Below are 51,920 nucleotides of genomic sequence, written 5' to 3'. Positions count from 1 at the left end.
CTGGCCTCCTTGCCCGCTACCTCCTCGGTTTGGATAGCGGCGAGCACCATTCGCAGGGTCGCCGTTCGGAGCTTTTCCTGCGCCTTCATCGCGTCGGTCAGGTCCGCCCGAAGCCGGGACTTCAATTCCGCCATCTCAGAGACGCTACGCGCGCGAGAGAGCGGTCACGGCCCTACGTTGAGAAATGCCGCGACCGCCGACAGGATGGACCCCATGACGCACGTCGACAGCCGCCGCCGCCGGTGAGCACGCTGCCGCCTGACCCTCCCAACGGTCCTCAGAGTATGGAGAGCGGATCCGCCGTGGCTGATGATGTGGCACCGATCGACGCCGCCTACGCTCCGCCGCCCGCTTATGGACCGCCGCCCGCATACGCCTCCCCGCCCCCGCCGCCGGGCTACGGGCCGCCTCCCGGCTACCCGCCCCCGGGCTACGGTCCGCCCCCGGGCTACGGGCCCCCGCCCCCGGGCTACGGGCCGCCCCCGGGCTACGGCCCCCCGCCTCAGGCCTACGGCACCCAGTTCGGCCCCGCACTCATGCCGGGTGCCGCGAAACCCGGCATCATCCCGCTGCGACCCCTGACCCTCAGCGATATGTTCAACGGCGCCGTCGGCTACATCCGCGCCAACCCCAAGCCGACCCTGGGGTTGACCGCCCTGGTCGTGGTCGTCATGCAGGTCATTTCGTTGCTCACCGTGATCGGCCCGTTGACCGCGCTCAACTCGTTGGACTCCGACCGATCCGCTGCACGGGCCGGGGCAGCGGGCGCCTACCTGGCTTCGGTAGGTGGCAGCGCCCTGGTCACCTGGTTGGGCGGCATGCTGCTGAGCGGAATGCTGACCGTGGTGGTCGGGCGCGCGGTATTCGGCTCGCCGATCACCATGGGCGAAGCCTGGGCCAAGGTGCGCGGCCGCATTCTCGCCCTGCTGGGACTGGCGGTGCTGGAAGGCGTCGGGACGGCGGTGATCATCGGCTTGGTCGTGGTGATCCTGGTCGGAGTCGGGTACGTGGTCAATTCCGGCGTAGCGGTGCTGCTCGGCTTTCCGCTGCTGTTCGTGGTCGTCCTGCTGTTGGCCTACGCCTACACCGTGCTGGTATTCGCCCCGGTGTTGATCGTGCTGGAAAGGCTGCCGGTATTCGACGCGATCGCCCGGTCGTTCGCATTGGTGCGCAACGGTTTTTGGCGGGTCCTGGGCATCCAGCTGCTGGCTGCCCTGGTCGTTGGAATCGTCGGCGGCGCAATCTCGATGCCGTTCACCATTGTCGCCGAGATCATGTTGATCGGCGCCTCGGGCACCACCGGCGTGCTGGTGGGGTCCACCTTGTCAGCTATCGGGGGCGCCATCAGCCAGATCGTGACCGCGCCCTTCACCGCCGGCGTGGTGGTGCTGCTGTACACCGACCGCCGCATGCGTGCCGAAGCGTTCGACCTGGTACTACAGTCTGGCGCCCTCAATGGTCCCGCCGCGGTGGAATCCACCGACAATCTGTGGCTGACGCGCCCCATCTGACGGAGAACAACTGGTGCCAGCCATTGACATCGACCGCGATGCCGCCCACGACGCAGCGCAGCGCGAACTCAACAAGCCGATCTATCCCAAACACTCACTGACCGACGACATCGCCGACAAGATCACCGCGTTCCTGCTCCGGTTGCTACAGAAGACCTCGTCACTGCCGGGCGGTTGGTTCACTGTCAGCGTGTTGCTCATCCTGGTGGCGATCGCCGTCGCGGTTGCCGTACACATCGCGCGACGCACCCTTCGCACCAACCGCGGCGGCGACTACGAGCTGTTCGACGCCGGTCAACTGACCGCGGCCCAGCATCGCGCTACCGCGGAAGGCTTTGCGGCAGAAGGTAACTGGGCCGCTGCGATCCGCCACAGGTTGCGCGCGGTAGCGCGTGAACTGGAGGAGACGGGCGTGCTCAGTCAGGTGCCCGGCCGGACCGCCAACGAACTGTCCACCGACGCCGGGGTGGTACTTCCGCATCTGGTGGGTGAACTGTCGCAGGCGGCAACGGCTTTCAACGATGTGACCTACGGTGAGCGACCGGGCACCCAGGCCACCTACCAGTTGATCGCCGACCTCGACGATCATATTCGTTCGCGCTCAATGACTTCGACGGTGCCGGCCCAGTTGCCGGCGCCGGATTGGGCTCAGATCCGGTGACCGCCACCCGCCCGCCGCCCGGTTCCGTCCGGCAACGACGTCCGTGGCGCGCGGTCCTGCTTGCGCTGGCCGCGGTGACGGTGGTGGCCTTCATCACCACATATCTGACGGCGTCGCGCCCCGGCGGGACGCTGGACCCGGAGGCCACCAGTCCGGCGGGTGCGCATGCACTGGTGACGTTGCTGCGGGACGGTGGCGTCGAGGTCGTCGTGGCCGATACGGTCGCCGAAGTCGAGCGCGCGGCCCGACCCGACACGCTGCTGGTGGTCGCACGGACGCAGTACCTGAGCGACAACTCGCTGCTGGAGCGGGTGGGCAGGGTTCCCGGCGACCTGTTGTTGGTGGCCCCCACCTCCCGGGCACGCACCGCGCTGACGCCCCGGTTGCGAGTGGGTGCTGCCAGCAAGCTTGCTATTGAGCCCAATTGTCCGCTGCCACAGGCGAACCGGGCCGGGTCGGTGAATCTGGGGCCGAGTGATTCCTACCGGGCCAGGGGTGACCTGGATTTGGTCAGTTGTTACGGCGGCGCATTGGTCAGCTACCACGACGACGGCCGAACCATCACCGTGGTCGGCAGCAGCCGTTTCATGACGAACGACGGGTTACTCGAGGCGGGCAACGCCGCGCTGGCGATGAACCTCGCCGGCATGCGCCCCCGGGTCGTCTGGTTCGCGCCCCGACGAGCCGAGGGACACAATTCGGCACCGGAGTCGATCACGGACCTGTTCCCGGACAACGTGACATGGATCGTCTGGCACCTATGCCTGGTCGTCGCGCTGCTGGCGTTGTGGCGTGGCCGTCGGGTCGGTCCGTTGGTGGCCGAGGAACTCCCGGTCGTCGTGCGCGCCTCGGAGACGGTCGAGGGTCGGGGCCGGTTGTACCGATCCCGTCGCGCCCGTGACCGCGCTGCTGAGGCGTTGCGCACCGCGACGCTGCAGCGGCTGGTGCCGCGACTGGGCCTGGGTCCCAACGCCGTACCGCCTGCCGTGGTGACAACCGTCAGCCAGCGCAGCGGGGCCGACCCGGACTTTGTGCAGTACCACTTGTATGGTCCCGCCCCGAACAACGACACCGACCTACGAAACCTCGCCCTTGCGCTCGACGACATCGAAAGGCAGGTCACCCACTCGTGACACAGTCCCCGCCCGCGCAGTCCTCTGTCGCAGATCCGGCTCGAGACGCACTACTGGGGTTGCGCAACGAGATCGCCAAAGCCGTTGTCGGACAAGAGGGGGTGATCAGCGGTCTGGTGATCGCGCTGTTGTGTCAGGGTCACGTGTTGCTGGAAGGCGTTCCGGGAGTGGCGAAGACGTTGATGGTGCGCGCCCTGGCCGCCGCACTGCAGCTGGATTTCAAGCGGGTGCAGTTCACCCCGGACCTGATGCCGGGTGATATCACCGGCTCGCTCATCTACGACACCCACACCGCGGAATTCGCGTTTCGGGCCGGCCCGGTGTTCACCAACCTGCTACTCGCCGACGAAATCAACCGCACTCCGCCGAAGACCCAGGCTGCCCTGCTCGAGGCGATGGAGGAGCGCCAGGTCAGCATCGACGGTGAAGCCAAGCCGTTGCCGGATCCGTTCATCGTCGCCGCTACGCAGAACCCGATCGAATACGAAGGCACCTACCAGTTGCCCGAAGCTCAGCTAGACCGATTCCTGTTGAAATTGAACGTGACCCTGCCGCCGCGCGACGCCGAGATCGCGATCCTCGGCCGGCACGCGCATGGTTTCGACCCGCGTGATCTGTCCGCCGTCAAACCCGTCGCCGGTCCCGCCGAGCTGGCGGCCGGTCGGGAGGCGGTACGTCAGGTGTTGATCGCCGATGAGGTGCTGGGTTACATCGTCGACATCGTCGGGGCCACCCGGTCTTCCCCCGCCCTGCAACTCGGGGTGTCCCCGCGCGGGGCGACCGCACTGCTGGGCACCGCGCGGTCGTGGGCGTGGTTGTCCGGTCGCAACTACGTCACTCCCGACGACGTGAAGGCGATGGCCCGGCCGACGCTGCGGCACCGGGTCATGCTGCGCCCGGAGGCGGAGTTGGAAGGCGCCACGCCTGACGGTGTGCTGGACGGCATCCTGGCCTCGGTACCGGTGCCACGCTAGTGATCCTGACCGGACGCACCGGGCTGCTGGCGCTGATCTGCGTCTTTCCGATCGCGGTAGCTCCTTGGCCGGCAGGGGCTTTCGTGATCCTGTTGCTGGTGCTGGTCAGCTTGGTGACGATCGACGTGCTGTTGGCGGCGAGTCCGCGGCGACTGCGTTACAGCCGTTCGCCGGACTCGTCGGTGCGATTGGGGCAACCGGTGGACGCGGGTCTGTTGATTCACAACGACAGTCGCCGACGATTTCGCGGCCAGGTGCGCGATGCATGGCCGCCCAGTGCACGCGGCGAGCCGCGTGCCCATCGACTGGTGATCGCCGGCGGGCAACGTCAGCAGGTGGCCACCCACCTGCGCCCGGTTCGCCGTGGCGATCAGCGTGCGGCGGTGGTCACCGCCCGTTCGATTGGTCCACTGGGGTTCGCGGGCCGACAGGGTTCACAGACGGTGCCCGGTCACGTGCGGGTGCTGCCGCCGTTCCTGTCCCGCAAGCATTTACCGTCGCGGCTGGCCAAACTGCGGGAGATCGACGGGCTGCTGCCTACCCTGATCCGCGGGCAGGGCACCGAATTCGACTCGCTGCGTGAGTATGTCGTAGGTGACGACGTCCGCTCGATCGACTGGCGGGCCAGCGCGCGGCGCACCGACGTGATGGTCCGTACCTGGCGGCCCGAGCGGGACCGGCGGGTGGTGATCGTGCTCGACACCGGACGCATGGCCGCCGGGCGGGTGGGTGTCGATCCGACGGCCGGCGACCCGGCGGGCTGGCCCCGGCTGGACTGGGCGATGGATGCTGCTCTGCTGCTGGCGGCGTTGGCATCTCGCGCTGGTGATCATGTCGACTTCCTGGCCCATGACCGGGTGAGCCGGGCCGCGGTGTTCGGCGCCTCGCGCACCGAGTTGCTGGCTCAATTGGTCGACGCGATGGCGCCGCTGCAACCCGCGCTCATCGAATCCGATTGGCGGACAATGGTTGCCACTATCTTGAGGCGTACGCGCCGACGGTCGCTGGTGGTGCTGCTGACCGATCTGAATGCCACCGCTCTGGATGAGGGCCTGCTGCCGGTGCTTCCTCAGCTGTCCGCCAAGCACCACGTGTTGGTGGCCGCGGTCGCCGACCCGCGCGTCGACCAGCTGGCCGCCGGACGTTCCGACGCGGCCGCCGTCTACGACGCCGCGGCAGCCGAACGCTCCCGCAACGAGCGGCGGGCGATCGCGTCGCGACTACGCCGCAACGGGGTCGAGGTCGTCGACGCGCCGCCGAGCGAGATCGCGCCCGGGCTCGCCGACCGTTACCTGGCCATGAAAGCCACCGGCCAGCTGTAGGACGTGCCGACGCTACCCGGTCGGCACGAAGTCGGGCGCGTCCTCGATGTCGCCGGTTTCGCCGGCGGCCACCCCGCGCCGGCCGAAGTAGACGATGTAGGACAGGAACGCCACCTCGGCCAGCACGCCGATACCGATGCGGGCGAACGTCGGCAGCGGCGACGGCGTCACCATTGCTTCGATCAACCCCGAGACCAGCAAGACCGCCACCAGCCCTACCGCCACCGACACCACGCCACGGCCCTCTTCGGCCAGCACCTGCCCGCGCGGCCGATCGCCCGGCGAAATCACCGACCAGCCCAACCGCATCCCGACCGCGGCGGCCAGGAAAACCGCGGTCAACTCCAGCAACCCGTGGGGCAGCAACAGTCCGAGCAGCAAACCCCCCTTGCCGGCCGGGAACATCAGACCCGCGATCACCGCCACGTTGGCGGCGTTGTCGAAGAGCACAAACGGTATCGGCAGTCCCAGCACGACCGACATCGCGATGCATTTGGCCGCCACCCAGGAGTTGTTCAGCCACACCTGCAGGGCGAACGCCGCAGCCGGGTGCTCGCTGTAATAGGACTCGACGTCGTGATTGATCAGTTCGTCGATCTCGGCCGGCGTCCCCAGCATGGACTGCACCTCGGGGTTCCCGGCGACCCACAACGCCATGACGACAACGACGGCGAAGAAGGCCACCGCCGTCGCCAACCACCAGCGCCACGCGCGATAGGCGACGACGGGGAACGACACCGTCCAGAAACGCACAACGGTGCTGCTCATCGGGGCGTAGGCACCGGTGACCGCGGACCGGGCGCGGGCGACGAGACTCGAGAGCCGGCCCGTCACCAGCGAGTCCGACGACACCGACCGCAGGATCGACAGGTGGGTGGACACCCGCTGGTACAGCTCCACGAGTTCGTCGACCTCGGCGCCGGTCAGCGAACGACGCTTCTTGATCAGCTGTTCCAGCCGGTCCCAGGTGCCCCGGTGGGTGAGCAAGAACGCGTCGACGTCCACGCTGCGCAGCCTACCGGCGGGCCACCGCCCCTGTAGCGTTCCCAGGTATGTCGGAGGTGGTGACCGGGGACGCCGTGGTGCTCGACGTCCAGATCGCGCAGCTACCGGTGCGCGCGCTCAGCGCGATCATCGACATCACCGTGATCGCCTTCGCCTACTTCGTGGGTCTGGTGTTGTGGGCGGCCACCCTGTCGCAGTTCGACCAGGCGTTGACGATCGCGTTCCTGATCATCTTCACGGTGTTGGCCATGGTCGGCTATCCGGTGGGCATCGAGGTCGCGACGCGCGGACGTTCACTGGGCAAGATGGCGTTGGGTCTGCGCGTAGTCTCCGACGACGGCGGTCCGGAACGCTTCCGGCAGGCGCTGTTTCGCGCATTGGCGGCGGTGATCGAGATCTGGATGCTATTCGGCAGCCCCGCAGTGATCTGTAGCTTGTTCTCGCCGAAAGGCAAGCGGGTCGGTGACTTATTCGCGGGCACCGTCGTGGTGAGCGAACGGGGTCCGCGGCTGGCGCCTCCGCCCATGATGCCGCCCCAGCTGGCGGGGTGGGCCGCGTCCCTGCAACTGTCCGGGTTGACCGCTGGCCAGGCCGAGGTTGCCCGCCAATTCCTTTCCCGGGCAATGCAACTCGATCCCCCGCTGCGTGAGCAGATGGCTTACCGGATAGCCGGCGATGTGGTAGCACACATAGCGCCGCCGCCACCGCCGGGGGTTCCGCCCCAACTGCTGCTGGCCGCGGTATTGGCCGAACGGCACCGGCGGGAACTCGCGCGATTGCGGCCGAGCGTCGGACCGCCGATGCCACCGCCGAATTGGTCACCCCCACAACCGGCGGCCTGGCAACCGCCGCCACCGGTGGCCTGGCAACCGCCGCCCACGACGACACCGTCGACGAGTGCCGATCCCGGCGGATTCTCGCCGCCGAGCTGATACCGCACGCCACCCCGGCCCACCGGTCCCACCGGCAGGGCGTTGCACTACGCTCTTTTCCGATATATCGTGATATTAATCAACACATCGAAATATTCGAAGGACATACCATGAACACCCCATTCACACCCCCTACCGGCCCATTCGGCCCCGGTCCGTTGGGCGCCCGCCCCGGATTCGGCTTCGGTCCGGGCCCCGCCCAGCGACGGGCGTTCCACGGCACCAAGCGACACGCCCGACGCGAATTCATCGAGAACCTGCGTGAAAACGCCGGTGACCAGGACGGACCGTTCGGTTTCGGCCCCGGCTTCGGACCCGGCTCCGGCTTCGGACCTGGTTTCGGTTTCGGCCGACCGGGATTCGGCGGACCCCGCGGCGGCGGACGGCGAGGCGGCCGCGGTCGTCGCGGCGACGTGCGCGCCGCGATCCTGGTGCTGCTCGGCGAGCGGCCCATGCACGGCTACGAGATGATCCAGCAGATCGCCGAACGCAGCAACGGTTTCTGGAAGCCGAGCCCCGGTTCGGTCTACCCGACCTTGCAACTCCTGGATGACGAAGGCCTGATCACCGCCAACGAAACCGATGGCAGCAAAAAGCTTTTCGAGCTGACCGACGAGGGTCGCGCTGCCGCACAACAGGTTGCCACCCCGCCTTGGGAGGAGATCGCCGACGGCGTGGACCCCGCCCATCTGAAGTTGCGGACCGCAGCGCGCCAGCTGTTCGGCGCGGTGGGCCAGTCGGCCCAGGCGGCCAACTCCGAGCAGCAGCAACGCATTGTCGACGTGCTCAACAACGCGCGTCGGGAGATCTACGGCATTCTCGGCGAGGACTGAAGCTGCCGTCGTGGCAGTGGACCCTGGACCTCAGGACACATCAACCCAGTCCAGGGTCCGCTGCACCGCCTTTCGCCAACCCTCGTACCCGGCGGCACGCTGGTCGTCGTCCCAATTCGGCGTCCAGCGCCGGTCTTCCTGCCAGTTGGCGCGCAGATCAGACGCGTCGTTCCAGACTCCGACCGCCAGACCCGCCGCGTAGGCCGCACCCAGTGCAGTGGTCTCGGCGACCACCGGTCGTACCACGTCCACACCCAACACGTCGGCCTGGATCTGCATACACAGATCGTTGGCGGTGATACCACCGTCGACCTTCAATATCTCAAGTCGCACACCGGAATCGGCAGCCATCGCATCCACCACGTCGCGGCTTTGATAACAGATCGCCTCCAGCGTCGCACGGGCCACGTGCGCGTTGGTGTTGTACCGCGACAGACCGACGATTGCGCCGCGGGCGTCGGATCGCCAATAGGGGGCGAACAATCCGGAGAATGCGGGCACGAAGTAGACCCCGCCGTTGTCGTCGACCTGACGGGCCAGTGACTCGCTTTGTGCGGCGCCGCTGATGATGCCGAGCTGATCCCGCAGCCACTGCACCGCCGATCCGGTTACTGCGATCGAACCCTCAAGTGCATAAACAGGTTTGGCGTCCCCGAATTGGTAGCAGACGGTGGTCAGCAGACCGTTCTCGGACCGCACAATCGTCTCACCAGTGTTCAGCAACAGGAAATTGCCGGTGCCGTAGGTGTTCTTCGCCTCGCCGGAGTTCAGGCAGACCTGGCCGACCATCGCGGCGTGCTGGTCGCCGAGCACGCCGGTGATCGGAACCTCACCGCCAACCGGCCCGTCTTCGGTCGTGACGCCGTAGGGTTGCAGCGCCGACGACGGCTCGATTTTGGGCAGCATCTCCCGCGGGATGTCGAAAAACGACAGCAGCTCGTCGTCCCAGTCCAGTGTCTCCAAGTTCATCAGCATGGTCCGGCTGGCGTTGGTGACGTCGGTGACGTGCACCCCGCCGCGCGGACCGCCGGTCAGGTTCCACAGCACCCAACTGTCGGCGGTGCCGAACAGCGCGTCGCCGCGACGGCCCGCGTCGCGCACCTCGTCGACATTCTCCAAGATCCACTGCAACTTCCCGCCGGAGAAATATGTCGCCGGCGGCAGTCCGGCTTTACGGCGGATCACGTCGCCGCGACCGTCGCGGTCCAACGCGGTGGCAATGCGGTCGGTGCGGGTGTCTTGCCAGACAATCGCGTTGTAATACGGCCGCCCGGTCTTGCGATCCCACACCAGAGTCGTCTCGCGCTGGTTGGTGATGCCCAGTGCCGCAATGTCTTTCGAGGTGAACTTGGACGAGTTCAACACAGTCCGCAGCACCGAGACGGTGCGCTCCCAGATCTCCACCGGGTTGTGTTCGACCCAACCGGCCTTGGGCAGGATCTGGTCGTGCTCGAGTTGGTGGCGGCCCACTTCGGTGCCGTCCTGATCGAAGATCATGCAGCGGGTGCTGGTGGTGCCCTGATCGATGGCAGCTATCAAGTCAGGAGATTCGGCCAAGATGCACTCCTAAAGTGGCGGGATTGCTTCATCGTTCATGATTGCTTATGTGGCTGTTGACATCGAGGGGATGCCACGCGGCGGTCCCGACGCGTCGTGGCTCGACCGGCGGCTGGAAACCCAACGGCTGGAGTACATCGACCGCGACGACGCAGGGAGGAAGAAGCGGGCGGCGATCCGTTCCCTGGATCGCATGGGACGGCTGTTCGGGCTGCACAAGACCATCGCCGGCATCGTGCTCGAGGAAGTCCGCGACGTGGCCGAACCCAGGATCCTCGAACTCGGGTCCGGCCACGGCGGGCTCTCCCGCACCCTGCTAAGCATGCACCCCGGCGTGCGGCTCACCGTCACCGACGTGGATCCGGCACTGGTGGCCGTCGTTTCACCATCTGCCGCCGCTGCCGGCGGCCCGGGTGTTCGCCGAAGGCACGCGCGTCGCGGCGACTTGGTGATCATCGATCTGCCCCGGCCGCGGCCGGCGCTGCACATCCTGCGACTGGCGCACATGCTGCCGCTGGCGATGTTCGCGATGCCGCATGACGGCGTGATCAGCTCGCTGCGAGCGTACAGCCGCTCCGCGCTCCTCGCGCTGGCCCGGCACGCCGACCCTGCGATCGAAGTCACGTTGCGGGGCGGCACCGTGTTCAACAGGTCCTTACGGCCCCTGCCGCTGGTCGCGGTGGCAAGCCGGTTGCGCAGCGCCCGCTGAACCTGTTGCATCGTTGTTGTGGGCGAAGAAGTCAAGCGCACCACGTATGACCGTGCACATCGGCGGGAATACCGGCGCAAGGTGCAGCTGTGTCTCGATGTCCTCGAGACGATGCTCACCCGCAGCAGCTTCGACGTCGAGCAGCCGCTGACCGGCATGGAGATCGAATGCAATCTTGTCGATGCCGACTATCAACCAGCCATGTCCAACCGATTCGTGCTAGAGGCGATCGCCGACCCGGCCTACCAAACCGAATTGGGGGCCTACAACATCGAATTCAACGTGCCACCCCGTCCGCTGCGCGGTCGCACCGGTCTGGACCTCGAACAAGAGGTCCGCACCAGCCTCAATGACGCGGAGCTGAAAGCGAATTCAAGCGGATCGCACATCGTCATGATCGGCATCCTGCCCACCCTGATGCCCCAACATCTCTCGGACAGCGGATGGATGAGCGAATCGCTGCGTTACACCGCTCTCAACGAGTCCATCTTCCGCGCCCGCGGTGAGGACATCCCCATCAACATTGCCGGTCCGGAGCCGCTGCACTGGCAGGCCGGCTCGATAGCACCCGAATCCGCCTGCACCAGCATGCAATTGCACCTGCAGGTGGCACCGGAGGATTTCGCCCCCAACTGGAATGCGGCGCAGGTCCTGGCGGGACCGCAATTGGCATTGGCCGCGAATTCGCCGTTCTTCTTCGGCCACCGACTCTGGTCGGAAACCCGTATCGAACTGTTCGCACAGTCCACCGACACCCGATCGGAGGAATTGAAAGTTCAGGGCGTACGGCCCCGGGTGTGGTTCGGTGAGCGCTGGATCGGCTCTGTTGCCGACCTGTTCAAGGAGAACGTCCGCTATTTTCCGTCTCTCCTGCCCGAGGTGTCCGACGAAGACCCCGTCGCCGAACTGACCGCGGGACGCGCCCCGGCGCTGTCGGAACTTCGTCTGCACAACGGCACGGTCTACCGGTGGAATCGCCCGGTGTACGACGTGGTGGACGGCCGCCCGCATCTACGGCTGGAGAACCGCGTATTACCGGCCGGACCCAGTGTTGTTGACATGCTTGCAAATTCGGCTTTCTATTACGGCATGCTGCGCAGCTTGTCGGAGGCCGAGCGGCCGGTGTGGACGGAGATGGGTTTTCCGGTGGCACAACGTAATTTCTTGCAGGCGGCGCAGCAGGGTATCGAGGCACAGTTGTACTGGCCCGGCGTCGGGGTGATCGGTACTCAACGATTGGTGTTGGACACGTTGCTTCCGATGGCGGATGACGGCCTGCAGCGCTGGGGTGTCGAGGTGGCAGTGCGGGACCGGTTTCTCGGCGTGATCGAGGCCCGCGCGAAGGCCCGGCGTAACGGTGCGAGTTGGCAGGTGACCACCGTCGCAGCATTGGAGGAAGCGGGAATGACCCGGCCACAGGCCCTGGCCGAGATGTTGCGCCGATACTGTGCGCACATGCACGCCAACGAACCGGTGCACACCTGGGATATCTAGCGGCGCGTACGTTGGGGTCATGACGACACCGGAGCCGATGGACTGGGACGCGGCGTACAAAGAGGAAGTCTTCCAGGCGCCGCCACCGTGGAATATCGGCGAACCGCAACCAGAGCTTGCCGCATTGATCTCTGCGGGAAAGGTGCACGGCGTGGTCCTGGACGCCGGATGCGGGGTCGCCGAATTGTCGTTGGCACTGGCAGCTGCTGGATACACCGTTGTCGGCGTCGATAATTCGCCGACCGCCATTGCCGCGGCCATCAAGGCGGCGGAAGAGCGCGGACTGGGTAATGTCACGTTCGCCGTCGACGACATCACCAAGTTCTCCGGATACGACGAACGGTTCGGCACGGTGATCGACAGCACGCTGTTTCATTCGTTGCCGGTCGAGGATCGCGACGCGTATCTGCAAGCGGTACATCGCGCGGCGGCTCCCGGTGCGAACTATTACGTGCTGGTGTTCGCCAAAGGCGCGTTCCCCGAGGATCTTCCGGTCAAGCCGAACGAAGTGGACGAGGACGAGTTGCGCGCCGCCGTCGGCAAGTACTTCGAAATCGACGAGGTGCGCCCGGCCGCTGTGCACGCCCGGATGCCCGACCTCCCGGACGCGCCACCGTGGCCGCATCCGCGCGACGATAAGGGCCGCGTGATGATGCCGGCGTTCTTACTGTCCGCGCGTAAGGCTTAGGTGGTGCCTTGCAGGAAGATACCGGCCAGGTGATGCCCGATGTTCTCGATGCCGGAAAGCACGTTGTTGGCGGCCACCCCAAGCGTGCCGATATTGCCGAATCCGGAGATCGCGCTGCCCCAGTTCGAAATCCCTGACGACCCTTCGCCGAAGACATTCCAGCCCGAGGTCGACAGAATTCCCAGCGGGTTCTGGTTGACGAAGCCCGACAACCCGGTTCCCCGGTTGTAGAAGCCCGAACTGCCACCGACGCCGCTGTTGAAGAATCCCGACGACGGGTAGTCGACGGCGTTGAAGAAGCCGGGGGCCGGCGGGATCTGGATTTCCGCGATGGTGGTCGCATCCAGGGTGATGCTGGGGATGTCGATGGCCGGCAGGCTGAAGTCGCCCAGCCCAATCGGTGGGATGACCAATTCCGGGGTGCTGAACGGTGGAATGGTGATCTGCGGAAGGTTGAATGCGTCGAGTTCGATCGGCGGAATGTTGATCGTGGGCAAGCTGAAATCTGGCCAGCTGATTGCCGGTAACTCGAACGGCTCGAGGTGAATCGGGGGAATAGTGATGGGATCGATCGTGAATCCGTTCAGGGTGATCGGCGGGATGCTGTACGGGTTGCCGCCAGGTCCGCTGATGGTGAGGGTGGGCAGCGTCATATCGCCGATCCCCACACTGGGGAAGAAGAACGCTCCGATAGATCCGCCGGCGATATTCGTGATCGTGATCGGAATATTAAACGATTCCAGATTGACACCGAGCGCCGGCAAAATGATGCCGGTATCGATAAGCCGGATCACCGTTTGCCCACCACCACTGATAGCGATATTGAATAGCGGAATGTTCAGCGTGGGGATGGCGATGGAAGGCACGGTCACCGTCGGCAAATTCCATTCGTTTACCGTAACCAGCGGTGTCTCGAAGTTCGGGATAACGATCTCGGGCAGCGTTACCTTAGGTACCGATATAGCTGGTGTGGTGATCTCCGGCAGATCGAACCCGCCGATACTGAACTGGGGCAGCGATCCCGCTTGTATTGCGATCGGCGGCACCGCAATCGCCGGCAGATCGAACGCACCAAGGCCGATCGGCGGCAGCACTAATCCTGGGAAGTCGATCGGACGAATAGTGATCTCTGGCAGCGAGAACGCCCCCACCGGGATCGGGGGGACGTGGATGGGCGGCAGCGTGATGTCAGGGGTGCCGATTCTGACGTAGGCCCCGCCCTGGTGGTCACCGGTGAAGAAGAAGCCGTTGTTCTGGTTACCGAAGTTGAAGGCACCGGTGTTGAGGTTGCCCGAATTGAAGAATCCGGTGTTGGTGTTGCCGATGTTGAAGCTTCCGGTGTTCGTCGAGCCCGGGTTGACGTCACCGGTGTTGAAGCTACCGACGTTGTAGCTCCCGGAGTTGGTTGAACCCGCGTTGAAGTTACCGGTATTGAAGGAGCCGGGGTTGAAGAATCCGGTGTTGGCAATACCCGAGTTGCCAAAGCCCGTGTTGTAGCTACCGGAGTTGAAAAGCCCGAAGTTGCCGGTTCCCGAGTTGAAGAAACCGATGTTCCCGCTGCCGGAGTTGAACAGACCGATGTTGTTGGTACCAGAATTCAGCTGGATGCCGACTTGGTTGTCCCCGGTGAGCCCGATGCCGAAGTTGTTGTTACCAGTGTTTCCGAACCCGACGTTGAAGTTACCGGAATTAGCGAAACCCTGATTGCCGCCACCGAAATTACCGAATCCGAGGTTCGAGATACCCAGGTTGCCCCAGCCGATGTTGGAATTACCCAAGTTGGCTGAGCCGATGTTGCCGTTGCCGGAGTTGCCATTGCCGAAGTTGCCGATACCAACGTTGCCCAGACCGATATTCGAGGCACCGACGTTGGCCAGGCCGATGGTGATGTCGATCGTCCGAGTGGCCGCTGCGGCCAACGGCGTGCTCCCGGCCATACCGGCCAGCGCTTGCAGTGGCTGCGCGAACGGTACGAGCGCGGAGACCGCGGCCGACGCGCCGCTGTAATAGCCAACCATCGCGGCGACATCGGCGGCCCACATCTCCTCGTAGACCGCTTCGGCGGCCGCGATCGCCGGCGCGTTGAACCCGAAGATGTTCGACACCACCAGGCGCACGAAGTCGGTTCGATTGGCGGCCACGGCAAGGGGATGCACGGCAGCCGCCACCGCCGATTCGAAAGCACTCACCGCCGCTTGGGCCTGCGCCGCGGCGACGGAAGCATGCGTGGCCGCCGAACTCAGCCACCCCGCGTACGGCAGTGCCGCTGACGCCATCGCTGCCGCCGCCGGCCCCTGCCACGCCTGGCCGGCCAGACCCGAGGTCACTGACGCGAAAGTCTCAGCGGCTGAACTCAATTCCGCGGACAGACCGTCCCAGGCCGCAGCGGCCTCCAGCAGCGGGCCTGGTCCGGCGCCGGTGAAGAGCCGCAACGAGTTGAGTTCGGGTGGCAGCACAAAGAAACTCATCAGGGGACCTTTCACCGGAGTCGTCAGCGACCTGCAGCGAAAGGGCATAGGTGCCCACCCTGCACCCAAACGCGTACCGAGCGTCAAGTTACTCCACACGCGTGCAACGTGACTAGTACCTCGACGGCATTTCCCGGGACCTTTTGGATGGATCAAATGCTCCGGCCAAACTTCGCGGTATGTCTAGTCGGCGGTGGTCGCCGCAGTCGCTTCGATCAGCGATTCGGCGAACATCTCCAGATCTTCGGCCGTGGTGTCCAGGTGCGGCGAAATGCGCAGTACGGGCGCGGTCAACTCCAATGGGGCACGCGGCAGCCCAGCATAGGTGGTCAGGATGCCTCGCTCGGCCAGCAACCAGGCCCGCACCGCTTCGACGTCAGCGCCGTCGACCGGCAGCAGCGTGGTGATCGCGCTGGCTTCGTTCACCTCCTCGATCACCAGCCAACCGTCGACATCGGCCAACAGCGACCGCGCCGCCGCGCCGAGGTCCGCCAACCCGGCACGCACCGACTCCGGCCCACAGGCCAGGTACTCCCCTACCGCCACCGAGAAACCCACGCGCGCCGCGACATTCGCCTCACCAAAGCCGAGCTCCGCGCCCGGCACCCGCGGCGTCAACCGCTGCATCAGATCGGGTCGCACCGCAAGCACGCCAACGCCCCGCGGCCCGGCGAGCCATTTGCGCGACGACGCATAGGTGACGTCGGCACCCACCGCGCAGTCGATCTGACCCAGTGCCTGAGCGGCATCCACCACCAGCGGCAAACTCAGCTCCCGGCACAACTCGGCCACCATCGCCAGCGGTTGCACCGTGCCGCGGTGGCTGGCCACCGGGGTGAGATGCACCAGGTCCGGGGGGTTCTCCTCCAGGTCGAAAGCCGCGTCGTCGATCGCCAGCCGGCCGTCGTCCAGCGTCGGCAGCTGACGCACCTCGAACCCGTGCGCGGCCATCACGGTCAGGTTCGGCCCGTACTCACCGGGCAGGCAGGCCAGCACCCTGCGGTCGGCCGGCCAACTGCTCAGCAGCAGATCCAGCGCGTGCAACGACCCGGTGGTGAACACCACCTCCGCATCGAGCGCCCCGCACAGGGTTGCGACGCCGACACGCCCGGCGTCCAGGACCGACGTCGCGGCCTCAGCAGCGACGTATCCGCCGACCTCCGCCTCGTGCACGGCGTGCCGCGCCGCAGCGTCCAGCGCGGCGAAACTCTGCCGCGAACAGGCAGCGCTGTCCAGGTGCAACCCGGCCGCCGGCGGCCGGGAATCTCGCCAAAGCTGCTGCAGCGACGTCATTTAACGGCCAGCGACAAACCGAAGTCACCCGCGTCGTCGGTCCACCACCGCAGCCGGCGCAGGCCGGCGGCGGCCAATTCGGCTTCGACCGCATCCGGGCGGAACTTGCACGACACCTCCGTCAGCATCTCTTCGCCCGCGTCGAAGTCGACGGTCAGGTCGAGCGCACCAACGCGGACCCGCTGGGGTCGGGTCGAGCGCAGCCACATCTCGATGCGTTCCTCCTCGGCGTTCCACCGCGCGACGTGCTCAAAGGCGTCGACGTCGAAATCCCCGGCGAGCTGGCGGTTGATCACCGCCAGCACGTTGCGGTTGAACTGAGCGGTGACACCCGCGGCGTCGTCGTAGGCTCTGATCAACCGGGCGGTGTCCTTCACCAGATCGGTACCCAACAGCAGGCTGTCACCGGGACGCATCACCCCGGAAAGCGCCGTCAGGAAGTCCGAGCGCGGGCCCGGCGTCAAATTGCCGATTGTGGAGCCCAAGAACACGAACAACCGCCGGCCACCGGAGGGGATCTCGGTCAGGTGCTCTTCGAAATCCCCGCACACGGCGTTGATCTCGATGCCCGCGTATTCACGCTGAATGGCGGCGGCAGCCCCGGACAGCACGCTGGCATCGACGTCGAACGGTACGAAGCTGCGCAGCGCCCCACCTGCGCGCAACGCGTCGAGCAGGAGCCGGGTCTTCTCCGAGGTTCCGCTGCCCAGTTCGACCAATGTGTCGGCCTGGCTGGCCGCGGCGATTTCGGCAGCGCGGGCGCGCAGGATCGCGGCCTCGGCCCGGGTCGGGTAGTACTCCGGCAACCGGGTGATCTGGTCGAACAACTCGCTGCCGACCGCATCGTAGAACCACTTGGGCGGCAACGATTTCGGTGTCTGCTGCAGACCGGCGAACACGTCACGGCGCAACGCGCGCAGGGCCGCGTCGGCTGCGAGATGGTTCGATAGCGTGAGCGTCATCAGATTCCTTTCGGGCGGTTGAGCGCTACGACGGTCACACCGCCGTGGTCGACCTCCACCAGATGGCGGTCGGGCACGTCTTCCCAATCCGGGTCGTCATCGTAGGGTTCGCTGGCCAGCACGACGCCGTCGCCGCGACGCAGGATGGACAGCGTGTCACCCCACGCAGTGGCGATGAGACGCGAACCGTTGGCGGCCAGGATGTTCAGTCTGGCCAGCGGATCGGCGGTACCGATCTCGACGATGGTCTGAGCCAGAGTGTCTACCCCCTGGGCGAACACATATGCGGCGAGAACCGCACTGTCGCACACGGATTCGGCCGCACCAGTCGCAGGCAGCACCGTCCGGTCGACCACGCCGTTATGCGAGAGCAACCACTGGCCGTCGGTGAACGGCGCTGTCGCACTCGGCTCGATGGGCATACCGATGGTCGCCGAACGCACCGCCGCCACCACGCAATGGCTGTGCAACGCCGGCGCCACCGACGCGAACGACGGGTCTGCCCACAACGGGGCCGCGCTGCGCCAGCGTCGCGGCGTGTCACCGTCGAAAAAGCCCACGCCCCAGCCGTCCGCGTTCATCAACCCGTGCTGCTGGCGGCGCGGCGCATAGGACTGCACCCGCAGAGCCTGCGGCGGATCGAGCACCAGCGAAGCGACGCTGACGGACGTTCCGAACCACCCCAGATGACGGCACATCAGACCGACCACGCAAGGCGCACACCGGAGAAGATCTGCCGACGGTAGGGGTGATCCCAGTTGCGAAAGCTCGGCCGCAGGATGGACGGCGCCACCGCCCAGGACCCGCCGCGCAGCACCCGGTAGTCCCCGTCGAAGAACGGTTGGGAGTAACGCTCATAAATCATCGGCACGAAACCGGGCCACGGGCGCAGCGGCGAACTAGTCCACTCCCAGACATCCCCGAGCATCTGCTCGACGCCGTATGCCGACGCGCCGGACGGGTAGGCGCCGACGGGTGCCGGACGCAGGGACTCCCCGCCGAGGTTGGCGCGTCGGGCGCAGGGCTCGTCATCTCCCCAGGGGTAGCGGCGGCGCGAGCCGGTCGCGGGATCCCAGGCGCAGGCCTTCTCCCATTCGATTTCGGTGGGCAGCCGGGCACCGGCCCACGCCGCGTAGGCCTGGGCCTCGAAGTAGCTGACGTGCTGAACTGGTTCGTCCGCGGGAATGTGCTCGACATAGCCGAACCGGGTTCGCGTCCGGCCGTCCGGACTCCAGAACTGCGGCGCCTGCAGACCCGCCTGCTGCCGGTGTTGCCAACCGCGGCGCGACCACCAGCGCGGATCCGCGTAGCCGCCGTCGTCGACGAAGTGCCGCCATTCGCCGTTGGTGACCGGCACCCGGCCGATCCGGAAGCCCGGCACCTCCACGACGTGCGCGGGACGTTCGTTGTCCAGCGAGTGCGGCTCCGTCGCGGCGTCCACACCCAGCACGAACGGCCCGGCAGGCACCAGCACCGACGTTCCCGGCAAGCCGGCCCGGCCCGTCGGCAGCACGGTGGCGTTCGCCAGCAGCGGCGCACCGGTGCGCAGGTTGAGGGCCTGCAGCATGGTTTCGCCGTGCTGGTTCTCATGGCTGATGACCAGGCCGAACTGAAAGTCGCCGGCGTCCTCGGGGAGCGCATCCAGCGCGTCCAACGCGGCCGCCCGCACGGTGCGGCAGTAGGACCGGGCCTCGGCCGGGGACAGCAACGGCAAATCGACCCGGCTGGCGCGGGAGTGCACGAAAGCGTCGTACAGCCCCTCGATCTCCGGGGGCAGGGTGCCTGGACACCGCACGTCGCCGCCGCGCAAGAGCCACAGTTCTTCCTGCTGGCCGATGTGGGCCAGGTCCCACACCAGCGGACTCATCAGCGGGTCGTACTGGCGCAGCAGTTCGTCGTCATCGAAGTCCACCAGCCGCAGGGTGCGTGTCCGTGCCCGCTCCAGATCCTCGGCGAGCCGGTCGCGTGCGATCACGAGTCACCCTGCGCCAACCGGGTGACCGTGGCGGCGATGCCGTGTTCGATCACCCGGTCGGCGAAGTCGTCGGCGGGACATCGCCCGAGTTCAACGTCGAGTAGCAGCCGCTGCACCGCCGGAGCGAGCGCGGCTGGCGCGCGCTCGGCGGCGATCGCGACACAGCGGTTGGCCGCGGTGTACAGGCGCCGGTCAAGCAGCCCGACCCGGGCCGCGGTGTCCCACGCGGTGGCCACCGGCTCGACAGCCTCAGCTGCGAGCTGTGCCGCCACAGGATCATCGAGGAGAGTGACCAGGGTGAACACCAGCGCCGGCCAGATGTTCGCGGGGAGGCTGTCGAGGTAACGGATCTCCAGCCATCGCCGCGGCCGCACCGGCGGAAACAGCGTGGTCAGGTGATACTGCAGGTCGGCGAGGTTGGGGCGGCGCGCGTCAAGCAGAACCCGCCCGTCCACCCAGTCGGTGAACGGCACATAGTGCGTAACCGGGGATGCCTGCTGGGATCCCGGACTTCGGACCAGCATCACCGGCGCCTTCAGCGCGTACCGTGCCCAGTCGGTGCCGGGATCGTCGCCGCTGACCCCGAGCACCGGCCCGCACCGCGCGGAGTCCATCTGGCCCCAGACCCGCTGCCGGGTGGACTGCCAGCCCGAGAACTCGCCATTGAGCATCGGGGAGTTGGCGGCGATCGCGATCATGGTCGGCCCCAGGGCATGGGCCAGCCGCACCCGACCCGCCCAGCCTGACTCCGGGCCGGCGTCCAGATTGACCTGGATCGACGCCGTCGAGGTCATCATGGCCGCGCCGGCCGCCCCACTGTCACTGGCTGCGAAAAACTGCTCCATGGCCCGGTACCGTGCGCCGGGATTGATCCTGGCCGGTGACCGCAACGGGTCGGTGCCCAGAAACACCAATCCCAGCCCCGCCTCGGCGACAGCTGCCCGCAATACCGCCTGATCGCGGCGCATCGCGTCGATCGCGTTCAGCACGCCGTCGGCCGGCGGACCGGAAAGTTCCACCGCACCACCGGGTTCCACGGTGACCGCACTGCCGCCCGGGAGCGGACCCAGCCAATCGAGCACGCCGGAGATCTCCCCCCAGCTCGGACGACGGGCCGGATCGGCGGGGTCGAAGCAGTGTGCCTCGACCTCCAGACCGACCCGCCCGAGCGGACCGTCCACCAGGCATTCATCGGCGATGAGCTGCGCAACCGCGGCCGAGCTGTCCAGCTCGGCATCGAGCGACAACGCGGCGGCGGTGCCGGCGGTCCGGGTCATAGCACCATCCCTCCGGAACCCAGCTGATTCGCAACGGTGATTACGACAACCACCATCACTTCATCTTCCAGACGGCGCCGACATATTCCCGCACGGTTGGAGTGCACGGGTTAAACATGTACCCAATTTCCGTCCGGCCGCTCGGCCTGGCGGCCCCTCGAGCTGGCCCCGGAATACCGGCGTCAACCCAGATTCGCCCGCACGCCCTCCTCCACCTTCTTGCCCAAGTCGGGGTCGACGTTTCGCCAGTACTCGAACACCCGCGACAGGACCGGCTCCTTCACACCATCAGAGACATGCCCGATGATGTTATGCGCCAACCGATCCCGCTGGGCGTCGTCGAGAACGTCGCGGACCAGGGTGCCGGCCTGGCCCCAGTCGTCGTCCTCCGGCCGCAGCGTGTACGCCGAGCGGACCATCTCGCCGTCGGCGAACCAGCGCACCTCGGCAGCGCGACGCGGATCTGCGTGCGGCCCACCGAACGAATTGGGCGCATACACCGGGTCGGACGCATTCTTGATCCGCATCGCCCCATCCTTGGAATAGCTGTTGACTTCAACGTGAGGCGAATTCACCGGAATCTGCTTGTAGTTGACGCCCAACCGGGCCCGGTGCGCGTCGGCGTAGGAGAAACCCCGGCCCAGCAACATCTTGTCCGGGCTCAACCCGGTGCCCGGCACGATGTTGTTGGGCTCGAACGCCGCCTGCTCCATTTCGGCGTGATAGTCGGTGACGTTGCGGTTCAGCGTCATCTTGCCGACGTCGATCAGCGGGTAGTCGCCGTGCGGCCACACCTTGGTGAGGTCGAAGGGATTGAACCGGTAGGTCTTGGCCTCCTCGAACGGCATGATCTGCATCTTGAGCGTCCAGCTGGGGAAGTTTCCGGCCTCGATGCTGTCGTACAGATCGCGCTGGTGATAGTCGCCGTCCTCACCGGCCAGCCGGTCGGCGTCCTCCTGCGTGAGGAAGTCGATGCCCTGGTCGGTGATGAAGTGATACTTCACCCAGAAGATCTCGTCGTTGGCGTTGATCCAGCTGTAGGTGTGGCTGCTGTATCCGTTCATGTGCCGCCAGTTCTTCGGGATACCGCGATCCCCCATCAACCACGTCACCTGATGCGCCGACTCCGGCGTGAGAGTCCAGAAGTCCCACTGCATGTTGTGGTCGCGCACATTGCTTGCCTGGAGCCGCTTCTGGGACCGGATGAAGTGCTGGAACTTCAACGGGTCGCGAATGAAGAAAACCGGGGTGTTGTTGCCGACCATGTCGAAGTTGCCTTCGCTGGTGTAGAACTTCAGCGCGAAGCCACGGGGGTCGCGCCAGGTGTCTGGGCTGCCGCGCTCGCCGGCCACCGTCGAGAACCTGGCCACCATCTCGGTCTTGGCACCCGGCTGGAATACCGCGGCCCGGGTGTACTGGCTCACGTCGTTGGTCACCTCGAACTGGCCGAACGCGCCGCCGCCTTTGGCGTGGGGCTGACGCTCCGGGATGCGCTCCCGGTTGAATTGCGCCATCTGCTCGATCAGGTAGTGGTCCTGCAGCAGCAGTGGGCCGTCCGGACCGATGGACAACGACTCCTTGTCGCTGGGTGCCGGGCTGCCACCGTCGGTGGTGGTGTAACGCTCCGTCATTACGTTATCTCCTGTAACTGGGCTGTTAACGGAAAACTCAAGGGCTGCAAAGTTATTCGAGAAAGACGGCTAGCGCCCGGGCGCACTGGTGGACGGCGCGCCGGGTCCGGAGGTATTCGGGGACTGACCCGGACCTGGCGGACCACTGGGACCCCCGGGCGGGAAGCCGGGCCCCATCCCAGGCGGCGGAGGTCCGGGTTGCCAACCCGGACCACCGGGCTGGAACATGCCGTGGTGATGGCGGTGATGGTGGTGGCACTTGCCGGCGCCGACCACCATCGCCCCGGCGAAGAACAGGGTCGAGGCGATGAACGTGATGCAGGCGACGATCACCACCCACGCGGCAACCCGGAAGAGGGGCGGCGGTTTTTCGTAGTGGCGCGCCGGCGGGGGTGGCGGGGCGGTGTCGGTCGAGGCGGTGGAAGTCGGCGGCAGGGCGGTATCACTCACATCTTCGAATATTGCCTAGGTCCGCGGCACCGTAAAGGGATGCGGCAACAAAGTTGCCGTGAATTGATGAAGCCCGGCGCTCTGACGAGCGCCGGGCGTCGATTATGCCGAGAGTCAGCGACCGGGAGTCGGGGCGACCGTGGTGGACGGCGAGACCGAGGGAGGTACCTGGCCGGGACCGCCGGGCCCGTTGCCGGGGGCAACTGACGGGGCCCCGCCCCCGGGGTAACCCGAGCGATGGAACATCGCCGGGTGGTGCTTGTGGTGGCGGTGATGGCCGCCGCCGTGCCCGGCGGCCAGGCCCAGCCGGAATCCGGTGAAGAAGATGACCGAGACGATGAACACGATGCCGGCGACGATGGCGACCCAAGCCGCGGCCTTGAAGACCTTCGGCGTGCGGTGTTCGACGCGTTCTGCAGGGGCGACCGCGGTGGTGGTCGTAGTGGGCGGGATGTCAGAAATTTGGCTCATGAAATGGATGATGCCGGGCCAACCAGTAGTGACCGCTATGGGCAAGCTATGTAGCAGCTATGACTGCGCAGCCAGCAGCTCCGCGATCTGAATGGTGTTCAGCGCGGCGCCCTTGCGCAGATTGTCCCCGGAGATGAACAGCGCCAGTCCGCGCCCGTCCGGGACGCCGGGGTCGTGGCGGATCCGGCCGACCAGGGACTCGTCGACACCGGCGGCGGCCAGCGGGGTGGGCACGTCGACCAGTTTGACCCCCGCCGCGCCGTCCAACAGTTCGCGCGCCCGCTCGGGGGAGAGTGGTCGGGCGAACTCGGCGTTGATGGACAGCGAGTGCCCGGTGAACACCGGGACCCGTACACAGGTGCCGCTGACCAGCAGGTCCGGAATGCCCAGGATCTTGCGGCTCTCCGAACGCAGCTTCTGGTCCTCGTCGGTCTCCCCGGAGCCGTCGTCGACCAGGGACCCCGCCAGCGGCACCACGTTGAACGCGATCGGGGCGACGTACTTGCTCGGCGGGGGAAAATCGACCGCACGTCCGTCGTGCACCAACTGCTCGGCGCCGTCGATCACCGCACGCGCCTGGGTGGCAAGTTCCTCGACCCCGGCCAGGCCACTGCCCGAAACCGCCTGGTAGGACGACGCGACGAAACGGGTCAGCTGCGCCTCGTCATGCAGCACTTTGAGGACCGGCATCGCGGCCATCGTGGTGCAGTTCGGGTTGGCGATGATGCCTTTCGGGCGATTACCGGCATCCCGTTCGAAATTCACTTCAGAAACCACCAGCGGCACATCGGGGTCCTTGCGCCAGGCCGAGGAGTTGTCGATCACCGTCACTCCGGCCGCGGCGAACCGCGGCGCCTGCACCTTCGACATGGCTCCCCCGGCGGAGAACAGCGCGATGTCCAGGCCGGTCGGGTCCGCGGTTTCGGCGTCCTCGACCTCGATCTCCTGGCCCCGGAACGGTAGCTTGCGGCCCTGGGAGCGGGCCGAGGCGAAGAACCGCACGGATTCGGCCGGGAAATCCCGCTCCTCGAGCAGGGTTCGCATCACCTGGCCTACCTGGCCGGTGGCGCCGACTACACCAATCGACAGGCCCATCTACCGGCCCGTCCCCGCGTACACCGTCGCCTCCTCCTCGCCGCCCAGGCCGAAGGCTTCGTGCAACGCCACGACGGCCTTGTCCAGTTCGGTGTCGCGGCACAGTACTGAGATCCTGATCTCAGAGGTGGAGATCAGCTCGATGTTGACGCCGACCGCGGCCAGCGCCTCACAGAACGTCGCGGTGACGCCGGGGTGGCTGCGCATACCGGCTCCGATCAGCGACACTTTGCCGATGTGGTCGTCGTAGAGCAGTTGCAGGAAGCCGATCTCGTCTTTGAGCGAGTCCAGCTTGGCCACCGCGGTCGGCCCGCTGTCGCGAGCGCAGGTGAAGGTGATGTCGGTCTTGCCGTCCTCCACCTTGGACACGTTCTGCAACACCATGTCGATGTTCACGTCGGCGTCGGCGACGGCTCGGAACACTTTGGCCGCATAGCCGGGGATGTCGGGGATCCCGACGATGGTTACCTTGGCCTCGCTGCGGTCGTGCGCGACTCCGGTCAGGATGGGGTCTTCCATGGCGATGTCCTTGATCGATCCGACGACGACGGTGCCTGGCCGGTCCGAGTAGGACGACCGAACATGCACTGGCAGGTTGTAACGGCGGGCATATTCGACGCACCGCAGCATCAGCACCTTGGCCCCGCAGGCCGCCATCTCGAGCATCTCCTCGAAGGTGACGGTGTCGAGCTTGCGGGCATTAGGGACGATCCGCGGGTCGGCGCTGAAAATGCCGTCTACATCGGTGTAGATCTCGCAGACGTCGGCGCCGAGCGCCGAAGCCAGCGCGACCGCCGTGGTGTCCGACCCGCCGCGACCCAGCGTGGTGACGTCGCGGGTGTCCTGGCTGACACCCTGGAAGCCGGCCACCAGGACGATCCGGCCCTCGTCCAGCGCGGCCTGCAACCGGCCGGGCGTGACGTTGATGATTTTGGCGTTGCCGTGCGTGCCGGTGGTGATGACACCGGCCTGCGAACCGGTGAACGAGCGGGCGTGGGCGCCCAACGACTCGATCGCCATGGCTACCAGCGCATTGGAGATGCGCTCACCCGCGGTCAGCAGCATGTCGAGTTCGCGCGGCGGGGGCACCGGGCAGACCTGTTGGGCCAGGTCGAGCAGGTCATCGGTGGTATCGCCCATCGCGGACACCACTACGACGACGTCATTGCCCTGCTTCTTGGTCTCCACGATCCGCTCGGCAACGCGACGAATCCGGTCGGCGTCAGCCACCGAGGATCCGCCGTACTTCTGCACGACGAGCGCCACTGAATTGTCCTGTCTGGGATTACTTAACCGGCTCTAAGTCCACAACAGGATACGCGGCGACGCATCTCGATTTACATCGACGCGTAGTCGATACGGTGCAGGGGTGAGCAAGGAGCACAAGCCGGTCAGGCGCCGATTGGGCCGGGCACGGGATCGGCTGCGGGAGTGGCCCACGGTGGATTTCGGCTACCGCATCCTGGTGGGCGTCGTAGGCGTGGCGCTACTGACAGTGGGGATCATCGCCATCCCCTATCCGGGACCGGGCTGGGCGATCGTGTTCCTGGGGCTGGCCGTGCTGGCCACCGAGTTCGACGTTTTCCGGCGGCTGCTGAAGTACGTCCGTGGTCGCTACGACGCTGTCATGCAGTGGCTTGGCCGGCAGCATCCGGCGGTACGGGCCGCCGCGACATTGCTCACCGCCGCCGTGACGGTTGCGACATTGTGGCTGCTGGGCAGTTTCGGCTGGGTGGCCGGACTGGTGGGGTTGGACTGGGATTGGCTGAAGAGCCCGCTACAAAGGTGAATCCATGCGGTTTTGGTGATCGGGCCGACCGCGGTAGAGTTCAGCACGTGCAGCGGGTGCTCCTTCTCGGACGCCGCGACGGGGTCTGATCCAGACCGGCTTCCCGTCGCGGGTGTTTCGCGATGCGCCGGTCTGAGGTTCCTCATTCACACCCCCTGGAGCACCCACCGTGACTAATCCCAATTCATCCGATGCCTACGTATCGGCCCGCACCGTCATCAAACCCGCCGGCCCGCCGCGGTCCGGTCAGCCCGCCTGGAACCCGCAACGCGGCACATCGATGCCGGTCAACCGCTACCGCCCGTTCGCCGACGAGGTCGAGCCGATCCGGCTGACCGACCGCACCTGGCCCGACCGCGTCATCGAGCACGCACCGCTGTGGTGTGCCGTCGACCTGCGCGACGGAAATCAGGCGTTGATCGACCCGATGAGTCCGGCCCGCAAACGGCGCATGTTCGATCTGCTGGTCCGGATGGGCTATAAGGAGATCGAGGTCGGTTTCCCCTCAGCCAGCCAGACCGACTTCGACTTCGTCCGCGAGATCATCAACGACGGCGCCATCCCGGACGACGTCACCATTCAGGTGCTGACCCAGTGTCGTCCCGAATTGATCGAACGCACCTTCCTCGCGTGCGACGGCGCGCCGCAGGCGATCGTGCACTTCTACAACTCGACGTCGATCCTGCAGCGCCGGGTGGTGTTCCGCGCCGACCGGGACGCGGTGCAGGCCATCGCGACCGACGGCGCGCGCAAGTGCGTCGAGGAAGCGGCCAAGTACCCGGGAACCCGGTGGCGCTTCGAATATTCGCCGGAGTCCTACACCGGAACCGAGCTGGAGTACGCCCGCGACGTGTGCGACGCCGTGGGTGCTGTCATCCAGCCGACGCCGGACAACCCGATCATCTTCAACCTGCCAGCCACCGTGGAGATGGCCACACCCAACGTCTACGCCGACTCGATCGAGTGGATGAGCCGGAACTTGGCGCGTCGCGACTCCGTCATCCTGAGCCTGCACCCGCACAATGACCGCGGAACCGCCGTCGCCGCAGCCGAACTCGGCTACCAGGCCGGTGCCGACCGGATCGAGGGATGCCTGTTCGGCAACGGCGAACGCACCGGGAACGTGTGCCTGGTCACGCTGGGCCTGAATCTGTTCTCCCGCGGCGTGGACCCCCAAATCGACTTCTCCAACATCGACGAGATCCGCCGCACGGTGGAGTACTGCAATCAGCTGCCGGTCCACGAACGCCATCCCTATGGTGGCGACCTGGTCTATACCGCGTTCTCGGGTAGCCATCAGGACGCCATCAACAAGGGGCTGGACCAGATGAAGGTCGATGCCGATGCCGCGAACTCGGACGTCGAGGACATGTTGTGGCAGGTGCCGTATCTGCCGATCGACCCCAAGGACGTGGGTCGCACCTACGAGGCGGTGATCCGGGTCAACTCGCAGTCCGGCAAGGGCGGCGTGGCCTACATCATGAAGGCCGACCACGGCCTGGCCCTGCCACGCCGGCTGCAGATCGAGTTTTCCCAGGTCATTCAGAAAATGGCGGACGGGGACGGCGGTGAAGTATCGCCCAAGGAAATGTGGGAAGCGTTCTCCGAGGAGTACCTCGCCCCGGTCCTGCCGCTGGAACGGGTCAAGCAGCGGGTGGACGCGTCCGAAGAAGACACCGGCACCACCACCATTGCGGCCACGGTCAAGATCGACGGGGTGGAGACCGAGATCAGCGGCGCCGGAAACGGCCCACTTGCCGCGTTCATCGACGCGCTGGGGACCGTCGGATTCGACGTGGCGGTGCTGGACTATTCCGAGCACGCGATGAGCGCCGGTGACGACGCGCAGGCCGCGGCGTATGTCGAGGCTTCGGTCGCCGGAAAGACGGTGTGGGGTGTCGGGATCGCCCCGTCGATCACCACGGCATCGCTACGGGCGGTGGTGTCAGCGGTGAACCGGGCCTCCCGCTGAGAATTGCGTTCCACAGGGCAAACCCGGCCCTGGGGGGTCGGGGGTCGGGCCGGGTTTGCGGTTTGTTAGCTGAAGAGTGAGTCCCCGGTCGAAATCGCTTACCGGATAAGCGTTTCGAGTCTCTCTCTTACATGTGTTGAATAGCCCGGAGGCTGCGGTACGAAACGTCGAACCGCGATTTGCCGCACATTCGGCACGACGTCAGAACAGAACGAACTGCTCGTCGTCCGCGGTGGCGTCGACGAAGTGCTCCATGCTCCGGCCACCGACGACGGACTCGACGCTGTCCATGAACAGCGCGTCGGGCACCACCGGGACCCCCAACTGCCTGGCGTGATAGCCCTTGCCGTGCTCCGGTGCGGCGTCGTTACATACCACCAGCGAAGTCTCGCGGTCGACGTCATCGCTGTAGGCCAACCCGGCGTGCAGGATCCGCTCGACCAGTTCCTCGTGGGTGCGGCCGACCTCGGCCGCCAGCGCCACCCGCATGCCCTGTACCAGTGGCCGGCCCGAGATGTAGCGACCCGGGTTCAGATAAGGACAGGGCATCCGGGCAGCCAGCGCTTTGAGCGGTCGCAGCTCGTCATGGGTGACCCGCCCGTTCGGCCAGCAGCGCCGGGTCACCGGGCGCACGGGCAGCCAGATGTCGCGGGCCCGCGCCCGCTGCAGGGCAGCGGCGAGCACTTCGGTCAACACCATCGCATCGTCGAACGCGTCATGCGGGCGTTCCTGAGTCACACCCCAGTGCGCGGCCAACGTCTGCAGCCGCAGATTCTGCACGCCGAGTTCCAGGCGTCGGGCCAACTCGACCGTGCACATGACTGAGTCGATCGGCAGTTCGGCCCCGGCCATCTCGGCCTCCGCCGCCAGGAACGAATAGTCGAATGCGACGTTGTGGGCCACCAGGGTGCGGCCGCGCAACACCTCGATCACGTCGTCGACGATGTCGGCGAATTGCGGCTGGTCCTCGAGCATCGTGGGGGTCAGTCCGTGCACATGCGTAGGACCCGGGTCCACGCCCGGGTTGAGCAGGCTGACCACTGACTGCTCGACCTGCCCGAACTGATCGAGACCCAGTGCGGCGATACTGATGACCCGGGCCTGACCTGGGCGAAAGCCCGAAGTCTCGACGTCGATGACGGCCCATCCCCCGTCCTGCTCTCGGGCGGGCCGGCCCCAGGACATCCGGTTCATGGGTCGAGGATGGCACGCCCGGCCGACATCGCCGACAAAGCAGCGCGCCGTGTCGGCGCTGAACATGATTGACGGCGACCCGCTTCGCCCGGAAAAGCGCCGCGCTTGCGATCGGCTCGGTTTCTGACGGCGACCCGCTTCGCCCGGAAAAGCGCCGCGCTTGCGATCGCCTTAAACTTCCCCGGGTGATCACCGCTCGCGCACGACTGGCCCTTGCCGCCGGAGCAAGTGCGCGGTGGGCGTCGCGCGTCACCGGTCGCGGGGCCGGCGCGATGATCGGTGGCCTGGTCGCGATGACGCTGGACCGCTCGGTGCTGCGGCAACTCGGAGTGGGTCGGCGCACCGTCATCGTGACCGGCACCAACGGCAAGTCCACGACCACCCGGATGACCGCTGCCGCGCTGAGCACGCTCGGGGCGGTGGCCACCAACGCCGAAGGCGCCAACATGGACGCCGGCCTGGTGGCGGCGCTGGCCGCCGACCGTCGGGCCGGGTTGGCCGCCCTGGAAGTCGACGAGATGCATGTGCCGCACGTGTCGGACGCGGTCGAACCGGCCGCCATCGTGCTGCTCAACCTGTCCCGCGACCAGCTGGACCGGGTCGGCGAGATCAACGTCATCGAACGCACCCTGCGCGCCGGGCTGGCCCGCCATCCCACGGCGGTCGTCGTGGCCAACTGCGACGACGTGCTGATGACGTCGGCCGCGTACGACAGCCCGGACGTGGTCTGGGTGGCTGCGGGCGGATCGTGGGCCAACGACTCGGTGAGTTGCCCGCGCAGCGGTGAGGTCATCGTCCGGGACCGGGGTCACTGGTATTCCACCGGTGCCGACTTCAAACGGCCCAGCCCGCAGTGGTGGTTCGACGAGGAGACGCTATACGGGCCCGACGGGCTGGCGTTGCCGATGCAGTTGGGCCTGCCCGGCGCGGTGAACAGGGGCAACGCGGCGCAGGCGGTGGCGGCCGCCGTCGCGCTGGGCGCCGACCCCGCCGACGCGGTCGCGGCGGTGGCCGGGGTCGACGAGGTCGCCGGGCGGTACCGGACGGTGCGGGTGGGCGCGCACGAGGCGCGGATCCTGCTGGCCAAGAACCCGGCCGGCTGGCAGGAAGCGTTGTCGATGGTCGACAAGCACGCCGACGGTGTGGTGATCGCGGTCAACGGACAGGTGCCGGACGGGGAGGATCTGTCCTGGCTGTGGGACGTCCGGTTCGAGCACTTCGAGAACACCGCCGTTGTCGCGGCAGGCGAGCGGGGCACCGACCTCGCGGTGCGGCTGGGGTACGCGGGCGTCAAGCACACCCTGGTGCACGACACGGTGGCAGCCATCGCGTCGTGTCCACCCGGCCGGGTGGAGGTAGTCGCCAACTACACCGCCTTCCTGCAGCTCAACCGGAGGTTGGCCCGCAATGGCTGAATCCCGCGTGCGGATCGGGCTGGTGTTGCCCGACGTGATGGGCACCTACGGCGACGGCGGCAACGCCGTGGTGTTGCGGCAACGGCTACTGCTGCGCGATATCCCGGCCGAGATTGTCGAGATCACCCTGGCCGACCCGGTCCCGGATTCATTGGACCTCTACACCCTCGGCGGCGCGGAAGACTATGCGCAACGCCTGGCCACCCGCCACCTGATCCGCCACCCCGGCCTGCAGCGGGCGGCCGACCGCGGCGCCCCTGTGCTGGCGATCTGCGCGGCCGTGCAGGTGCTGGGGCACTGGTATGAGACGTCGTCGGGCGAACGGGTCGACGGTGTCGGAATGCTGGATGCGACGACATCGCCGCAGCAGGTGCGGACCATCGGCGAACTGGTGGCCAAACCTCTGCTGCCCGGTCTGACCGAACGCCTCACCGGCTTTGAGAACCACCGGGGCGGAACAGATCTTGGTTCCCTGGCCAGGCCGTTGAGTGCGGTGGTCAAGGGTGCCGGCAACCGGGCGGGCGACGGATTCGACGGGGTGGTGCAGGGCAACGTCATCGCGACCTACATGCACGGCCCGTGCCTGGCCCGCAACCCCGAACTCGCCGATCTGCTGCTGAGCAAAGTAGTAGGCGAGCTGTCGCCGCTACAGCTTCCGGAGGTGGACCTGCTGCGTCGCGAGCGGCTGTCGGCGCGTTAGACCATCGCGCGGCGGCCGATGAGTGCGCGCCCCAAGGTCAGCTCGTCGGCGAATTCCAGATCGCCGCCCATCGGCAAGCCTGAGGCGATCCGCGTCACTGTGAGGCCGGGGATGTCGCGCAGCATCCGCACCAGGTAGGTGGCGGTGGCCTCGCCCTCGGTGTTGGGATCGGTGGCGATGATCACCTCGGCGATGTCGACGCCGTCCACTCGCTCGCCGATCCGGGTCAGCAACTCCCGGATCCGCAGCTGTTCAGGGCCGATGCCGGACAGCGGGTCCAGCGCCCCGCCCAGCACGTGGTAGCGGCCGCGGAACTCCCGGGTGCGCTCCACGGCCTGAATGTCCTTGGGCTCCTCCACGACGCACACCAGCGAACCGTCCCGGCGCGGATCGGCACAGATCCGGCACCGTTCGTCGTCGGACACGTTGCCGCATACCGCGCAGAACTGAACTCCGTCCCGAACCTTGCCCAGCACGGCGGTCAACCGATCGATCTCCGGTGGCTCGACCGACAGCAGGTGGAAAGCAATGCGTTGCGCGCTCTTGGGTCCGATGCCCGGCAGCTTGCCGAGTTCGTCGATCAGATCCTGGACGGGCCCTTCGAACATGCGGCCGGTCTACAGGCCCGGCACACCCGGCGCACCGGGCGGCGTACCCGGCGGCGCAGGAGGCGCGGACGGTGCGGACGGTGCGGGCGGACGCATCCCACCTGCCAGCGCACCGAGCCGCTCCTGAGCCATCCGAGTGACTTGCTTGGATGCGTCACCCATCGCCCCGACGATCAGGTCCTGCAGGGTCTCGATGTCGTTGGGGTCGACGACCTTCGGGTCGATCTTGACGCCGACGACCTCGCCGCTGCCTTTGACGACGACCTCGACCAGCCCGCCACCGGCTTGACCATGCACCTCGGAATTAGCCAGCTGTTGCTGAGCCTCGAGCAGTTTCTGCTGCATCTGCTGCGCCTGAGCCAGCAGCTGCGACATATCGCCTCCGGGTTGCATGACAGTCCCCTCGCATCTTGGTCTCGAGTTGGTTTCGCCTGCGGGTGTCGGGCGATTCGAAAACTTCAGCGTAGTCCGCACCGCGTTACCTTGGCGCAGTGGACGTACGGATGTGCCTTCGTGTCGGGGTGGCCCTGTTGTTGGGGATGCTGGTAGCCGCGGTGGCACCGTTCGCCGAGCCGTTGCTGCCCGCCGCCGGCGCAGCCCCGGGCAGCCTGGCCGGCATGGTCGTGTTCATTGATCCCGGCCACAATGGCGCCAATGACGCGTCGATCAGCCGTCAGGTACCCACCGGTCGCGGCGGCACGAAAGACTGCCAGGCCAGTGGCACGTCGAGCAACAGCGGATATGCCGAACACACCTTTACGTGGGACACCGCCCTGCGGTTGCGGGCCGCTTTGAACGCGCTGGGCGTGCGGACCGCCATGTCCCGCGGCAACGACAACGCGTTGGGTCCCTGCGTCGACGAACGCGCCAACATGGCTAACGCACTGCACCCCAACGCCGTCGTCAGCCTGCACGCGGACGGCGGACCGGCCTCCGGGCGCGGATTCCACGTCAACTATTCGTCGCCGCCGCTCAACGCGGCCCAATCCGGACCATCGGTGCAGTTCGCCCGGGTGATGCGGGACCAACTCCAAGCGTCGGGACTGACGCCCGCCACCTACATCGGCCAAAGTGGCCTGTACGGACGTTCGGACCTGACCGGATTGAACCTGGCGCAGTATCCGTCGATCCTGGTCGAACTGGGCAACATGAAGAACCCGGCGGATTCGGCGTTGATGGAGTCAGCGGAGGGGCGCCAGAAGTACGCCGACGCGCTGGTCCGCGGCGTCGCAGGGTTTCTGGCCACCCAGGGCCAGGCCCGCTAGCCACGCCCTTCTATGGCACCTTTCAGGTTCTGCAGCGTCTCAGCCTGAATCTTCTTCAGCCCCAGCGGCGCGAATGTCTTCTCGAAGAAACCCTTGATCCCGCCGGCGCCGGTCCAGGTGGTCGTGACGGTGACGCTGGCCCCGGGTCCGGCCGGTGCGACCGTCCAGTTGGTGACCATCGATGAGTTGGCGTCTTTCTCGATGACGGTGTGACCGGCGACGTCCACGTCGACCTGGACGTTGCGCACCCGCGACTCGGTTGCCTGCAGCCGCCACTTGGCGACGGTGCCGCGGCCCTGGCCGCCCTGCAGCACCTGGTACTCGCTGTATTGCGAGGGCAGGATCGTGGGGCGGACCTTCTCGTAATCGGCGACCGCACTGAGCACGGCGTCAGGCTCAGCGTTGATCAAGATCGTGCTGGCTGCCCTTACCTGTCCCATCGGGTGCAACTCCTTCGTGTCGATTGTGTAGGACCACGATATAGGTGGCGGTGATCGCTACCCGTCGATGCGGCGGGCACCCAGCTCGTTCTGCAACAGCTCCAGGGCAACCTCTTCGGGGTCGCGCCGTGGTTCTGCGGGGTCAGCGCGGCCGGCTTCGGCGAGCATGCTCTCCTCGTCGTCGCGCGCTGAGGTGTCGGGCGCCGGGTCCGGCTCGGCCACTGTCGGCGCAGCGACGCTGATATCGGCCCCGGCCGGTGGGCCGGCTTCGCAGCGCACCCGCCAGTTGACTCCGAGCGCGTCTTTGAGTGCCTCGACGATCACGTCGGCGTTGCGCTGTTCCGACAGCCGTCTGGCCAGCGGCGCCGCTTCGTGCGTCAGCACCAGCGTGTCGCCCTCCAAGGCAAGGACGGTGGCGCCCGCCAGCATCACCGCGGTGGTGCGACTGCGCTCACGGACTTTGTCGCGCACGGTGGGCCACATGCTGCGGACCGCGGTCGCGTTGAGTTCACCGGGCGCCGCGGCCGGCTCGGGTTTGCGCTCGGGCGCGGGTTTGCGCTCGGGCGCGGGTTCGGGTCGAGCCGCCGGCCGGGGGGCGGGTTCCGGCCGAACCGGGGGGTCAGGTGCTGCGGCCGGGCGCGCCACCTGCGGCGCAGCAGACCGGCGCACCGGCGTCACCGCGGGGCGGGCAACCGCAGGCGGGGTGGACGTCGCGGCCTCCGCTGCCGGTACCGAGATGGCCAGCCGGGTCTCGATGCGTTCGACCCGCTGCAGCAGCGCCGACTCGGCGTCCGAGGCCGACGGCAGCAGCAGCCGCGCGCACACCACCTCCAACAGCAACCGCGGCGCCGTCGCGCCGCGCATCTCCCCCAGCCCGGCCTGCACCACCTCGGCGTAGCGGGTGAGGGTCGCCGGCCCGATCCGTGCGGCCTGTTCGCGCATGCGTTCCAGCACGTCCTCGGGTGCGTCCACCACGCCGCGGGACACAGCGTCCGGCACCGCCTGCAGCAGGATGAGGTCGCGGAACCGCTCCAGCAGATCAGTGGCGAAGCGCCGGGGGTCGTGCCCGGCATCGATCACCGATTCGACCGCACCGAACAGTGCCGCGGCGTCGCCGGCGCCCAGCGCGTCGACGGCGTCATCGATCAGGGCGACGTCGGTGGCCCCCAGCAACCCCAGCGCCCGCTGGTAGGTCACCCGGCCCCCGTCGGAACCGGCTACCAGCTGATCCAGCACCGAAAGGGTGTCCCGTGGCGAACCGCCGCCGGCCCGGATGACCAGCGGATACACCGCGTCGTCGACGACGACACGCTCCTGTTCGCAGATCCGGGCGATCAGGCCGCGCATGGTGCGCGGCGGCAGCAACCGGAACGGATAGTGGTGGGTGCGCGACCGAATCGTCGGAAGCACCTTCTCCGGTTCGGTGGTGGCGAAGATGAAGATGAGGTGCTCGGGTGGTTCTTCGACGATTTTCAGCAGCGCGTTGAAGCCCGCGGTGGTCACCATGTGGGCTTCGTCGACGATGAACACCCGGTAGCGCGACTGAGCAGGCGCGTAGAAGGCGCGGTCGCGCAGCTCGCGGGTGTCGTCGACGCCGCCGTGGCTGGCCGCGTCCAGCTCGACCACGTCGATGCTGCCCGGGGCGTTGGGTGCCAGCGCCTGGCAGGAATCGCAGACACCGCAGGGAGTGGCGGTGGGACCCTGCGCACAGTTCAGCGAGCGGGCCAGGATCCGCGCCGACGACGTCTTCCCGCAACCGCGCGGCCCGGAAAACAGGTACGCGTGGTTGATCCGGCCCGCTTCCAGGGCCACCGACAGCGGTTCAGTGACGTGTTCCTGCCCCACCACTTCGGCGAAGGTTGCCGGTCGATACTTGCGGTAGAGGGCCACGGTGAGCAGGCTACTTTGGCCCGGTGACGATGCGCGCCGCGGAGTCGCGCGTGATCGCGCGGCGGAGTGGCGCGAGGAGGAGGCGGGCAATCAACCACGCCCGGTGACGATGCGCGCCGCGGAGTCGCGCGTGATCGCGCGGCGGAGTGGCGCGAGGAGGAGGCGGGCAATCAACCACGCCCGGTGACGATGCGCGCCGCGGAGTCGCGCGTGATCGCGCCGCGGAGTGGCGCGGACCACTCGTGGCCTGAGCGGGGTTGAAAATTGGTCGCCCCGTCAATCCCTGTAGTAATTGATTCGGGCAATCATGATTCGACGAAAGCCGGTGGCACTCACCAGTCACTGCTGCACCTCACAGGAGCGTTGCGCAGCGAGGAGTCTATTGATGACATGTGGGACGTGCACGTCACGCACACAACGGGGTTGATCGTGTGATCAACAACGATCTGGTGCCGGTCGGCACCCCCATCGACCTGGAGAACTGCGCCCGGGAGCCGATCCACATTCCCGGCAGCATCCAGCCGCGCGGGGTGCTGGCGGTGGTGCATGAACCCGACTTCGTGGTGCGCCAGGTCAGCGCCAACGTCGCGGATTTGCTCGGCCGCCCTACCGAGGCCGTGCTGGACCGGCCGCTGTCGAATCTGATCGGCACCGCCCAAGCCGCCCGGGTCGAGCAGACGGCGTCGACTTTCGGCGATCTCCGGCAACGCAACCCGCTCGAGTGCGATATCGATGTCGGCGGCGAAACGCGGGCGTTCGACGTCATCCTGCGCCGCGAGCCGGGCGGGATCCTGCTGGTTGAACTCGAGATCGCGTACGGCGAACGCCCGTTTTCGTTTCCGAACACGTACCAGGCGGTACGCAACTCCGTCGAGGAGCTGAACCGGGCCACCACGCTCACCGAACTGTATGACACCACCGCGGAATCGGTCCGCGCGCTCACTGGCTTCGACCGCGTGATGGTGTACCGGTACGACGAGGACTACAACGGCGAGGTGGTCGCCGAATCCAGGCGCGACGACCTCAACTCTTTTCTCGGCCTGCACTACCCCTCGACCGATATCCCGGCCCAGGCGCGGGCGTTGTATGAGAAGAACTGGATTCGGCTCATCTCCGACGTCAACTACACGCCGGCTCCCCTGGTCCCCGCGATCGACCCCGCCGGCGGCCAACCGTTGGACCTCACCTATGCCACGTTGCGCAGCGTCTCCCCTATCCACATCGAGTACCTCCAGAACATGGGTGTGCACGCGTCCATGTCGATCTCGTTGCTACGACACGGCCGGCTGTGGGGCCTGATCGCCTGCCACCACTACGCCGGGCCACACCTGCCGCCGTACGGCACCCGGGTGGCGGCGGAGTTCCTTGGTTCGACCCTGTCGCTGCGACTGGTCGACCGGTTCGAAGACGACCAGTTGCACCAGCGGTTAGCTGCTAATGCGGTGCTGACGAAATTGATTGCGGCCACGCTGGACGACAGCGAGTCCCTGGCGGCGGCGCTGCTCGGCGCGCCGAACCTGCTCGACCTGGTGCCAGCTGACGGAGTCGTCGTCAACATCCAGGGTGAATACCGGGTCATCGGGGCGGTGCCGCCGCCGGAGGTCGCATCCATGGTCGCGGCGTGGGCCCGCGGCGCGGGCGAGGAGGTCGCCAGTACCGAGTGCCTGACCCAGGAGTTGTCGGCGCTGGATCTCGACCCGAAGCTCGTCGCCGGGGCGCTCGCTCTCAACCTGCCCGACGGACAGTACGCGATCTGGTTTCGCCGCGAGGTCCAGCGGTCAGTCGACTGGGGCGGCGACCCGCACAACAAGGCCATCGCGATCCGCGAGGGCAGCGACGGCATCCGGCTCAGCCCGCGAAAGTCTTTCGAGCGGTGGCGCGAGATCGTGCGGGAACGCAGCGAGGCGTGGACGCCCAGCGAAGCGGATTCTGCCGAATCGCTGCGCCGCCACCTGGTCGAATCGCTGTACCGCCGCACGCGCGGCGCGTTGCGCATGGCCGAGACCCTGCAGCGCAGTCTGCTGCCGGAATCGATCCCGAAGCTGGACAGCTGGCAGCTGTCGGCGCACTACGAGCCGGCGGCGGGCGACAACGTCGGCGGCGACTGGTACGACGCGTTCGAGCTGCGCGACGGCCGGCTGATCCTGCTGCTCGGCGACGTCGCGGGTCACGGTGTCGCGGCGGCCGGCACCATGGCGCAACTGCGCAACGCGCTGCGCGCGCAGCTGTTCGGCGGCGCCACGCCGGCCGAAGCCCTGAACCAACTGAACGACTTCTCGGTGCACATGTTGCCCGGCGCGTTCGCGACCGTCATCGTGGCGCGGATTGACCTCGATTCGGGGCTCGTTGAGGCGGCGTGCGCCGGCCACCTGATGCCGTACCTGACGAATCCGCGGGTGCTGGCGGCCTCGGTCCAGCTTTCGCCGCCGATCGGCATCCGCGGGGTGACCTACGCCTCGAGCACGTTCACCATCGGGCCCGGCCAGGGGCTGGTGATGTACTCCGACGGCTTGGTGGAACGCCGGGGCGAACCGATCGATGCCGGTCTGGACCGCCTGGCCGAAACTCTCACCCGGGTCGGCAACGCCTCCGCGTCGCGGATCTGGTCGGCGATGGCATCAGTGATGGGTGCCACTGACGACGACGTCGCCGTCGTCAGCCTGCGGCGGCCCTGACCGCCAGCAGCGATTCGGTGGCGGCCAGCAGCGCGCAGGTAGCGAGCCCGTCTACCGCGTTGCGTAAATCTGTCAGTGACGGGAACGACGGCGCGATCCGGATGTTGGTGTCGTCGGGATCCTTGCGGTACGGGAAGGATGCGCCGGCCTCGGTCACGGCGATGCCGGCGTCCTTGGCCAGGGCGACGGTGCGGCGCGCGGTGCCGGGCAGGACGTCGAGGCTGATGAAGTAGCCGCCCTTGGGGTCGGTCCAGGAGGCGATCTTCGACCCGCCGAGCCGCTGCTCCAGGATCTCGGCCGCCAGCGCGAACTTCGGCGCCAGAATCTGCTGGTGGCGCAGCATGTGCAGGCGCACCCCGTCCGCATCCCCGAAGAAGCGCAGGTGCCGGAGCTGATTCACCTTGTCCGGGCCGATCGATTTCTTGGCGGCGTACTGCAGATACCACGCGATGTTGCCCAGCGACCCGCCGAAGAAGCTCACCCCGGCGCCGGCGAAGGTGATCTTGGACGTGGAGGCGAAGATGTAGGGCCGGTTGGGGTTGCCGGCCTTGGTGGCCAGGCCGAGGACATCGACCTGACGGGTGAAGTCGTGGGTCAGCGTGTGCACTGCGTAGGCGTTGTCCCAGAACAGGCGGAAGTCGGGGGCCGCGGTCTGCATCTGCACCAGCCGGCGCACGGTTTCCCACGAGTAGGTGATCCCGGTGGGGTTGCCGAACACCGGCACCGTCCACATGCCTTTGATGGCCGGGTCGACCGCCACCAGCTCCTCGATCAGGTCGACATCCGGACCGTCTTCGAGCATCGGAACCGGGATCATCTCGATGCCCAGGGTCTCGGTGATGGCGAAGTGACGGTCGTATCCGGGCACCGGACACAGGAATTTGACGCCGGCCGGCTCTTGTATCCAGGGCCGCGGCGAATCCACGCCACCGTGCAGCATGGAGTAGACGACGACATCGTGCATGAATTCCAGGCTGGCGTTGTTGCCGGCGATCAGGTTCTGCACCGGAAGGCCCAACAACTCGGCGAAGATTCCGCGCAGACCCGGCAGTCCGTGCAAACCGCCGTAGTTGCGGGTGTCGGTGCCCTCCGGGTCTTTGAATTCGTCTCCGGGCAGGTTCAGTAGCCGGTTGGACAGGTCGAGCTGCTCGGGTGACGGTTTCCCTCGGGTCAGGTCGAGCGACAGCTTCTTGGCCTGTAGCCCCGCGTACTCCTGCTGGTGGCGCGCGTGCACCGCCGACAGATCTTCAGGGCTGAGGGAATCGAGCGAAGCCATGCGGCCCTTTCACCGTCGTGACATGAAGGGGACCCCGCGCACCCGACAGAGCCCATTGACCCTTGCTGCCTTCCGGCCCTGGGGGAGTTCACAGGATAGACGCCGCGCGGGGTCCATCGGCGAGTGTAGTACCTGGCCGCCGACCTGTTCTTGGCGACTCGTCAGCGGCGGAGGCAGGTGCCGGAGGCACTCTGCGCGGTCCAACGGCTACCATGACCACGGAGGATTCGCCTAGTGGCCTATGGCGCTCGCCTGGAACGCGGGTTGGGTTAACAGCCCTCGCGGGTTCAAATCCCGCATCCTCCGCTGTATGGTCTGCCGGGTGACCAGGGCGGATGTCTATCCTGGTCGCCTGTCGGCAGCAGAGTGATCTGCCTGAGGAGGGGTATGGGGCGCAAAGTCGCCGTGCTTTGGCACGCGTCGTTTTCGATCGGCGCCGGCGTCCTCTTCTTCTATTTCGTATTGCCCCGGTGGCCCGAACTGGTGGGTGACACCTCGCACGGCCTGGGCAACGCCCTTCGCATCCTGACCGGCGTGCTGATCGGTCTGGCCGCGTTGCCGGTGGTGTTCGACCTGTCGCGGACCCGCAAGCCCGAACTCGGCGTGCCGCAGCTGGCGTTATCGATCCGGACGTGGGCAATCGTGGCCCACGTGCTGGCGGGGGTGCTGATCATCGGTACCGCGATCAGCGAGTACTGGCTCAGCCTGGACAAGGCCGGTCAGTGGTTGTTCGCGATCTACGGTGCCGCCGCCGCCATCGCGGTGCTCGGGATTTTCATGTTCTACCTGTCGTTCGCTGCCGAACTCCCGCCGCCGCCGCCGAAACCGATCAAGCCGAAGAAGGACAAGAAACGCCGCGTCCGGGGCAAGCAGCGGGGCAAGGTCGCCGCCGCCGACGTCGAAGACGCTGAGGAAGATGAGCTCGAAGACGAGGCTGACGGAACTGAGGACGCCGCCGAGGGCGCCGATTCCGACATCGCGGACGCAGAAGAGGTCGAAGCGGCAGAAGAGGTCGAGGCCGACACTGTCGTAGCGCCGAGCGCCGAGGCCGAACCTGTCGAAGCGGAGACCGTCGAGGCACCCGCGGGTGTCAGCCTGGACAAAGACTCCGACGATGAGCCGGCACCAGCGGCCAAGGCTGACGGGAAAGACGCACCGGCGGAAGAAACCGTCGAAGCCGCCGTGCAGCCGCGGTTGCGCAACCGCCGTCCGACTGGCAAGACCTCGCATCGTCGGCGACGCACCCGGGGTGGGGTCACGGTCGAGGAATAGGGCCTCAGCGGTTCTTCAACCGTTCGACGTAGGCGGCCACGCCCTGCTGAGTCTGGTCCGATGCCCACACCCGGCGAACCTCGCGGTCGATGTCGGTGCCGGCGTCGATGCGCGCCAGCGTGGGCGCCCGCAACTGTGCTTTGGTGTGGCTGTACGCCGCCGCCGGGATCTCACCCAGGTCGGACGCCTCGGCAACAGCCGCGTCGAGCAGATTGTCGGCGACGATGCGATGGGCCAGCCCGCGGGCCACGGCCTCGTCGCCGCGGTAACTCCGCCCACTCAGCAGGACCTCTTCGGCGCGGTCACCACACGCGTAGCGCATCACTTCGAGCGCGGCGACCGGGAACGGCACCCCCACCCGGACCTCGGCGGCGCCGATCTGGGCGCCCGGAGCAGCCAGCCGCCAATCACAGGCGCAGGCCAGCACGCATCCGCCGGCTATCGCGGCGCCGTTGATCGCGGCCACCGTCGGTCCCGGATACCGGAACACCGCGTCGAACGCACTCGACAACGCCGGAACCAATTGGTCGGTGTATGCGGCCCCGCCCGCCACGAGGCGGTTGAGGTCTACCCCGGCAGAAAACACCCGACCGGCGCCGGAGAGGACCAACGGTGGCCCGCCCGATCGTTCCTGTTCCCGCACAGCCTCCGTCAGCTCACCGAGGAACTCGACGTCGAGGGTGTTCACCCGTCCCGCCGACAACGTCAGTACCCGCACCCCACCCACAGCTTCGATTTCGATCACGCTCACTACTACACCAGAACTACTGCGACTGCGGTGATTCCCCAGGGCGGTAGCTGCGTTGCCGTCGGTCTCATTTGTTGGGATCGGTAGCGATCGCTGCGGGCTGTACTTCAGCAATGACGACGCCATCGGGGCGGCGCATGACGGAAGGAAGTCCGATGAAACGTGTTATCGCTGCTGCGATTGGCGCCCTTGGCTGCGCTTCGGTGTTGGTGGGCTGCTCCAGCGGCGGCCAGACGGCCACCCCGGCGCCGAACGCGCCGGCGAGTGTGTCCACCGGCGGCGGAAAGACCGAGGTCAAAGTGGCCGGCGCCGACCTTGCCGGCCTGGACCCCGCCTCGGTGACCTGTGTGAAGCAGGCCGGGAAGATCAACATCGGCAGTGGATCCACCGGTGGCCCCCAGCAGGCGCTGGCCGTGGTGATGACCGACGCGAACCCGCCGACCGTGGACTCGTTGGCGCTGGTGGTCGAAGGCAACGCACTGTCGGTGGCCGACAGCATGGGCTCCAAGGTCGGTTCGGCCAAGGTTTCGGTGGACGGCAAGACCTACACCATCACCGGACAGGCGCAGGGTGCCGACCTGAAGAACCCGATGGCCGGCATGATCACCAAGGACTTCAGCATCAAGGTGACCTGCGGCTGATGCGCCGCGGTTCGGCCCGGCGGGCGTGCGACGCACGTCCGCCGTTCCGGGTGGTCAGACGGACTTATGATGCAGCCGTGTCGATCGGTGACGACCTGCAGCGCGCTCGTCATCTGGGGTGCGCCGCCGAGGACGAGGCGGCCCGCGATCTGTTGCTGTCGCTGATGCCGCGGACCGAGCAGGAAGATCGAGACGACCTGCTACTGGAGGTGTTCGCTCAGCTCGGCGAGATCTACCTGGTCCGCGGCGCGAATGACGGAGTGCGGGAATGTATTCGACGGATTCTGGACCCGTTGGCAATCTACCGTGCAATCCTGGCCGGGACCATGCCGGAGGCCGCGGCGCAGGTGCACATCTCGCACACCGCGATCGCACACATGGTGTGCCGTTACACCCGGCGGGCCCAGTTCCTGCAGACGGGATTGGCTGCGGCACAAGGCGATCACGAGGGGGTCGAAGCAGCGCTGGCTGCCCTGACCGATTCCGACGACGCCTTTCCCGATCTCGTCGCCGAGCACCGGCAGTTACTCTGCTACGCCCAGCTGCTGTCCGCGACGGCTCTGTGCGACGACGATCTGCACGTCCGGTCGGTACCGCTATGGGAACGGGTGCTCACCTGGCTGGATGGTGCGACGGACGGCGGTGCATACGCCGATCACCTCTGGGTACTGGCAGCCATCGGGTACGGCAGGTTCTGCGTCGAGACCGGACGCCTTGTCGAGGCCGAGCCCTGGTTGCGCCGCGCAGACGCCCGGGCACGGGCACGCGGCTGGGAGCTCGACTGCGCCAGAGCACAATTGGAGCGGGCAGCGGCCAGCTGGTCGGTCGGTGACCATCACACGACCGAGCAATTGGTCTCGGCGGCCTATCCGGTGATCGCCCGCTACGCGCGGGCCCATGAGGTGTCGCGCTGCTGGCTGTACCTGGGCCTGACCCGGCTGTCCGGCGGTGCACTGGAGGCTGCCGACGAATGTTGGGAGCATGCCGAACGGCACTGGCGCGAATTGGGCAAGCCGCTGCATTTACACCGTATTCTGCTGCAGCGCAGCTGGATTGCGATATTCTGGGGACGGTTCGCCCAGGCAGTGGAGCTGATAGCCCAAGCCCGGGAGCTGCTCGACTCCTCGCCACGCAGCAGCTGGCTGCAGTACGCATTGCTCGACAATCAGTTGGGCACTGTGTGGCGTGCAGATGCGTTGGCGGATATGGGTTTTGATGCCTATGGAGATCCCGACGAGCCGTTGCGGCACGTCGAGTACCGCCACCTCACCTCACTCGGCGTCCTGCACGGCGAGGGCGGCACCCGGCAGCATCGACGAGCGATGACCAAGCTCGAACAGGCGGCCGACCTCAAAGTGCCCGCGGCACTGGCCGTCGACTCGGTGCGTTATTCGATCGTCGATGCCGATGCGAGATCCCGCTGGGCGAACCATGTCGCGGCACCCGTGCTGGCCGGTGCCATCGCGGTCGCCTGGGAGTCGGAGAACACCGCGTTGCTCAGCGAGCTCGTCGAATATCACAGTGCGCGTGGTACTTTCCACAGCGACCTGCCAACCCGGCAACCCGGCGAGTGGGAGTCGACGGCCGTGCCACCGGCGGTCACCGGGAGAGCGGACGAGATGGCGACGGCAGCCGCGGGGCCGGTCAGGTCGGGCGGCAGGTCCCTGATCCGGATCGGGCCGTTGCCTCCGTTGCAGATGCAGCCGGACTCGGCGCCGATCCTGGATCGGTATCGCGCGCTGGCGCTGCAGCGGTACGGCCGGCAGGTCACCGCCGCCGAGCCACCGTGGTCGACCTGGCATGACTGACTCGGTGACGCTCATCCTGCGCTACGCCGATCTGGGCGTCGCCACCTATGCGAGCCTGCGGGTGGTCGGCGATCCGTCCAGCACCGTCACCTGGGTGATCGAGGAGCCAATCCTGTTGGCCGCCTTACAGGAACTGGCCGACGCATTACCCGAACCGGTCGGTGCCGAGAACCGGCATGACGCGATCGAACGGGCCCTGACCCGAGGTCCGTTCGCGTCGCCTATGGCCGAACTGACCACCTCTTACATCCTCGGTGCGCTGTTGATCGGAACGGCCGGGTGGCAACTGCTGACGCAGTGCGTGGCCTCGCCGCGGCCCAGGTTGTTCGTCTCACCCAGCGCCCGGTTGGCGCGGGTGCCCTGGGGTCAGCTCGCGCTGCCCAAGTCGGGGCCCAGCACCGCAGAACTGGTTCAGGCCCGCCACGGCGCATTCACCGCCAGCGGTCCGACGGCCGCCCACATAGCTTGGCAGCTGGCCGATATCGAGCAGCACACCGATGGCTATCGGCTGATGGAGTTGGTCGACATCCTGTTGGCGGTGCCGCAGCACATTACGCACGCACCTCGCGTCCCCGCGCAATGGCGCGCCCGGCGCGTCGGGCCGGCGGTACTGATCCTGGATCCCCGGGTTCCGGGCCAGCGACCCGACTCGGCCCTCGGATCGGTGCTTGGCAGACCGTCCGAAAAGACTGCGCTGGCCAGGCATTTCGCTGCCCTCAAGCAACACCGCGCGGTGTTGCCCCGCGTCGACACGGCTGTCGAATTGTTCCGCCGTCCAGACGCCGACCGCGACTGGTTGGCGGGACTGCTTGCGCAACAACCAAGCCGGCTCCTCTACGTCGGTCACGCGAGCTCGGCCGACGGCGCAGCTGGGCACGCAGACCGAGCTTCGCTGCACCTGGCATGTACCGCCGCGATCCCCGGAGACGCCGCGGCGATCGGCGACCATCGGCCGTTGACCGCCTCGGATCTGATGGCCCTGCGATTGCCGGTACCACCGCGGGTGGCGCTGCTGGCCTGCGCATCCGGCGGTGACTATCAGTTCGACGAAGCGACCGGTCTGGTGGCGGCGATGATCCTGTGCGGGGCACAGTTGGTGACTGCCACGCTCTGGTCGCTGCCCACCACCGCGGCATACCGACAATTCGGCACGGTCGCCGCCGACCCGACCGATCAGTTCCCGGACCCGATGTCCGACCTGGTCGCTGCCGTCGACGACGCACACGAGGAGGACGCCGCGGGCTGCGCCGTGAACCGCTGGCAGCGCGCCCAGCTGCGGCGCTGGCGAGACGGTGATGTCACCGCCAGTCCGCTGTACTGGGGCGCGCTGGTCACTTTCGCCGTCGACCGGGCGCGGTGACCTTAGGTGGGGGCCAATTGCGCTGTCCGCCCTGCGGATACGACCAGCGCCGCGGACCCGACCGGCTACCGAACCCAACTTCGCAGATACCGATATCGTGCCCGGTGCCCCTATTCTGTCGTCATGAGCGCCGATCCGCAGGAGGTAGCGGCTGCCTTCTACAGCGGAAACGATCCCGGTTATCCCCGCCGTGCGGTCATCGATCGGGGCTGGCGCGCAATCGGTTCCGGTGTCGAGGTGCTCAGCAGCGATGATGGCGGGCCGTTGAGCAGGACCGTGAAACGCATCATCGATCCCCTAGTGCTTCGGCTGCGGTCCAATCCGCAGTATTCGGCGCCGGTGGTCACAGCCGGCACCGCGGCGGCCATGCATGACCTGATCGTCGGGAATTCCGTCCAGTTACGCTGCGCCGCAGCCTGGTTCGAGGTGCTCAAGATCGAGCGGCGTCGATTGCGGATCCGCAGCGGCAACGCCCAGGAGCTGTATTTCCCGGTGTGCTTCGAGCTCGCGGTGACCAGAGGCGCACCCGCGCCGCAAGACCGCGAGACCGCTGGTGCGGTGCTGCAGGAGATCCACCGCGGCCGGGACCGCACTGCGGTCGAGGTGCTCAACGATTACATGGCCGATCCGCAGGTCGTCGCTACCTTGGCAGCCCAGCTCCAACGGAGCTGGTGTGATGTGCGGGCGCAGGACGCGGTGCTCGAACCGTTTCTGGCCGAGTTGGCCACCGTGCTCGGGCCGGCCGACAGTCACAACGCGACCACTGCGCGCCAACGGGTGTGGTCGGCGGTAATAGCCGACACCACGCCATACAACCTGGGTGCCCTGGCCCGCGTCCACGAGGCCGAGCTGCCGTGGTCCATCGTCGAGCTGGGCTTGAGTTCTGTTGCGCCACAACGCCCGCCGGAAATTGCCGGTGGCGCCGACAGCGACCGCCCGCTGGATCGCACGGTGGTGGGTCGGGTGCGGTCGACACTGCGGCGCACCCTGGACCGGGACGCCTTGCCCGACATCCCGCTACTGTGCGCCGAGGAGGTGGACCGGGCGAGCGCGCCCTGGGGTCTGCTGGCTGAGGACAAGCAGGCCACCATGGTGGCCGGCATCGAGGTAGCGGTCGGACTGGCGCCACTGGACCGCACGGTCACCGCCCGCTACGCGCTGGCCGCGCAGATCCAGTCCCGGTTGCGCAAGGAGGCCTACGTCCTGCACGCCCGACGGTATGTGGCCGGGAACGGCCCGATCCACCCGCGCCAGCAACAGATCATCGACGATCTCGCCGCGTTCGCGCAGCCGTATCTGAGCCGTTTGTGGGCACGCCTGCATGGACGCGACGTGTGGCAGGAACCGTGTGCAGACGTCGAGGACGTCCGCGCGTTGCTGGACGGCGTCGCCAGGTCGGTGAGCCTGGATCACCGGCAGCGGATCAAGTCGATGCTGGAATTGCAGGTGGCGGGGTGAGGGTTGTCGACGATCCGCTCGGGCAGCCGGCTCCGCTGGTCGCGGTGCTGGAGGTCAGCGGTGCCGTGTTGTCCTGGCTGGTGGACGAGCCGGCCGCGGACTCGCCCACCGTGACCTTCACCGACGTGGCCCGCGCCGACTGGTTGTGGCGCGTCGTCGGGTCAGCTGGTCACCTCGCGCTGATCGCCGGCACCGGGCCGGTCGAACTCGACGTGGCAGCCGGTTCGATGGAACCACTGCGCCGGTTGGCGATCGGTCATTGGCTGCGGCGCTGGTGGCCGGCCAGTCGGCGTGACGGCATTCCCGGTCTTGATCAGCCCCTGCTCGACGCCGAGGTGGCGCTGCTGACGGTCGGCCTGCAGGACTTTTTCACCGACGACACCCTGGATTCGGACGTCGCCGCCTTGCTGAGTCCGCACGGCGCGGCGCTGACCGCCCACCTGGGCACCGGCGATCCGCGGGTTCGCGAGTTGGTGCGGGCGGGGTCCGAGCTTGCCGACGAGGTCGGCGTCGACGGTGACGGATGGCCGGAACTGGCTGTCGCACTGCAGGATTCGAAGATCACCGGGACTGTTCCGGCCGGACGACGCGACGACTACGCGCTGGCTGCCGGCGCTGACGCGGGTCCGCGGTCCGCCGCCGCGATCGGCCGCGGAGTCGCGTCGATCAACTGGGCCGCGGTGCCGCCGGGCGTGTTCGACGCGGCTGAGGACACCGTCGAGTGGAGTGTGCAGGCAGCGGGTCCGGCGGTTGTCGCCGTCGTCCGAACGGCCGTCCTGGGCCCCGGCCCGGCCACCGACATCGCCGTGCGGGTGAGGTCGGGGAAGGTCAGCGGCGCCGGCGCCCTGGATCCCGGTGGCCGGGCCACTGTTCCCCTGTTCGATGCGCAACAACAGGCGCTGACAGAGTCGGCCGCCTGGAACCAGGACTGGCCCGCGACGTCCGTGGTCGTCGGCGTGCCGGTCAGCGAACCCCGCGACGTACGCGACCGGATCCGCCGCTGGGTGCGGCTGCGACTGGACCAACCACCGCCGGACGCGTTCCTCGCCGAGATCCTGGCGGCTGAAGCCTCTTACTGAGCGCGTCTAACCTGCCTATGCTGAGCGAGTGCCCAACAAATATCGCGTCGTGCAGTGGACCACCGGAAACGTCGGTACCAGCTCGCTACAGTCGATCGCCACCAACCCCCAGTTCGAACTCGTCGGTTGCTATGCCTGGTCGGCGGAGAAGGTCGGCCGTGATGCCGGTGAGTTGGTCGGCATCGACCCGCTCGGCGTGCCGGCCACCAACGACGTCGACGAGCTGCTCGCCCTCAAACCGGACTGCGTGGTCTACAACCCGATGTGGATCGACGTCGACGAGTTGGTTCGCATCTTGTCGGCGGGGGTCAACGTGGTGACGACGGCGTCGTTCATCACCGGACACAACCTGGGCGCCGGGCGGGACCGGATCGTGGAGGCGTGCGAGAAAGGTGGCGCGACGATGTTCGGGTCCGGGGTGAGCCCCGGCTTCGCCGAGCTGTTGGCCATCGTGTCGGCGATGGTGTGCAATCGCGTCGACAAGGTCACCGTCAACGAGGCGGCGGACACCACGTTCTACGACTCCCCGGACACCGAGAGGCCGGTCGGGTTCGGTCAGCCGATCGACAACCCGGAACTGCCGCAAATGGCGGAGAAGGGGACGGCGATCTTCGGCGAGGCGGTCCGGTTGGTCGCCGATGCGCTGGGCGTCGAGCTGGACGAGGTGCGGTGCGTGGCCGAATTCGCCCAGACCACCGAAGATCTCGTGATGGAATCCTGGACCATCCCCGCGGGATGCGTCGCGGGGACTTACATCAGCTGGCAGGGCATCGTCGGCGGCAACACCGTCGTCGACCTCAACGTGCGGTGGCGCAAAGGCCAGACCCTGGAACCGGACTGGCAGATCGACCAGGACGGCTGGGTCATCCAGGTCGACGGCCAGCCGACGGTGACCACCCGAGTCGGCTTCCTGCCGCCGCCGTACTTCCAGGCCACCACGCTGGCCGAGTTCATGGCGATCGGACACATCATGACCGCCATGCCCGCAATCAACGCGATACCGGCGGTGGTGGCCGCCGCGCCCGGCATTGCCACCTACGCCGATCTGCCGTTGACCCTGCCGCGCGGAACGGTGCCGCGCGGCGCCTGAATAATGGCATCGGCCAGCGGGTATGCCTCCCCGCATGGCGAACAACAGATTGAGCAACGCTGCCCAGTACTGGGGCGGCAGGGCTAAAGAAACCGTCGGCAGGCTCACCGGCAACCGGCGCACCGAGTTCGAGGGCATCTTCGACCAGACCAGGGCAAACGTCAAAGACACCGGGTTGCGCGCGCGGGACGCGTTCCGGCGCCAGCAGCGACGGGGGCTGGGCCGCGGGTTTCGAGGTGGGTTTCGGGGCCACCCGCAATCGGGTATCCGCTGACGGTCAACGAAATAACCGACAGGAGCGCTGACGCAGATGAGCACCGAAGACAAAGCAAAGAACAAGATCGAAGACCTGGGCGGCAAGGCCAAGGAAGCTGTCGGTCGTGTCTCGGGCGACCGGGATACCGAAAACGAGGGCCGCGTGGACCAGGCGAAGTCGAGCCTGAAGGACGCCGGCGAGAAGATCAAGGACGCCTTCAAGAAATAAGTCCTCTCCCAAGCTGTCCCGCGCGAAAAATCCGCGCGGGACAGCTTGTTTTCTGGCCTGGTTGAGGTGCCGGATTCTGGCTATCCCTGGCTGATCGTCATGGAAAGGTTTCGCATATGTTCGGCACCACTGTGCTACGCCGGGTCGCGGTCGCGATCGGAATCACCGCGCTGGTCGGCGCGTTTGCCCTGCTGTCCGAGCCGGCGCCGGCCGCTTCCGCCGCGCCGTGCCCGGACGTCGAGGTGGTATTCGCCCGCGGCAGTGGTGAGCCCCCTGGCCTCGGCGGAGTGGGCCAATCCTTCGCAGATGCGCTGCAGACCGCGATCGGTGCCAGGTCGCTCGGCATCTACGCGGTCAATTATGCCGCCAGCACCGACTTCAGCAGCAGCGACTTCGCCACGACCGTCATCGACGGTATCCGCGACGCGGGCGGGCACATCCAGTCGATGGCGTCCAGTTGCCCCAACACCAGGGAGGTGCTCGGCGGTTACTCCCAGGGTGCGGCACTGGCCGGCTACGTGACTTCACCGGCCGTCCCGGCCGGCGTACCAGCCTCGGCGGTACCGCAACCGCTGTCGCCGCAGGTCGCGAGTCACGTTGCGGCGGTCGCCCTGTTCGGCACGCCGTCACCGCAGTTCCTGAGCCAGTACGGGGCACCCCAGATCACCATCGGGCCGCTGTATCAGGCCAAGACCATCCAGCTCTGCGCTGACGGGGACAACATCTGTTCGGGCGCTCCCGGCCCGCCGGGATTCGAGCACATTTCCTATTCCGTCAACGGCATGACCAATCAGGCAGCCGAGTTCGCCGCCAGTCACCTGTAACGGCACAATCGCAACATGCGTGTGCTGGTAACTGGCGGGACGGGATTCGTGGGCGGCTGGACCGCCAAGGCCATCGCCGACGCGGGCCACCAGGTCCGGTTCTTCGTCCGTACCCCGGGCAAGCTGGAGACTTCCGTCGGCAAACTGGGCGTCGACGTGTCCGACTACGTCCAGGGCGACATCAAGGACCGCGACTCGGTTCGGGCGGCGCTGACCGGGTGCGACGCCGTCGTGCACAGCGCCGCCCTGGTCGCCACCGACCCGCGCCAGACTCCGCAGATGCTGAGCACGAACATGGACGGCGCCCGCAACGTGCTCGGCCAGGCCGTCCAGCTGGGCCTGGACCCGGTGATCCACGTGTCGAGCTTCACCGCGCTGTTCCACCCCGGGTTGGAGACACTGCGCGCGGACCTGCCGGTGGTCGGCGGCACCGACGGCTACGGAACGTCCAAAGCGCAGGTGGAGATCTATGCGCGCGGCCTGCAGGACGCCGGCGCGCCGGTGAACATCACCTATCCCGGGATGGTGCTGGGCCCACCCGTCGGCGACCAATACGGCGAGGCCGGCGAGGGCGTGCGGGCGGCACTGCAGATGCACGCGATCCCGGGTCGCAGCGCGGCCTGGCTGGTGATCGACGCTCGCGACGTCGCTGCGGTGCATGCCGCGCTGTTGGAACCGGGTCGCGGACCGCGCCGGTACATGGTGGGCGGGCATCGGGTGCCGGTCGGCGACCTGGCGGACATGCTGGGCCAGGCCGCCGATACCACGATGCTCACTGTCCCGGTGCCCGACACCGTGCTGCGGGTCGCCGGCAGGTTGCTCGATCTGGCGGGCCCATACCTGCCGTTCGAGAATCCGGTCACAGCCGCGGGCATGCAGTACTACACGCAGATGCCGCAGTCCGACGACTCGCCCAGCGAAGAGGAACTGGGAGTTTCGTACCGGGATCCGCGTACCACGATCGCCGACACGGTGGCCGCCCTGCGCGGCTAGCTCAGTCGTCCTCGTCGTCCGGGTCGAGCAGCGGCGGCAACGGCGGTGAATTCTTCAACCAGTCTTTGAGCCTCAGCAATCCGTTGATCAGAATCCCGAGGCCCAGCAGCACGGCCGTCACCACGATGATTGCGGTGGTCACGCTCTCTATCGTGCCAGGAATTGCGCGTTACGCGGCGGGCTCGACCTCGAGTCCGACGTGCACCTTGTCGATACCGCCGCGCACCAGCGAGTGCACATAGAACCACGGGGCGTGATACCAGTACCGCTTGAGCACGGCGTTGTAGACCCGGCGGGTTTCCGATTTCGGCAGCACCCGCGCGACACCTTCGACGGCTTCGCTCTTCGGCTTGCCGAGCGCGCCGCTGCGGGCGATGGTCACCCGGGGGGTGTTGCGAATCCGCTTGACCTTCCACGAGTTGTCATCGGTGATGATCAACAGCTTGTCGCCATCGGGGACGCCCCAGATTGCCGTGGGCTTGGCGCGGCTGTCTTTGG

Annotated in this window: 49 protein-coding genes, 1 tRNA gene, 1 other RNA gene and 1 pseudogene (1 of these 52 only partly in view); 28 read left to right on the top strand and 24 right to left on the bottom strand. The window is 67.1% G+C overall.

Annotated features, from left to right (window positions below):
- The coding region (locus AC5Y5Z_RS11755; RefSeq protein ID WP_499925258.1) for a GatB/YqeY domain-containing protein at positions 1 to 134 on the bottom strand (134 nt) is incomplete at its 3' end.
- Between the two features lie 108 nt (positions 135 to 242).
- On the opposite strand from AC5Y5Z_RS11755, the gene AC5Y5Z_RS11750 reads away from it, so the two are divergent.
- From AC5Y5Z_RS11750 to AC5Y5Z_RS11730, 5 genes are read left to right on the top strand one after another with little or no spacing between them, the layout of a single operon-like run.
- Positions 243 to 1,511: a hypothetical protein gene (locus AC5Y5Z_RS11750; protein WP_499925243.1), complete on the top strand. Its 1,269-nt coding sequence runs from the start codon at positions 243 to 245 to the stop codon at positions 1,509 to 1,511.
- A gap of 13 nt (positions 1,512 to 1,524) precedes the next feature.
- A complete protein-coding gene (locus AC5Y5Z_RS11745; protein WP_499925241.1) occupies positions 1,525 to 2,172 on the top strand; it encodes a DUF4129 domain-containing protein in 648 nt (215 codons plus the stop codon).
- A complete protein-coding gene (locus tag AC5Y5Z_RS11740; protein WP_499925240.1) occupies positions 2,154 to 3,305 on the top strand; it encodes a DUF4350 domain-containing protein in 1,152 nt (383 codons plus the stop codon). The genes AC5Y5Z_RS11745 and AC5Y5Z_RS11740 overlap by 19 nt, the downstream gene beginning before the upstream one ends.
- A complete protein-coding gene (locus AC5Y5Z_RS11735) occupies positions 3,302 to 4,279 on the top strand; it encodes an AAA family ATPase (RefSeq protein WP_463826004.1) in 978 nt (325 codons plus the stop codon). Before AC5Y5Z_RS11740 ends, AC5Y5Z_RS11735 begins: the two co-directional genes overlap by 4 nt.
- Positions 4,279 to 5,601 (top strand): DUF58 domain-containing protein, encoded by a 1,323-nt coding sequence (locus AC5Y5Z_RS11730; RefSeq protein WP_499925238.1) that lies wholly within the window; start codon positions 4,279 to 4,281, stop codon positions 5,599 to 5,601. The genes AC5Y5Z_RS11735 and AC5Y5Z_RS11730 overlap by 1 nt, the downstream gene beginning before the upstream one ends.
- Before the next feature lie 12 nt (positions 5,602 to 5,613).
- Here the strand turns inward: AC5Y5Z_RS11730 and AC5Y5Z_RS11725 are convergent, their stop codons facing one another.
- Positions 5,614 to 6,606, bottom strand: coding sequence for a stage II sporulation protein M (locus tag AC5Y5Z_RS11725; RefSeq protein ID WP_473140309.1), 993 nt, complete (start codon positions 6,604 to 6,606; stop codon positions 5,614 to 5,616).
- Positions 6,607 to 6,653: 47 nt separating this feature from the next.
- Here AC5Y5Z_RS11725 and AC5Y5Z_RS11720 point away from each other — a divergent pair, with 47 nt between their 5' ends.
- Both AC5Y5Z_RS11720 and AC5Y5Z_RS11715 read left to right on the top strand, forming a co-directional pair.
- Positions 6,654 to 7,538 carry an RDD family protein gene (locus tag AC5Y5Z_RS11720; protein WP_473140310.1) on the top strand — a complete coding sequence of 295 codons (885 nt, stop codon included), beginning with the start codon at positions 6,654 to 6,656 and terminating at the stop codon, positions 7,536 to 7,538.
- A gap of 110 nt (positions 7,539 to 7,648) precedes the next feature.
- On the top strand, positions 7,649 to 8,371 hold the full coding sequence (locus AC5Y5Z_RS11715; RefSeq protein ID WP_499925237.1) for a PadR family transcriptional regulator: 723 nt from the start codon (positions 7,649 to 7,651) through the stop codon (positions 8,369 to 8,371).
- A 30-nt stretch (positions 8,372 to 8,401) separates the two neighbouring features.
- Here the strand turns inward: AC5Y5Z_RS11715 and glpK are convergent, their stop codons facing one another.
- Positions 8,402 to 9,928: a glycerol kinase GlpK gene (gene glpK / locus AC5Y5Z_RS11710; RefSeq protein ID WP_473140312.1), complete on the bottom strand. Its 1,527-nt coding sequence runs from the start codon at positions 9,926 to 9,928 to the stop codon at positions 8,402 to 8,404.
- Between the two features lie 70 nt (positions 9,929 to 9,998).
- Here glpK and AC5Y5Z_RS11705 point away from each other — a divergent pair.
- The 3 genes and pseudogenes from AC5Y5Z_RS11705 to AC5Y5Z_RS11695 all read left to right on the top strand — a co-directional run bounded on the left by AC5Y5Z_RS11705 (position 9,999) and on the right by AC5Y5Z_RS11695 (position 12,819).
- A pseudogene (locus tag AC5Y5Z_RS11705) lies at positions 9,999 to 10,637 on the top strand (methyltransferase type 11).
- 18 nt (positions 10,638 to 10,655) lie between these two features.
- A complete protein-coding gene (locus AC5Y5Z_RS11700) occupies positions 10,656 to 12,131 on the top strand; it encodes a glutamate-cysteine ligase family protein (protein WP_499925236.1) in 1,476 nt (491 codons plus the stop codon).
- A 19-nt stretch (positions 12,132 to 12,150) separates the two neighbouring features.
- A complete protein-coding gene (locus AC5Y5Z_RS11695; RefSeq protein ID WP_499925234.1) occupies positions 12,151 to 12,819 on the top strand; it encodes a class I SAM-dependent methyltransferase in 669 nt (222 codons plus the stop codon).
- Here the strand turns inward: AC5Y5Z_RS11695 and AC5Y5Z_RS11690 are convergent.
- The 11 genes from AC5Y5Z_RS11690 to AC5Y5Z_RS11640 all read right to left on the bottom strand — a co-directional run bounded on the left by AC5Y5Z_RS11690 (position 12,816) and on the right by AC5Y5Z_RS11640 (position 25,707).
- Entirely contained in the window at positions 12,816 to 15,287 is a 2,472-nt protein-coding gene (locus tag AC5Y5Z_RS11690; RefSeq protein WP_473140315.1) for a PPE domain-containing protein, read from the bottom strand. The two genes, AC5Y5Z_RS11695 and AC5Y5Z_RS11690, sit on opposite strands and share 4 nt — an antisense overlap.
- 183 nt (positions 15,288 to 15,470) lie before the next feature.
- Positions 15,471 to 16,580: an ergothioneine biosynthesis PLP-dependent enzyme EgtE gene (gene egtE, locus AC5Y5Z_RS11685; protein WP_499925232.1), complete on the bottom strand. Its 1,110-nt coding sequence runs from the start codon at positions 16,578 to 16,580 to the stop codon at positions 15,471 to 15,473.
- The gene (egtD, locus tag AC5Y5Z_RS11680) at positions 16,577 to 17,542 is read right to left on the bottom strand and encodes an L-histidine N(alpha)-methyltransferase (protein ID WP_463826013.1); all 966 of its coding nucleotides are present in this window, start codon (positions 17,540 to 17,542) and stop codon (positions 16,577 to 16,579) included. The genes egtE and egtD overlap by 4 nt, the downstream gene beginning before the upstream one ends.
- A complete protein-coding gene (egtC, locus tag AC5Y5Z_RS11675) occupies positions 17,542 to 18,240 on the bottom strand; it encodes an ergothioneine biosynthesis protein EgtC (protein ID WP_463826014.1) in 699 nt (232 codons plus the stop codon). The genes egtD and egtC overlap by 1 nt, the downstream gene beginning before the upstream one ends.
- Positions 18,240 to 19,517 (bottom strand): ergothioneine biosynthesis protein EgtB, encoded by a 1,278-nt coding sequence (gene egtB / locus AC5Y5Z_RS11670; protein ID WP_499925230.1) that lies wholly within the window; start codon positions 19,515 to 19,517, stop codon positions 18,240 to 18,242. Before egtB ends, egtC begins: the two co-directional genes overlap by 1 nt.
- Positions 19,514 to 20,794 (bottom strand): ergothioneine biosynthesis glutamate--cysteine ligase EgtA, encoded by a 1,281-nt coding sequence (egtA, locus tag AC5Y5Z_RS11665; protein WP_463826016.1) that lies wholly within the window; start codon positions 20,792 to 20,794, stop codon positions 19,514 to 19,516. Before egtA ends, egtB begins: the two co-directional genes overlap by 4 nt.
- Before the next feature lie 182 nt (positions 20,795 to 20,976).
- Positions 20,977 to 22,425, bottom strand: coding sequence for a catalase (locus AC5Y5Z_RS11660; protein WP_463826017.1), 1,449 nt, complete (start codon positions 22,423 to 22,425; stop codon positions 20,977 to 20,979).
- 69 nt (positions 22,426 to 22,494) lie between these two features.
- Positions 22,495 to 22,875, bottom strand: coding sequence for a hypothetical protein (locus tag AC5Y5Z_RS11655; protein WP_499925229.1), 381 nt, complete (start codon positions 22,873 to 22,875; stop codon positions 22,495 to 22,497).
- A 114-nt stretch (positions 22,876 to 22,989) separates the two neighbouring features.
- Positions 22,990 to 23,346 (bottom strand): hypothetical protein, encoded by a 357-nt coding sequence (locus tag AC5Y5Z_RS11650; protein ID WP_473140321.1) that lies wholly within the window; start codon positions 23,344 to 23,346, stop codon positions 22,990 to 22,992.
- Between the two features lie 57 nt (positions 23,347 to 23,403).
- Positions 23,404 to 24,441 carry an aspartate-semialdehyde dehydrogenase gene (locus AC5Y5Z_RS11645; RefSeq protein ID WP_499925227.1) on the bottom strand — a complete coding sequence of 346 codons (1,038 nt, stop codon included), beginning with the start codon at positions 24,439 to 24,441 and terminating at the stop codon, positions 23,404 to 23,406.
- Entirely contained in the window at positions 24,442 to 25,707 is a 1,266-nt protein-coding gene (locus tag AC5Y5Z_RS11640) for an aspartate kinase (RefSeq protein ID WP_463826021.1), read from the bottom strand. It lies immediately after the preceding gene.
- Between the two features lie 103 nt (positions 25,708 to 25,810).
- Between AC5Y5Z_RS11640 and AC5Y5Z_RS11635 the strand changes: the two genes are divergently transcribed.
- On the top strand, positions 25,811 to 26,230 hold the full coding sequence (locus tag AC5Y5Z_RS11635; RefSeq protein WP_463826022.1) for a TIGR02611 family protein: 420 nt from the start codon (positions 25,811 to 25,813) through the stop codon (positions 26,228 to 26,230).
- 169 nt (positions 26,231 to 26,399) lie between these two features.
- Positions 26,400 to 28,202 (top strand): 2-isopropylmalate synthase, encoded by a 1,803-nt coding sequence (gene leuA, locus AC5Y5Z_RS11630; protein ID WP_499925224.1) that lies wholly within the window; start codon positions 26,400 to 26,402, stop codon positions 28,200 to 28,202.
- Positions 28,203 to 28,403: 201 nt separating this feature from the next.
- On the opposite strand, the gene AC5Y5Z_RS11625 is transcribed toward leuA, so the two are convergent.
- On the bottom strand, positions 28,404 to 29,396 hold the full coding sequence (locus AC5Y5Z_RS11625) for a DEDDh family exonuclease (protein WP_499925222.1): 993 nt from the start codon (positions 29,394 to 29,396) through the stop codon (positions 28,404 to 28,406).
- Between the two features lie 185 nt (positions 29,397 to 29,581).
- Between AC5Y5Z_RS11625 and AC5Y5Z_RS11620 the strand changes: the two genes are divergently transcribed.
- Both AC5Y5Z_RS11620 and AC5Y5Z_RS11615 read left to right on the top strand, forming a co-directional pair.
- A complete protein-coding gene (locus AC5Y5Z_RS11620) occupies positions 29,582 to 30,811 on the top strand; it encodes a Mur ligase family protein (protein ID WP_463826025.1) in 1,230 nt (409 codons plus the stop codon).
- Entirely contained in the window at positions 30,804 to 31,511 is a 708-nt protein-coding gene (locus AC5Y5Z_RS11615) for a type 1 glutamine amidotransferase (protein ID WP_473140326.1), read from the top strand. Before AC5Y5Z_RS11620 ends, AC5Y5Z_RS11615 begins: the two co-directional genes overlap by 8 nt.
- On the opposite strand, the gene recR is transcribed toward AC5Y5Z_RS11615, so the two are convergent.
- Together recR and AC5Y5Z_RS11605 are read right to left on the bottom strand one after the other, a co-directional pair.
- A complete protein-coding gene (gene recR, locus AC5Y5Z_RS11610) occupies positions 31,508 to 32,119 on the bottom strand; it encodes a recombination mediator RecR (protein WP_463826027.1) in 612 nt (203 codons plus the stop codon). The two genes, AC5Y5Z_RS11615 and recR, sit on opposite strands and share 4 nt — an antisense overlap.
- Positions 32,120 to 32,128: 9 nt before the next feature.
- Positions 32,129 to 32,512: a YbaB/EbfC family nucleoid-associated protein gene (locus AC5Y5Z_RS11605; protein ID WP_499925220.1), complete on the bottom strand. Its 384-nt coding sequence runs from the start codon at positions 32,510 to 32,512 to the stop codon at positions 32,129 to 32,131.
- A gap of 110 nt (positions 32,513 to 32,622) precedes the next feature.
- Here AC5Y5Z_RS11605 and AC5Y5Z_RS11600 point away from each other — a divergent pair, with 110 nt between their 5' ends.
- Positions 32,623 to 33,384: an Rv3717 family N-acetylmuramoyl-L-alanine amidase gene (locus tag AC5Y5Z_RS11600; protein ID WP_499925218.1), complete on the top strand. Its 762-nt coding sequence runs from the start codon at positions 32,623 to 32,625 to the stop codon at positions 33,382 to 33,384.
- Here the strand turns inward: AC5Y5Z_RS11600 and AC5Y5Z_RS11595 are convergent.
- Together AC5Y5Z_RS11595 and AC5Y5Z_RS11590 are read right to left on the bottom strand one after the other, a co-directional pair.
- Positions 33,381 to 33,824: an SRPBCC family protein gene (locus AC5Y5Z_RS11595; RefSeq protein ID WP_463826029.1), complete on the bottom strand. Its 444-nt coding sequence runs from the start codon at positions 33,822 to 33,824 to the stop codon at positions 33,381 to 33,383. The two genes, AC5Y5Z_RS11600 and AC5Y5Z_RS11595, sit on opposite strands and share 4 nt — an antisense overlap.
- 57 nt (positions 33,825 to 33,881) lie before the next feature.
- Positions 33,882 to 35,714 (bottom strand): DNA polymerase III subunits gamma/tau, encoded by a 1,833-nt coding sequence (locus tag AC5Y5Z_RS11590; protein WP_499925216.1) that lies wholly within the window; start codon positions 35,712 to 35,714, stop codon positions 33,882 to 33,884.
- 431 nt (positions 35,715 to 36,145) lie between these two features.
- Between AC5Y5Z_RS11590 and AC5Y5Z_RS11585 the strand changes: the two genes are divergently transcribed.
- On the top strand, positions 36,146 to 38,389 hold the full coding sequence (locus AC5Y5Z_RS11585) for a SpoIIE family protein phosphatase (RefSeq protein WP_499925214.1): 2,244 nt from the start codon (positions 36,146 to 36,148) through the stop codon (positions 38,387 to 38,389).
- Here the strand turns inward: AC5Y5Z_RS11585 and AC5Y5Z_RS11580 are convergent.
- Entirely contained in the window at positions 38,370 to 39,665 is a 1,296-nt protein-coding gene (locus AC5Y5Z_RS11580) for an aspartate aminotransferase type Ic (protein WP_499925213.1), read from the bottom strand. The genes AC5Y5Z_RS11585 and AC5Y5Z_RS11580 overlap by 20 nt on opposite strands.
- Positions 39,666 to 39,688: 23 nt before the next feature.
- Positions 39,689 to 39,783, bottom strand: an RNA gene (gene ffs / locus AC5Y5Z_RS11575) — signal recognition particle sRNA small type.
- A gap of 102 nt (positions 39,784 to 39,885) precedes the next feature.
- On the opposite strand from ffs, the gene AC5Y5Z_RS11570 reads away from it, so the two are divergent.
- Positions 39,886 to 39,971, top strand: a tRNA-Ser gene (locus AC5Y5Z_RS11570).
- 81 nt (positions 39,972 to 40,052) lie between these two features.
- Positions 40,053 to 40,937: a lipid uptake coordinator LucA gene (lucA, locus tag AC5Y5Z_RS11565; RefSeq protein WP_499925211.1), complete on the top strand. Its 885-nt coding sequence runs from the start codon at positions 40,053 to 40,055 to the stop codon at positions 40,935 to 40,937.
- Between the two features lie 4 nt (positions 40,938 to 40,941).
- Here the strand turns inward: lucA and AC5Y5Z_RS11560 are convergent, their stop codons facing one another.
- A complete protein-coding gene (locus AC5Y5Z_RS11560) occupies positions 40,942 to 41,688 on the bottom strand; it encodes an enoyl-CoA hydratase/isomerase family protein (protein WP_473138569.1) in 747 nt (248 codons plus the stop codon).
- 152 nt (positions 41,689 to 41,840) lie between these two features.
- On the opposite strand from AC5Y5Z_RS11560, the gene AC5Y5Z_RS11555 reads away from it, so the two are divergent.
- From AC5Y5Z_RS11555 to AC5Y5Z_RS11510, 10 genes are all read left to right on the top strand, one after another.
- On the top strand, positions 41,841 to 42,326 hold the full coding sequence (locus tag AC5Y5Z_RS11555; RefSeq protein ID WP_473138570.1) for a lipoprotein LpqH: 486 nt from the start codon (positions 41,841 to 41,843) through the stop codon (positions 42,324 to 42,326).
- Between the two features lie 77 nt (positions 42,327 to 42,403).
- A complete protein-coding gene (locus AC5Y5Z_RS11550) occupies positions 42,404 to 44,134 on the top strand; it encodes a hypothetical protein (protein WP_499925208.1) in 1,731 nt (576 codons plus the stop codon).
- The gene (locus AC5Y5Z_RS11545; RefSeq protein ID WP_499925207.1) at positions 44,127 to 45,494 is read left to right on the top strand and encodes a CHAT domain-containing protein; all 1,368 of its coding nucleotides are present in this window, start codon (positions 44,127 to 44,129) and stop codon (positions 45,492 to 45,494) included. The genes AC5Y5Z_RS11550 and AC5Y5Z_RS11545 overlap by 8 nt, the downstream gene beginning before the upstream one ends.
- 123 nt (positions 45,495 to 45,617) lie before the next feature.
- Entirely contained in the window at positions 45,618 to 46,952 is a 1,335-nt protein-coding gene (locus tag AC5Y5Z_RS11540) for a hypothetical protein (protein WP_499925205.1), read from the top strand.
- A complete protein-coding gene (locus tag AC5Y5Z_RS11535; protein ID WP_473138573.1) occupies positions 46,949 to 48,031 on the top strand; it encodes a hypothetical protein in 1,083 nt (360 codons plus the stop codon). The genes AC5Y5Z_RS11540 and AC5Y5Z_RS11535 overlap by 4 nt, the downstream gene beginning before the upstream one ends.
- Before the next feature lie 28 nt (positions 48,032 to 48,059).
- Positions 48,060 to 49,121 (top strand): NAD(P)H-dependent amine dehydrogenase family protein, encoded by a 1,062-nt coding sequence (locus AC5Y5Z_RS11530; protein WP_499925202.1) that lies wholly within the window; start codon positions 48,060 to 48,062, stop codon positions 49,119 to 49,121.
- Between the two features lie 34 nt (positions 49,122 to 49,155).
- The gene (locus AC5Y5Z_RS11525) at positions 49,156 to 49,395 is read left to right on the top strand and encodes a CsbD family protein (protein ID WP_499925201.1); all 240 of its coding nucleotides are present in this window, start codon (positions 49,156 to 49,158) and stop codon (positions 49,393 to 49,395) included.
- A gap of 36 nt (positions 49,396 to 49,431) precedes the next feature.
- Positions 49,432 to 49,605, top strand: a complete 174-nt coding sequence (locus AC5Y5Z_RS11520) for a CsbD family protein (protein ID WP_463826042.1) — start codon at positions 49,432 to 49,434, stop codon at positions 49,603 to 49,605.
- A gap of 116 nt (positions 49,606 to 49,721) precedes the next feature.
- Positions 49,722 to 50,429 (top strand): cutinase family protein, encoded by a 708-nt coding sequence (locus AC5Y5Z_RS11515; protein WP_463826043.1) that lies wholly within the window; start codon positions 49,722 to 49,724, stop codon positions 50,427 to 50,429.
- Positions 50,430 to 50,444: 15 nt separating this feature from the next.
- The gene (locus AC5Y5Z_RS11510; RefSeq protein WP_499925199.1) at positions 50,445 to 51,422 is read left to right on the top strand and encodes an NAD-dependent epimerase/dehydratase family protein; all 978 of its coding nucleotides are present in this window, start codon (positions 50,445 to 50,447) and stop codon (positions 51,420 to 51,422) included.
- A 1-nt stretch (position 51,423) separates the two neighbouring features.
- Here AC5Y5Z_RS11510 and AC5Y5Z_RS11505 read toward each other — a convergent pair whose 3' ends face one another.
- Positions 51,424 to 51,564, bottom strand: coding sequence for a hypothetical protein (locus AC5Y5Z_RS11505; protein ID WP_463826045.1), 141 nt, complete (start codon positions 51,562 to 51,564; stop codon positions 51,424 to 51,426).
- Between the two features lie 27 nt (positions 51,565 to 51,591).
- On the bottom strand, positions 51,592 to 51,920 hold the 3' portion of the coding sequence (locus AC5Y5Z_RS11500; protein WP_499925194.1) for a PPOX class F420-dependent oxidoreductase. Its footprint extends 58 nt past the window's final position; 329 of the gene's 387 nt are visible here — the last part of the coding sequence; its start codon lies off the right edge, out of view; its stop codon occupies positions 51,592 to 51,594.

The sequence above is a fragment of the Mycobacterium sp. NGS29 genome, from assembly GCF_059812965.1.
Note: the sequence above shows the minus strand (reverse complement) of the source record. Positions and strands in the feature narration are given on the sequence as shown.

Coding starts and splice junctions, on each gene's coding strand:
- AC5Y5Z_RS11720 (WP_473140310.1), top strand. CDS start 6,654: ATGTCGGAGGTGGTGACCGGGGACGCCGTGGTGCTCGACGTCCAGATC.
- AC5Y5Z_RS11715 (WP_499925237.1), top strand. CDS start 7,649: ATGAACACCCCATTCACACCCCCTACCGGCCCATTCGGCCCCGGTCCG.
- AC5Y5Z_RS11695 (WP_499925234.1), top strand. CDS start 12,151: ATGACGACACCGGAGCCGATGGACTGGGACGCGGCGTACAAAGAGGAA.
- AC5Y5Z_RS11690 (WP_473140315.1), bottom strand. CDS start 15,287: ATGAGTTTCTTTGTGCTGCCACCCGAACTCAACTCGTTGCGGCTCTTC.
- egtE (WP_499925232.1), bottom strand. CDS start 16,580: ATGACGTCGCTGCAGCAGCTTTGGCGAGATTCCCGGCCGCCGGCGGCC.
- egtD (WP_463826013.1), bottom strand. CDS start 17,542: ATGACGCTCACGCTATCGAACCATCTCGCAGCCGACGCGGCCCTGCGC.
- egtC (WP_463826014.1), bottom strand. CDS start 18,240: ATGTGCCGTCATCTGGGGTGGTTCGGAACGTCCGTCAGCGTCGCTTCG.
- egtA (WP_463826016.1), bottom strand. CDS start 20,794: ATGACCCGGACCGCCGGCACCGCCGCCGCGTTGTCGCTCGATGCCGAG.
- AC5Y5Z_RS11660 (WP_463826017.1), bottom strand. CDS start 22,425: ATGACGGAGCGTTACACCACCACCGACGGTGGCAGCCCGGCACCCAGC.
- AC5Y5Z_RS11650 (WP_473140321.1), bottom strand. CDS start 23,346: ATGAGCCAAATTTCTGACATCCCGCCCACTACGACCACCACCGCGGTC.
- AC5Y5Z_RS11645 (WP_499925227.1), bottom strand. CDS start 24,441: ATGGGCCTGTCGATTGGTGTAGTCGGCGCCACCGGCCAGGTAGGCCAG.
- AC5Y5Z_RS11625 (WP_499925222.1), bottom strand. CDS start 29,396: ATGAACCGGATGTCCTGGGGCCGGCCCGCCCGAGAGCAGGACGGGGGA.
- AC5Y5Z_RS11615 (WP_473140326.1), top strand. CDS start 30,804: ATGGCTGAATCCCGCGTGCGGATCGGGCTGGTGTTGCCCGACGTGATG.
- recR (WP_463826027.1), bottom strand. CDS start 32,119: ATGTTCGAAGGGCCCGTCCAGGATCTGATCGACGAACTCGGCAAGCTG.
- AC5Y5Z_RS11605 (WP_499925220.1), bottom strand. CDS start 32,512: ATGCAACCCGGAGGCGATATGTCGCAGCTGCTGGCTCAGGCGCAGCAG.
- AC5Y5Z_RS11600 (WP_499925218.1), top strand. CDS start 32,623: ATGTGCCTTCGTGTCGGGGTGGCCCTGTTGTTGGGGATGCTGGTAGCC.
- AC5Y5Z_RS11595 (WP_463826029.1), bottom strand. CDS start 33,824: ATGGGACAGGTAAGGGCAGCCAGCACGATCTTGATCAACGCTGAGCCT.
- AC5Y5Z_RS11580 (WP_499925213.1), bottom strand. CDS start 39,665: ATGGCTTCGCTCGATTCCCTCAGCCCTGAAGATCTGTCGGCGGTGCAC.
- lucA (WP_499925211.1), top strand. CDS start 40,053: ATGGGGCGCAAAGTCGCCGTGCTTTGGCACGCGTCGTTTTCGATCGGC.
- AC5Y5Z_RS11555 (WP_473138570.1), top strand. CDS start 41,841: ATGAAACGTGTTATCGCTGCTGCGATTGGCGCCCTTGGCTGCGCTTCG.
- AC5Y5Z_RS11545 (WP_499925207.1), top strand. CDS start 44,127: ATGACTGACTCGGTGACGCTCATCCTGCGCTACGCCGATCTGGGCGTC.
- AC5Y5Z_RS11540 (WP_499925205.1), top strand. CDS start 45,618: ATGAGCGCCGATCCGCAGGAGGTAGCGGCTGCCTTCTACAGCGGAAAC.
- AC5Y5Z_RS11525 (WP_499925201.1), top strand. CDS start 49,156: ATGGCGAACAACAGATTGAGCAACGCTGCCCAGTACTGGGGCGGCAGG.
- AC5Y5Z_RS11520 (WP_463826042.1), top strand. CDS start 49,432: ATGAGCACCGAAGACAAAGCAAAGAACAAGATCGAAGACCTGGGCGGC.
- AC5Y5Z_RS11515 (WP_463826043.1), top strand. CDS start 49,722: ATGTTCGGCACCACTGTGCTACGCCGGGTCGCGGTCGCGATCGGAATC.
- AC5Y5Z_RS11510 (WP_499925199.1), top strand. CDS start 50,445: ATGCGTGTGCTGGTAACTGGCGGGACGGGATTCGTGGGCGGCTGGACC.